This is a genomic window from Pseudomonas fluorescens, from assembly GCF_902497895.1.
Taxonomy (GTDB): Bacteria; Pseudomonadota; Gammaproteobacteria; order Pseudomonadales; family Pseudomonadaceae; genus Aquipseudomonas; species Aquipseudomonas fluorescens_BP.
Genome location: NZ_CABVHQ010000047.1, coordinates 1 through 48,421 on the forward strand (window position 1 = coordinate 1; position 48,421 = coordinate 48,421).

General features: G+C 60.5%; 44 protein-coding genes and 1 pseudogene. 17 read left to right on the top strand and 28 right to left on the bottom strand.

What is annotated here, in order from left to right:
* Positions 1-57: 57 nt before the first annotated feature.
* From F8N21_RS21150 to F8N21_RS31040, 3 genes and pseudogenes are all read right to left on the bottom strand, one after another.
* A complete protein-coding gene (locus tag F8N21_RS21150) occupies positions 58-474 on the bottom strand; it encodes a pilin (protein ID WP_150644000.1) in 417 nt (138 codons plus the stop codon).
* Positions 475-740: 266 nt separating this feature from the next.
* Entirely contained in the window at positions 741-1,139 is a 399-nt protein-coding gene (locus F8N21_RS21155; RefSeq protein ID WP_150644001.1) for a pilin, read from the bottom strand.
* Positions 1,140-1,534: 395 nt separating this feature from the next.
* Positions 1,535-1,735 (bottom strand): annotated as a pseudogene (locus tag F8N21_RS31040) (hypothetical protein); the annotation flags it as partial.
* Positions 1,736-1,836: 101 nt separating this feature from the next.
* Here F8N21_RS31040 and F8N21_RS21160 point away from each other — a divergent pair.
* From F8N21_RS21160 to F8N21_RS21180, 5 genes are all read left to right on the top strand, one after another.
* Positions 1,837-2,985: a Fic family protein gene (locus tag F8N21_RS21160; protein ID WP_150643959.1), complete on the top strand. Its 1,149-nt coding sequence runs from the start codon at positions 1,837-1,839 to the stop codon at positions 2,983-2,985.
* A gap of 113 nt (positions 2,986-3,098) precedes the next feature.
* A complete protein-coding gene (locus tag F8N21_RS21165) occupies positions 3,099-3,341 on the top strand; it encodes an exodeoxyribonuclease VII small subunit (protein ID WP_150643960.1) in 243 nt (80 codons plus the stop codon).
* On the top strand, positions 3,338-4,225 hold the full coding sequence (gene ispA / locus F8N21_RS21170) for a (2E,6E)-farnesyl diphosphate synthase (protein WP_150643961.1): 888 nt from the start codon (positions 3,338-3,340) through the stop codon (positions 4,223-4,225). Before F8N21_RS21165 ends, ispA begins: the two co-directional genes overlap by 4 nt.
* Before the next feature lie 113 nt (positions 4,226-4,338).
* The gene (dxs, locus tag F8N21_RS21175) at positions 4,339-6,237 is read left to right on the top strand and encodes a 1-deoxy-D-xylulose-5-phosphate synthase (RefSeq protein WP_150643962.1); all 1,899 of its coding nucleotides are present in this window, start codon (positions 4,339-4,341) and stop codon (positions 6,235-6,237) included.
* Positions 6,238-6,377: 140 nt separating this feature from the next.
* On the top strand, positions 6,378-8,267 hold the full coding sequence (locus tag F8N21_RS21180; protein ID WP_150643963.1) for a TonB-dependent receptor domain-containing protein: 1,890 nt from the start codon (positions 6,378-6,380) through the stop codon (positions 8,265-8,267).
* Between the two features lie 129 nt (positions 8,268-8,396).
* Here the strand turns inward: F8N21_RS21180 and F8N21_RS21185 are convergent, their stop codons facing one another.
* The 12 genes from F8N21_RS21185 to nrdR all read right to left on the bottom strand — a co-directional run bounded on the left by F8N21_RS21185 (position 8,397) and on the right by nrdR (position 17,212).
* Positions 8,397-9,194: a cobalamin-binding protein gene (locus tag F8N21_RS21185; RefSeq protein ID WP_150643964.1), complete on the bottom strand. Its 798-nt coding sequence runs from the start codon at positions 9,192-9,194 to the stop codon at positions 8,397-8,399.
* Positions 9,194-9,613, bottom strand: a complete 420-nt coding sequence (locus tag F8N21_RS21190; RefSeq protein ID WP_150643965.1) for an MFS transporter — start codon at positions 9,611-9,613, stop codon at positions 9,194-9,196. The genes F8N21_RS21185 and F8N21_RS21190 overlap by 1 nt, the downstream gene beginning before the upstream one ends.
* Positions 9,610-10,227 carry a GTP cyclohydrolase II gene (ribA, locus tag F8N21_RS21195; protein ID WP_191624369.1) on the bottom strand — a complete coding sequence of 206 codons (618 nt, stop codon included), beginning with the start codon at positions 10,225-10,227 and terminating at the stop codon, positions 9,610-9,612. The genes F8N21_RS21190 and ribA overlap by 4 nt, the downstream gene beginning before the upstream one ends.
* Positions 10,228-10,499: 272 nt before the next feature.
* Positions 10,500-11,237: a substrate-binding periplasmic protein gene (locus F8N21_RS21200; protein WP_150643967.1), complete on the bottom strand. Its 738-nt coding sequence runs from the start codon at positions 11,235-11,237 to the stop codon at positions 10,500-10,502.
* A 10-nt stretch (positions 11,238-11,247) separates the two neighbouring features.
* Positions 11,248-11,751, bottom strand: a complete 504-nt coding sequence (locus F8N21_RS21205; protein WP_150643968.1) for a phosphatidylglycerophosphatase A — start codon at positions 11,749-11,751, stop codon at positions 11,248-11,250.
* Positions 11,748-12,713 carry a thiamine-phosphate kinase gene (gene thiL / locus F8N21_RS21210; protein ID WP_150643969.1) on the bottom strand — a complete coding sequence of 322 codons (966 nt, stop codon included), beginning with the start codon at positions 12,711-12,713 and terminating at the stop codon, positions 11,748-11,750. The genes F8N21_RS21205 and thiL overlap by 4 nt, the downstream gene beginning before the upstream one ends.
* Positions 12,714-12,735: 22 nt before the next feature.
* Positions 12,736-13,236, bottom strand: a complete 501-nt coding sequence (nusB, locus tag F8N21_RS21215; RefSeq protein WP_150643970.1) for a transcription antitermination factor NusB — start codon at positions 13,234-13,236, stop codon at positions 12,736-12,738.
* A complete protein-coding gene (gene ribE / locus F8N21_RS21220; RefSeq protein WP_074871273.1) occupies positions 13,233-13,709 on the bottom strand; it encodes a 6,7-dimethyl-8-ribityllumazine synthase in 477 nt (158 codons plus the stop codon). The genes nusB and ribE overlap by 4 nt, the downstream gene beginning before the upstream one ends.
* 92 nt (positions 13,710-13,801) lie before the next feature.
* Positions 13,802-14,893, bottom strand: a complete 1,092-nt coding sequence (ribBA, locus tag F8N21_RS21225; protein WP_150643971.1) for a bifunctional 3,4-dihydroxy-2-butanone-4-phosphate synthase/GTP cyclohydrolase II — start codon at positions 14,891-14,893, stop codon at positions 13,802-13,804.
* A gap of 16 nt (positions 14,894-14,909) precedes the next feature.
* Entirely contained in the window at positions 14,910-15,572 is a 663-nt protein-coding gene (locus F8N21_RS21230) for a riboflavin synthase (protein WP_150643972.1), read from the bottom strand.
* A 45-nt stretch (positions 15,573-15,617) separates the two neighbouring features.
* Positions 15,618-16,751: a bifunctional diaminohydroxyphosphoribosylaminopyrimidine deaminase/5-amino-6-(5-phosphoribosylamino)uracil reductase RibD gene (gene ribD / locus F8N21_RS21235; RefSeq protein WP_150643973.1), complete on the bottom strand. Its 1,134-nt coding sequence runs from the start codon at positions 16,749-16,751 to the stop codon at positions 15,618-15,620.
* A complete protein-coding gene (nrdR, locus tag F8N21_RS21240) occupies positions 16,748-17,212 on the bottom strand; it encodes a transcriptional regulator NrdR (protein ID WP_191624370.1) in 465 nt (154 codons plus the stop codon). Before nrdR ends, ribD begins: the two co-directional genes overlap by 4 nt.
* 128 nt (positions 17,213-17,340) lie before the next feature.
* Between nrdR and F8N21_RS21245 the strand changes: the two genes are divergently transcribed.
* The 3 genes from F8N21_RS21245 to trxA all read left to right on the top strand — a co-directional run bounded on the left by F8N21_RS21245 (position 17,341) and on the right by trxA (position 19,553).
* The gene (locus F8N21_RS21245; protein WP_150643974.1) at positions 17,341-17,802 is read left to right on the top strand and encodes a hypothetical protein; all 462 of its coding nucleotides are present in this window, start codon (positions 17,341-17,343) and stop codon (positions 17,800-17,802) included.
* Positions 17,799-18,455 (top strand): class I SAM-dependent methyltransferase, encoded by a 657-nt coding sequence (locus F8N21_RS21250; protein ID WP_150643975.1) that lies wholly within the window; start codon positions 17,799-17,801, stop codon positions 18,453-18,455. The genes F8N21_RS21245 and F8N21_RS21250 overlap by 4 nt, the downstream gene beginning before the upstream one ends.
* Before the next feature lie 225 nt (positions 18,456-18,680).
* Positions 18,681-19,553, top strand: coding sequence for a thioredoxin (gene trxA / locus F8N21_RS21255; RefSeq protein WP_150643976.1), 873 nt, complete (start codon positions 18,681-18,683; stop codon positions 19,551-19,553).
* Positions 19,554-19,721: 168 nt separating this feature from the next.
* Here the strand turns inward: trxA and F8N21_RS21260 are convergent, their stop codons facing one another.
* Positions 19,722-20,069: a hypothetical protein gene (locus F8N21_RS21260; RefSeq protein WP_150643977.1), complete on the bottom strand. Its 348-nt coding sequence runs from the start codon at positions 20,067-20,069 to the stop codon at positions 19,722-19,724.
* Between the two features lie 133 nt (positions 20,070-20,202).
* Between F8N21_RS21260 and F8N21_RS21265 the strand changes: the two genes are divergently transcribed.
* From F8N21_RS21265 to F8N21_RS21285, 5 genes are all read left to right on the top strand, one after another.
* Complete coding sequence (locus tag F8N21_RS21265; protein ID WP_150643978.1) at positions 20,203-20,805, top strand: DUF2796 domain-containing protein; 603 nt, start codon at positions 20,203-20,205, stop codon at positions 20,803-20,805.
* 149 nt (positions 20,806-20,954) lie between these two features.
* Entirely contained in the window at positions 20,955-21,665 is a 711-nt protein-coding gene (locus F8N21_RS21270; RefSeq protein ID WP_150643979.1) for an ABC transporter ATP-binding protein, read from the top strand.
* A gap of 1 nt (position 21,666) precedes the next feature.
* Entirely contained in the window at positions 21,667-22,932 is a 1,266-nt protein-coding gene (locus F8N21_RS21275; protein ID WP_150643980.1) for an ABC transporter permease, read from the top strand.
* A gap of 25 nt (positions 22,933-22,957) precedes the next feature.
* The gene (locus F8N21_RS21280) at positions 22,958-23,473 is read left to right on the top strand and encodes a DUF3299 domain-containing protein (RefSeq protein ID WP_150643981.1); all 516 of its coding nucleotides are present in this window, start codon (positions 22,958-22,960) and stop codon (positions 23,471-23,473) included.
* Between the two features lie 229 nt (positions 23,474-23,702).
* Entirely contained in the window at positions 23,703-24,386 is a 684-nt protein-coding gene (locus tag F8N21_RS21285) for an OmpW/AlkL family protein (protein WP_150643982.1), read from the top strand.
* A gap of 204 nt (positions 24,387-24,590) precedes the next feature.
* On the opposite strand, the gene F8N21_RS21290 is transcribed toward F8N21_RS21285, so the two are convergent.
* Both F8N21_RS21290 and F8N21_RS21295 read right to left on the bottom strand, forming a co-directional pair.
* On the bottom strand, positions 24,591-25,520 hold the full coding sequence (locus F8N21_RS21290) for an NAD-dependent epimerase/dehydratase family protein (protein WP_150643983.1): 930 nt from the start codon (positions 25,518-25,520) through the stop codon (positions 24,591-24,593).
* Entirely contained in the window at positions 25,513-26,397 is an 885-nt protein-coding gene (locus F8N21_RS21295; protein WP_150643984.1) for a sugar nucleotide-binding protein, read from the bottom strand. Before F8N21_RS21295 ends, F8N21_RS21290 begins: the two co-directional genes overlap by 8 nt.
* Positions 26,398-26,723: 326 nt before the next feature.
* Between F8N21_RS21295 and F8N21_RS21300 the strand changes: the two genes are divergently transcribed.
* Complete coding sequence (locus F8N21_RS21300; RefSeq protein WP_150643985.1) at positions 26,724-31,046, top strand: DEAD/DEAH box helicase; 4,323 nt, start codon at positions 26,724-26,726, stop codon at positions 31,044-31,046.
* Between the two features lie 150 nt (positions 31,047-31,196).
* Here F8N21_RS21300 and F8N21_RS21305 read toward each other — a convergent pair whose 3' ends face one another.
* Positions 31,197-33,254 carry a mechanosensitive ion channel family protein gene (locus F8N21_RS21305; protein ID WP_412071659.1) on the bottom strand — a complete coding sequence of 686 codons (2,058 nt, stop codon included), beginning with the start codon at positions 33,252-33,254 and terminating at the stop codon, positions 31,197-31,199.
* Between the two features lie 202 nt (positions 33,255-33,456).
* Positions 33,457-34,557: a glycine-betaine demethylase subunit GbcB gene (gene gbcB / locus F8N21_RS21310; RefSeq protein ID WP_150643987.1), complete on the bottom strand. Its 1,101-nt coding sequence runs from the start codon at positions 34,555-34,557 to the stop codon at positions 33,457-33,459.
* A gap of 441 nt (positions 34,558-34,998) precedes the next feature.
* Between gbcB and gbcA the strand changes: the two genes are divergently transcribed.
* Complete coding sequence (gene gbcA / locus F8N21_RS21320) at positions 34,999-36,291, top strand: glycine-betaine demethylase subunit GbcA (RefSeq protein WP_150643988.1); 1,293 nt, start codon at positions 34,999-35,001, stop codon at positions 36,289-36,291.
* Between the two features lie 884 nt (positions 36,292-37,175).
* Here the strand turns inward: gbcA and F8N21_RS21325 are convergent.
* The 8 genes from F8N21_RS21325 to F8N21_RS21365 all read right to left on the bottom strand — a co-directional run bounded on the left by F8N21_RS21325 (position 37,176) and on the right by F8N21_RS21365 (position 46,828).
* Positions 37,176-38,033 carry an RHS repeat-associated core domain-containing protein gene (locus F8N21_RS21325; protein ID WP_150643989.1) on the bottom strand — a complete coding sequence of 286 codons (858 nt, stop codon included), beginning with the start codon at positions 38,031-38,033 and terminating at the stop codon, positions 37,176-37,178.
* 184 nt (positions 38,034-38,217) lie between these two features.
* Positions 38,218-38,784 (bottom strand): GNAT family N-acetyltransferase, encoded by a 567-nt coding sequence (locus F8N21_RS21330; RefSeq protein ID WP_150643990.1) that lies wholly within the window; start codon positions 38,782-38,784, stop codon positions 38,218-38,220.
* A 111-nt stretch (positions 38,785-38,895) separates the two neighbouring features.
* A complete protein-coding gene (locus tag F8N21_RS21335; protein WP_150643991.1) occupies positions 38,896-39,666 on the bottom strand; it encodes an electron transfer flavoprotein subunit beta in 771 nt (256 codons plus the stop codon).
* Positions 39,667-39,682: 16 nt separating this feature from the next.
* Positions 39,683-40,903 carry an electron transfer flavoprotein subunit alpha/FixB family protein gene (locus tag F8N21_RS21340; protein WP_150643992.1) on the bottom strand — a complete coding sequence of 407 codons (1,221 nt, stop codon included), beginning with the start codon at positions 40,901-40,903 and terminating at the stop codon, positions 39,683-39,685.
* On the bottom strand, positions 40,903-42,852 hold the full coding sequence (gene dgcB, locus F8N21_RS21345; RefSeq protein WP_150643993.1) for a dimethylglycine demethylation protein DgcB: 1,950 nt from the start codon (positions 42,850-42,852) through the stop codon (positions 40,903-40,905). Before dgcB ends, F8N21_RS21340 begins: the two co-directional genes overlap by 1 nt.
* A 221-nt stretch (positions 42,853-43,073) precedes the next feature.
* Entirely contained in the window at positions 43,074-45,134 is a 2,061-nt protein-coding gene (gene dgcA / locus F8N21_RS21355; RefSeq protein WP_150643994.1) for a dimethylglycine demethylation protein DgcA, read from the bottom strand.
* Positions 45,135-45,149: 15 nt separating this feature from the next.
* Positions 45,150-45,680 carry a 4-vinyl reductase gene (locus tag F8N21_RS21360; RefSeq protein WP_150643995.1) on the bottom strand — a complete coding sequence of 177 codons (531 nt, stop codon included), beginning with the start codon at positions 45,678-45,680 and terminating at the stop codon, positions 45,150-45,152.
* Positions 45,681-45,850: 170 nt separating this feature from the next.
* The gene (locus tag F8N21_RS21365; RefSeq protein WP_150643996.1) at positions 45,851-46,828 is read right to left on the bottom strand and encodes a dipeptidase; all 978 of its coding nucleotides are present in this window, start codon (positions 46,826-46,828) and stop codon (positions 45,851-45,853) included.
* 221 nt (positions 46,829-47,049) lie between these two features.
* On the opposite strand from F8N21_RS21365, the gene F8N21_RS21375 reads away from it, so the two are divergent.
* Positions 47,050-47,451, top strand: coding sequence for a lysozyme inhibitor LprI family protein (locus tag F8N21_RS21375; RefSeq protein WP_150643998.1), 402 nt, complete (start codon positions 47,050-47,052; stop codon positions 47,449-47,451).
* 116 nt (positions 47,452-47,567) lie between these two features.
* Positions 47,568-47,984: a DUF3010 family protein gene (locus F8N21_RS21380; protein WP_150643999.1), complete on the top strand. Its 417-nt coding sequence runs from the start codon at positions 47,568-47,570 to the stop codon at positions 47,982-47,984.
* Positions 47,985-48,421 lie beyond the last annotated feature (437 nt).

The window sequence follows — 48,421 nt, forward strand, 5'->3', positions numbered from 1 at the left end:
GTGAAATTCACTGATGGTCTTTGGCGATTCAAAGCTTTGCCTATGAAAGGCTATTTGTTACTCAGCAGGAGGTGCAGCAGGTCCTGGGCAGCCTTTACTCGCATACTTCGCATCGCCACTGTACGCGCAAGTCCACGCACCGGCGGCGTCTCGCGACCAGGTAATGTTACCTTTCGCGGCTATATTGTTTAAAACGACACATTTGATTGTTCCGTCACCAGTAGCTGCTTGAGTAGTTGTAATGGTGCAGTTGGTACTATCTTTCAATCCAATCCCGGCGACGGTGATAGCAGCCGCATTCCCTTCATTGACCATGGTTTCATACATGGTTTTGCCAGGAGTAACCTCCGCAAGCGCAGCTGTGACTTTGGATTTGGCCACGTAATCTGAATAAGCCGGTATAGCAAAGGTAGCCAAAATGCCGATGATCGCAACAACGATCATGAGCTCGATGAGCGTAAAACCTTTCTGCATGGATTTCAAAGGGACTTCCTTTTAGGCGACATTTATTTTCGGAGCAAGCGTCATGCCGGCTTCGGCGATCTAGCGGGATGAAACCATCTGATCGGCAATGGCACTGACGTTACGCAATCCTGCCGGCAATCATAGTCCGAAAATGGAAGGTGTAAAACCAGCGCTGCCGGTCATAAGTATTCATGACGACTTGAAAAAAAAGACCATCAGTGAAATTCACTGATGGTCTTTGGCGATTCGAAGCTCTGCCTATGAAAGGCTTTTTGTTAAACTCCAGGGCAGCCTTTAGCCCCGTACTTCGCTTTGCCACTGTACGCGCAAAGCCACGCACCGGCGGCATCTCGCGACCAGGTAATGTCACCTTTCGCTGCTATGTTATTTAAAACGGCACATTTGATTGTGCCGACACCCGTATCTGCCTGGGTAGTTGTGATGGTGCAGTTGGTACTATCTTTCAATCCAATCAACGCCGGGGTGATAGCAGTCGCATTCCCTTCATTGACCATCACTTCATACGAGGTTTTGCCAGTAGAAACCTCCGCAAGCGCAGCTACGACTTTGGATTTGGCCACGTAATCCGAATAAGCCGGGATAGCAAAGGTAGCCAAAATGCCGATGATCGCAACAACGATCATGAGCTCGATGAGCGTAAAACCTTTCTGCATAGATTTCAAAGGGACTTCCTTCTAGGCGACGATTTAATGGCGTTGAGGATTATATTTATTTCCGAAGCAAGCGTCATGCCACCCTCGGCTGAGCTGAGGGATTTCGCGGGATGACACATTCTGATCGGCAATGGCCATCCTGACATGCGTCAGATCGTGCCTGGCCACGAATTGGCACAGCCTGGCCCATGCCAACCCATGCCAGATCGTCAGCGCGCATTTGCGTTGGGGAAGGCCGAAGAGAGTTCATTTGCGTTCCTGCTATAACATGCCCAACCGACGGCTTTGGCGATCCACATGATTCCGATGTTCTCATCTTTGGGAACGCCTTACCCGGTATGAAGCAACTCCCCAGATGATGCATCGCATCAGGGTGCCCTTGATCTCGGCGTTTTTCAAGGTAGTTGTCGCGTCAACCGTCTCGCTATGCGACTTTTTATGTCGACCGTCAGCTCTCTTTCCGGATTGAGATAAACCGTACCGATCGGTTCCCAGTTGCGCGTCGTACCTGACCAGCGCTCAGGCTTTCGCTGCTTGGCAAGCCCATAAACATCGTCGCGCCGTGCAAGGATCTTTTTATCCTCTCCCTCGTGTCGCCTATGAATCACTAGACGATGAGCCAAATACCCCACACAATCGGCTCACGAAATGAGCCGAATAAACCCCTTATTCGGCTCATCGTTCAGAGTACGAGCCCATGAAACACCCACGCTGGATCTGGCAACAACCTGACTGGCCGCATTTCCACTCGCAAGCCGAGCGCCTGGCGCCCTTGTTGCGCGAGTGCGGGCAGGCGCAAGGACGGTTGTTGGGCATGTCCGGTTCAGCAGGTGGAGACTTCAGCGCGCAAAGCGAGCTGGATGCGCTGTTGCAGAACATCGTGACCTCATCCGCCATTGAAGGCGAGCAGTTGAACGTCGGCTCGGTGCGCTCCTCTCTGGCCCGTCGCTTGGGCATGGAGCAGATCGACGGCAACCACGTGAGCAAGCGTAGTGAGGGACTGGCGGAGTTGATGCTGGACGCGACCCAGCATTTCGACCAGCCACTGACTCTCGCGCGCTTGTTGCATTGGCATGAATGGCTGTTTCCCGCTGAAGACAACCGAATCATTGCTCGAAACATTCGAGTTGGCGCGCTGCGTGGCGATGAACCGATGCAGGTGGTATCAGGTCGCCTGGACAGGCCCACCGTGCATTTCGAAGCACCTGCGCGCCAAGGCCTGGAACAGCAGCTCGACGTCTTCCTCGACTGGTTCGAAACCAGCCGTGGCCAACCCCAACTCGATCCCCTGTTGCGCGCGGGCATCGCTCACTTCTGGTTCGTCACGCTCCATCCCTTTGACGACGGCAACGGCCGCCTGACTCGGGCCATCACCGACCTGGCCCTCGCCCAGGCCGAGGATCAGGCCATCCGCTTTTACGCCATGTCGGCGAGCATTCTCGACGATCGTTCCGGCTACTACCGTGCATTGGAAACCAGCCAGAAAGCCACCCTGGATATCACTGACTGGCTCGAATGGTTCCTGCAGACGTTATTGCGCAGCCTGCAACAAGCCATGGCCCCTATCGAGTTGGTACTCGGCAAGGCCCGCTTCTGGCAGAACCACCGGGGTCAGGCTTTATCCTCGGAACAGGCCAAGGTGCTCAACGGCCTGCTGGATGGTGGCGAGAAAGTATTTGAAGAGGGAATCAGCGCCGCCCAGTACCAGGCCGTGGCAAAAGTCTCCAAGGCCACTGCAACTCGCCACTTGGCCGACCTGCTGGACAAGGGCTGCCTGGTCCGCCTGCCCGGCGGCGGTCGTAGTACCCGCTACCAGATCAACTATCCGGGCGCTGGAAAGCGCTGAACCGGTGAGCCGCGCGCAAGGCACTCCAGGTCCATCTATACGTCCACTCATTTGCCCAAAAAGCCTCTCTCTGCTAGTGTCGCGCCGGTTTACCGTCAACCGGAATTGCCGCCATGGCCCGCAAAAAAGCTGCACTGGATTTCGAACAATCCCTCGCTGACCTGCAAACGCTGGTCGAGCGTCTGGAGAACGGCGAGCTGTCGCTGGAAGACTCGTTGACGGCCTTTGAGCAAGGCATCGGTCTGACCCGCGATTGCCAGGCGGCGCTGGCCCAGGCCGAGCAGAAGGTGCAGATTCTGCTGGAACGCGATGGCGAGTTGGCCGAGGAACCCTTCGATCCGGAACAGCCGGAATGATTGCCGCCTATCAGGCCAGCAGTCAGGCCCGGGTCAATGCTGCACTGGAAACCCTGTTCCGCGCGCCAGGCCCTGAGCTGGCACGCCTCTATGAAGCCATGCGCTACAGCGTGATGAATGGCGGCAAGCGCGTGCGGCCACTGCTGGCTTACGCGGCCTGCGAAGCCCTCGGTGGCGCCGCGGAACACGCCAACGGCGCGGCCTGTGCGGTGGAATTGATTCACGCTTATTCGCTGGTGCATGACGATTTGCCGGCAATGGACGACGACGATCTGCGTCGTGGCCAGCCGACTACTCATAAGGCTTTCGACGAAGCCTGTGCGATTCTCGCCGGTGACGGCCTGCAAAGCCTGGCGTTCAGTGCCTTGCTCGATCCGCAGTTGAGCGTCGTGGATAGCGAAACCCGTTTGCGCATGGTCACTGCCCTGGCATTGGCGGCGGGCCCGGCGGGCATGGTTGGCGGCCAGGCTATCGATCTCGGCTCGGTCGGTCTCAAACTGGATCAGCAAGCACTCGAATACATGCATCGGCACAAGACCGGCGCGCTGATCGAAGCCAGCGTCAAGCTAGGCGCCCTGGCCAGTGGCCGTGCGCAACCCGACGAACTGAAGTCCTTGCAGACCTATGCCCAAGCCATTGGCCTGGCGTTTCAGGTGCAGGACGACATTCTCGATGTCGAAAGCGATACCGCGACACTTGGCAAACGCCAGGGCGCCGATATCGCCCGGGATAAACCGACCTACCCGGCCTTGCTCGGCCTGGACGCGGCTAAAGCCTATGCCCTGGAGCTGCGCGACCAGGCCTTGCACGCCCTGCGACCGTTCGACGCGGCGGCCGAGCCATTGCGGGACCTGGCGCGCTATATCGTTGACCGTCGCAGCTAAAACCGTGGCTACGCCCGAAGGCATATAGTTGGCCAACTTCCGAGCTCTGCGTGGGCAGCTTGCGATCCATAAGGTAAACTGCCGCCTCTTCTATACCTATAACGATTCGCCTGATGCCCACGACGTTTCATGAGATTCCACGCAAACGCCCGACCACGCCCCTGCTCGACCGTGCCGACACGCCGGCCGGACTGCGCCGGTTAGGCGAAGCCGAGCTCGAAACCCTGGCTGATGAGTTGCGCCAGGAGCTGCTCTATACGGTCGGCCAGACGGGCGGGCATTTCGGTGCCGGCCTTGGCGTCATCGAGCTGACCGTTGCGCTGCATTACGTCTTCGACACCCCGGACGACCGGCTGGTGTGGGACGTCGGCCATCAGGCTTATCCGCACAAGATCCTCACCGGTCGTCGCGAGCGCATGGGCACCCTGCGCCAGAAGGACGGCATAGCGGCCTTCCCGCGGCGTTCCGAGAGCGAGTACGACACCTTTGGTGTCGGCCACTCCAGCACCTCGATCAGTGCAGCGCTGGGCATGGCGATTGCCGCCCGCCTGCAAAACAGCGAGCGCAAAGCCATCGCGGTGATCGGCGACGGCGCTTTGACCGCGGGCATGGCCTTCGAAGCGTTGAATCACGCGCCGGAAGTCAACGCCAATATGCTGGTGATCCTCAACGACAACGACATGTCGATCTCGCGCAATGTCGGCGGCCTGTCCAACTATCTGGCGAAAATCCTTTCCAGCCGTACCTACGCGAGCATGCGCGAAGGCAGCAAGAAAGTGCTGTCGCGCCTGCCCGGCGCCTGGGAAATTGCCCGGCGTACCGAAGAATATGCCAAGGGCATGCTGGTCCCGGGCACGCTGTTCGAAGAGCTGGGCTGGAACTACATCGGTCCGATCGACGGCCACGACCTGCCGACGCTGATCGCCACCCTGCGCAACATGCGTGACCTCAAGGGCCCGCAGTTCCTGCACGTGGTCACCAAGAAAGGCAAAGGCTTCGCTCCGGCGGAAGTCGACCCGATCGGCTATCACGCGATCACCAAGCTCGAACCCCTGGATGCTCCAGCGGCTGCGCCGAAAAAAGCCGGCGGACCGAAATACTCCAGCGTGTTCGGCGAGTGGCTGTGCGACATGGCCAGTGCCGATCCGCGACTGGTCGGGATCACCCCGGCGATGAAGGAAGGCTCCGACCTGGTGGCCTTCAGCGAACGTTTCCCGCAGCGTTATTTCGACGTGGCGATTGCCGAGCAGCATGCCGTGACCCTCGCCGCTGGCATGGCCTGTGAAGGCGTAAAACCGGTAGTGGCGATCTATTCGACCTTCCTGCAACGCGGTTACGACCAGCTTGTGCATGATGTTGCAGTGCAGAACCTCGACGTGTTGTTCGCCATCGACCGCGCCGGTTTGGTGGGCGAAGACGGTCCGACCCACGCCGGCAGTTTCGACCTGTCGTTCCTGCGCTGCATCCCCGGCATGCTGGTGATGACCCCGAGCGACGAAAACGAACTGCGCAAAATGCTCAGCACCGGCCACCTCTACAACGGCCCGGCCGCAGTGCGTTACCCGCGTGGCACCGGCCCGAATGCACCGATCGAGAAAAACCTCGAACCGATCGAGATCGGCAAGGGCGTGATTCGCCGTCAGGGCAGCCACGTCGCTCTGCTGGTGTTCGGTGTGCAACTGGCCGAAGCGCTGAAAGTCGCCGAGAAACTCGACGCGACAGTGGTCGATATGCGCTTCGTCAAACCATTGGACGAAGCCCTGGTTCGTGAAATCGCCAACAGTCATGAGCTGCTGGTGACCATCGAAGAAAACGCAATCATGGGCGGCGCCGGTGGCGCGGTGAGCGAATTCCTTGCCCGGGAAAACATCCTCAAGTCGATGCTGCACCTGGGCTTGCCGGACGCCTACGTCGAACATGCCAAGCCGGCGCAGATGCTGGCCGAATGCGGGCTGGACGAAGCGGGTATCGAAGCTTCGGTTCGCGAGCGCCTGAAACTTCTAGGGTTATAAACCCGCCCCCCCGTAGGAGCTGCCGCAGGCTGCGATCTTTTGATCTTGACCTTCGACAGCTCCGAAATCGCCAAAAGATCGCAGCCTGCGGCAGCTCCTACAAGGGGGCTGCGTCGTATCTGAATTGACTCGGATTACCGATGAAACTCTCTTCCCTTGCCTTGTCTCTGGTCTTTTTACCTGCCGGCCAACTCCTCGCCGACACCTTCGAACGCGAACAAGCCCTGAAACTGCCCGACGTGCTGATCAGCGCTAATCGCCAGGTCGAAGCCCGCAACGACAGCAGCGCCGCCAACACAGTGTTCACCCGCGAAGATATCGACCGCCTGCAACCGAGCAGCGTGACTGAGTTGCTGAGTCGGGTACCCGGTGTACAGGTCGCGCAAGCGGGCGGGCGTGGCAGCCTGCCGGGAATTTTCATCCGCGGAACCAAATCGGCACAGAGCCTGGTGCTGGTGGACGGCCAGCGCATCGGCAATTCGACTTCCGGCGACAGCAACCTGCAACACCTGAACATCGATCAGATCGAACGCGTGGAAGTACTGCGCGGCTCGCGCTCGGTGATCTACGGCAGCGACGCGATTGGCGGAGTGATTCAGATCTTCACCCGCCGTGGCGCCGAACAAGGGCTGCAACCGCGGATGCATGTGGGCTTTGGCAGCAATCAGACCTGGGAACGCAGCCTGGGGCTGTCCGGCGGCGATGAAAAAACCCGCTTCAATCTCGGCGCCAGCCTGGATGAGACCGCCGGGATCAATCGCACTCATGAGTCCTTCCCCAGCGACGGCGACCACGACGCTTACCGCAACAAGTCCCTGAGCCTGAGCCTTAGTCACGCCTTCAACGATGACCTCGAAGCAGGCCTGAATCTGCTGGATAACCGTGGCAAGAGCGAGTTCGACAGCCCGTTCGGGCGCTTCGACATGAACACCTTCGAGTCAGTCCAGCAGCAGCTCTACAGCGATTTCACCGTGAGCAGCGTCAGCACCTATGTCGACGCGCGCCTCAATGACCGGTGGAAGTCACGCCTGGAGCTGGGCCACAGCGAAAACCGCGAGAAAACCATCGACACGCTCAGCGACGAGCGCAGCGTATTCAACACCTATCGCGACTCGCTCAACTGGCAGAACGACCTGACACTCGATGACCGCAACAGCCTGATCCTTGGCGCTGACTGGTATGAAGACTGGATCAACAGCAGCACCCACTTCGACGAAGACAGCCGCTGGAACCGCGCCGCGTTCATCCAGCATCGCTTCCAGGCAGAAAGCTTCTCCACCGAAGTGGGCCTGCGCCGCGATCAGAATCAGCAATTTGGCAGCCAGAACAGCTGGAGCGGCACCTTCACCCTGCCGTTGAACCCGGACAACGATGTGCTGCTGACCTACAGCGAAGGCTTCCGCGCCCCGACTTTCAATGACCTGTACTACCCCGATTTCAGCAACCCGGACCTCAAGCCCGAGACCTCGAAAAGCTATGAGCTGCAATGGCGCAGCCAGTTGAGCGATACCAGCCGCCTGGAAGCTTCGCTGTACCGCACTGATCTTGAAGACGCGATTATCTTCGGCCAGAACTCTCGCCCGGAAAACGTCGCGTCGGCGCGGATCAATGGCTTCGAAGCCGCGCTCAAACAAGAGTTGTTCGGCTGGCAGAGCAACCTCGGCCTGGCGATCATCGACCCGCGCGACCGCGATACCGGCCATACCCTGAGCCGCCGCGCCCGACGCACGTTGAGCCTGGACCTGGATCGGCAATTCGATCGGCTCGGCGTCGGCGCCAGCTGGCAAGCGGTGAGCAGCAGCTACGACGACGAAGACAACCAGGAGCCGCTGGGCGGTTATGCCTTGTTCGGCTTGCGCAGCAGTTGGGCGGTGAATCGCGAGATCCGCCTGGAGCTGAAAGTCGACAACCTGCTGGACAAGGCTTACAGCCGGGCGCTCTACAGCTTTGGCGGGAATAACCATGGTTATCGCGAAGAAGGCCGGGCGTGGATGTTTGGGGTGACCTGGACGCCGCAGATCCAGCCATAGATTGTGGGTGATTGTGCTGGCCTCATCGCGAGCAAGCTCGCTCCCACAGGGTATGAGCTTGACATCAATTCTGTGAGCGCCTGAAAAACTTGTGGGAGCGAGCTTGCTCGCGATGAATACACCTCGGTCTCACTGATCGGGCGCGATCAACTCACACAGCTTGGCGGTGGCATCGATCATCTGCCCACTCGGCCGCTCCAGTCCCTTGTCCGCCACCAACAGCAATCGCCCCTGCGCCACCGCCCTCACTTGCGGCCAGGCTTTCCAGGCATCAAGTTGCGCCTGATCACCGGCCAGGATCACCTCGGGATTACGCTGCAGCACCGACTCCAGGTTGACCTGCGGTGCCGGCAGTTGCAGCTCGGCAAACACATTGCGGGCGCCGCAGACTTGCAGCGCATCGCTGATAATCTGCCCGCCGCCGACGGTGTACAGCGGTTGATCCCAGACCTGGTAGAACACCTGCAACGGCTCGTCCCGCTGATAACGCTGGCGCAGGTCTGCCAACTGCTTGCGCAAGTCCCCAGCGAGCTTCTGACCACGCTGCGGCCGCCCGAGTTGTTCGGCAATCGCTTCGATCTGGGTGGCGAGTTGTTCGAGGCTGTGGGGTTCGGCGACGTAGGTGGGAATATTCAACCGCTTGAGTTGCTCGCGCTGCGCCGGACCGACGCTGCCGGGCCAGAGCAACAGCAAATCAGGCTTGAGGCTGAGCAGGCGCTCCATGTCCAGCTGACCGTAGCGCCCGACCGAGGGGATGCTTTTCAACTCAGGAGGTCGTTCGCCGGCATCGAGCACGCCGACCAGCAGATCGGCAGAACCCAATTCAACGACGATTTCAGACAACGATGGCGCGAGGCTGACCACCCGCTGCCCCGCCAGCGCCGAACCACTGACTGCCAGCAGCAGGAGCACCAGCCAAACGCGCATCAACCGAGCTGACGCGGGATACGGTAGAGGTAGAACAGCACCGTTGTCGACAGCGCCAGCAGAATCAGCGGCAGCGCTTCCAGACCGACGAACACGGCCACTGCGGCGATCCAGGCCGGTAGCCCGGCAGCCAGGAATGCCGTGCGGCGCTTGGCCGCCAAATTCACCCAGGCGCCTGGTTCTTCAGGGGTGTCGAGGGCTTTCTGGGTAGCGATCAAGCCGTGCTTGTAGCCACCAAAGAAACGCAGGCTGACAAACATCGACGCCAGGCCGGCGATAAAGAATGGCATGGCCAGCACCGGCAATACGGGCTCGGTCTGGCCGAACAGCGCATTGATCACGAACAGCGGCAGCAACGCCAGCGCCAGATACTGCCACCAGTTGACGGACAGGCGCCGCTTTACTTGACCGCGGGTCACGCCCGATCAGCCTCGCCCTGGTGTTCGTTGCCCATCATGTGATCGAGCTTGCTGGCCTTGGTCGCCAGGTAGAGTTTGTTGTGCGGGTTGTGGCCGGTGTGCAGCGGGACGCGCTCGGCGACCACGATGCCCATGTCGGTCATGGCCTTGACCTTGCGCGGGTTGTTGGTCATCAGCCGCAGGGATTTCACCCCCAGGTGCTCGAGCATCGGCAGGCAGATGGCGTAGTCACGCTGGTCGGCGGCAAAGCCCAGGCGTTCATTGGCCTCGACCGTGTCGGCGCCGCCATCCTGCAACTCATAGGCGCGGATCTTGTTCAGCAAGCCAATGCCACGGCCTTCCTGACGCAGATACAACAACACACCACGACCTTCGCGGGCAATGGCCTGCAAGGCCGCCTCGAGTTGCGAACCGCAGTCGCAGCGCTGGCTGAACAACGCATCGCCGGTCAGGCATTCGGAGTGCAACCGGCCGAGCACCGGTGCACCATCAGCGAACTCACCCAGGCTGAGTACAACGTGCTCGCGGCCAGTGGCTTCATCGAGGAAGCCATGCATGGTGAATTGCGCAAAAGGGGTTGGCAGTTTGGAAGCAGCGACGAAAACGACGGGCACCGTGTGCTCCTGATCTGTAAGAGGACTGGAGATTCGCAGAGGCGGCATTGTAACAGCAGGTTCCAGCAGACGCTTAGGCTGAATTATCGGCCATAAAGATCAAGATGTTCGATCACTGCCCCGCAAAATCGGCTGAACACATCCCCGTAGCAGCTGGCGAAGCCTGCGTTCGAGCGCGCAGCGGTCGCAAAATGTTCGACCGAGCTTACCCTGAAGGAACCCGGATACCGGAATACGACTGCTTCGCAGCCGAACGCAGGCTGCGCCAGCTGCTACATTTCGTCGAATGGGTAAGGCTGTTTCCAGTGCTCGAAGATCGGTCGCAACTCGCCGTTTTCCACCAGCAACTCCATGCGCCGATCGAACAGCGCCAAGAGTGCCCGCCCCCCAGGAGTGTCGGAAAACCCCAGAAACAGTGGCAATTGAGCCAGATAGGTGCGTTTGTATCGCGAAGGATCCGGCGCGTCACTCAGCACGTAATCGATCTCGCTCCGGGCGTCGATGTAGTAGTCGGCATGACCCTGTTTGAGCATCGGCAAAATGCCGTTGCGACGCTCGATTTGATTGAAAGCATGGATATTCGGCAAGTATTTCTCGTATTTGTAGCCGCGCACCCAGGCCAATCGGTATTTGCCCAGAGTGGCCACCGTCGGTGCCGGATTACTGGCCAGACCTAGCGCGTAGATGGGGTCGGCGTCGTAATGCCAGTGGGGATACAGCACATCGCCGACCTCATCGCGGTAGGATCCGACCACGGCATCCACCTCACGACGCTGCACCAGCCCGATCGAGCGAGTGTAAGGCACCGTGCGAATCTGCAGCCTGACCCCGGCCGGCTCGAAGACTGCGCGCAACACATCCCAGGCCAGACCACGGCCATCGGCGCCGGTGTAGTCGATCCACTCCTCACTGGCCAGGCGGATCTGGGTGGGCATCGTCGGCGATTCATTCGCCCGTGCCGCAGTGCATGACAATACGCAAAACAGTATCAACAGCCAGCGGCCACTCATCCTTGATCCCTCAGGCGAAAAACCACACCAACCCTTGCATTGCCAGCCAGGCAAATACCCCCGCCAAAACATCGTCGAGCATAATCCCGACGCCACCGTGTACATGCCGATCGATCCAGTGAATCGGCCAGGGTTTCAGAATGTCGAAGAAGCGGAACATCAGAAACCCCGCCAGTAACCAGTACCAACCTTGCGGCACTAGCCACAGGGTAATCCACATCCCGACCATTTCGTCCCAGACGATGCCTTCGTGGTCATGTACCCGCAAGTCGTCCGCCACCTTGCCGCACAACCAGAAGCCGAACAGCATGGTGATGCCGAGCATCAGCCAGTAACCCCAGTCCGGCAACATTTGCCACAACGGGATAAAGGGTAGCGCAACCAGCGAACCCCAGGTGCCCGGCGCTTTGGGCAGAGTGCCGGACCCGAAGCCGAACGCCAGAAAATGCCACGGATTACGCCAGACCGAAGGCGGCACGAACTCTGCCGGGACCTGTTTGGGGTGATCTGTCACGGTGTCTCCCGAAAATGTTGATAACCCCGGTTTACCGGGGTGATATCTCGCCCATCGGCGTCCAAAAGCGTTACGCCCTGCCCGCACACGACCCGTCCGAGTACATGCACCGGCCAGCCATCGGCCAGTAAGTGTGGCAGCTCGAGGGGAGGTAAGGTAAAGGCCAGCACATAATCGTCACCACCGCTCAAGGCTGCCTCTTCGGCGGCTTGCTGGCCGAGAAACGCTACCAAGGCCCTGGACAGCGGCAGCTTGTCCCGCTCGACCTGCAAACCGACGCCGGAGGCGAGCGCGATGTGCCCACAGTCCGCCAGCAACCCGTCCGAGATATCCAGTGCCGAGGTCGCTTTGCCACGCAGTGCCAGGCCCAACGCCAGCTGTGGCTGCGGCGACCAATAGTGCGCCAGCAACGGCTCGGCGATAGCAGGTTCGGCTGTACGCTGCCCCAACACCAGCGGCAAGGCACCCGCCCCGTTACCCAGCTCGCCACCGACGCACAACAGATCCCCCGGCTGCGCGCCGCTGCGGGTCAGGGCCAAACCGGCGGGCACGCGGCCGAACACGGTCATGGTCAGGCTCAACGGGCCACGGGTGGTATCGCCGCCCACCAGACGCACACCGCAGTTTTGCGCCATGGTGTTCAAACCGCTGGCAAAGGCGTGCAGCCAATCGGCAGCAACCGTCGGCAAGGTCAGGGCAAGGGTAAACGCGAGAGGTGTTGCACCCATGGCTGCCAGATCACTGACCGCTACCGCCAGCGAACGCTGGCCGAGCAGAAAAGGCTCGCAGGGGTCTGCGAAATGTACACCGGCCACCAGGGTGTCGGTGGAGACAGCCAGCTGTTCCCCCGGGGAAACAGCCAGCAGGGCGCAGTCATCACCGATCCCCAGTGCCACGCCAGCGCCGACCAGCGCACAAGGCGCGGTGGCGAAGTAGTTACGGATCAGCTCAAACTCGCCCATGACGGTGTCCTGCAAGCGCGAATCAGCGCTTGAACGCCTTCACTTCAGCTTCACGCAGACGTGGGGCCAGTTTGTCGAGCACACCGTTGACGAACTTGTGGCCATCGGTGGAACCGTAGACCTTGGCCAGTTCGATCCCTTCGTTGATCACCACGCGGTATGGAACGTCGACGCGCTTGAGCAGCTCCCAGGTGGACAGGCGCAGAACCGCCAGTTCAACCGGATCGAGCTCGTCGATGGTGATGTCCAGGCACGGAGCGAGGGCAGAATCGATCTCGGTCTTGTGTGCCGGCACGCCGTGCAGGATTTCGTGGAAGTAGGCGGCATCGACATCGCTGAAATCGTTATCGACCCGGAACTGCGCTTCGATTTCGTTCAGCGAAGTTTTGGCCATGTGCCATTGGTACAGCGCCTGAGTCGCGAGCTGACGGGCTTCGCGACGCTTGACGCTCTTGGATGGCTTGCCAGCGTCCGCAGGTTTCGGATCGCGCGGGTTGAAACGATCGCTTTCGTCGCTAATCACTTGGCCTCCAACTGCGCCAGCAGGCTGACCATTTCCAGGGCGGACAACGCCGCTTCGGCACCCTTGTTGCCGGCCTTGGTGCCGGAACGTTCGATGGCTTGCTCGATCGAGTCGACCGTCAGCACGCCAAAGGCAACCGGTACGCCGAACTCCATGGACACCTGGGACAGGCCCTTGGTGCACTCGCCCGCCACGTATTCGAAGTGCGGAGTGCCGCCACGAATGACCGCGCCCAGGGCGATGATTGCCGCGTATTCGCCCTTCTGAGCGACTTTTTGCGCAACCAGCGGAATTTCGAAGGCGCCAGGCGCACGGATGATGGTGATGTCGCTTTCGCTCACGCCATGGCGAACCAGGGCATCAACGGCACCGCTCACCAGGCTTTCGACGACGAAGCTGTTGAAGCGGCCGACCACCAGGGCATAGCGGCCTTTGGGGGCGATGAAGGTACCTTCGATGGTCTTCAGGGTCATTCGATAAATCTCTTAAAGAGCCAGAGCGCATTCAGTACGCGCTCTATTAATGATGTTTGAACCGCGAATCAAAGCCCGCGAACTGCCGGTCTTTATTCGGAGGGCACGTATTCTACAACTTCCAGATCGAAACCGGATATCGCATTAAATTTCATCGGCGCGCTCATCAGGCGCATTTTGCGCACTCCGAGGTCACGCAGGATCTGCGAACCGGCACCGACGATGCTGTAGGTGGTCGGTTTTTTTGCCGGAATGTGCTCCGCGGTTTCACGGATATGCGCCAGTACCACGTCACCATCGAGTGGGTGGCCGAGCAACAGCACCACACCGCTACCGGCTTCGGCCACGGCGCTCATGGCCGCGCGCAGGCTCCAGCGCCCGGGCTGCTTGACCATCAGCAGGTCACGCAGCGGGTCCATGTTGTGTACGCGAACCAGGGTCGGTTCATCGGCGCAGATGGTGCCCAGGGTCAGCGCCATGTGCACGTCGCCTTCCACTGAATCGCGATAGGTCACCAGGTTGAACTGGCCCAGTTCGCTGTCCAATGGCTGCTCGGCAATCCGCTGAACGGTACGTTCGTGGATCATCCGGTAATGAATCAGGTCGGCGATGGTGCCGATCTTGATGTTGTGTTCGGCGGCAAAGGCTTCCAGCTCGGTGCGACGGGACATGGTGCCGTCGTCGTTCATCACTTCGCAAATCACCCCGCTCGGCTCGAAACCGGCCATCCGCGCCAGATCGCAGGCAGCTTCGGTGTGACCGGCACGGGCCAGGGTGCCGCCGGCCTGGGCCATCAGCGGGAAGATGTGGCCGGGGCTGACGATATCTTCGGCCTTGGCGTCTTTGGCGGCGGCAGCCTGCACGGTGCGCGCACGGTCGGCTGCGGAGATGCCGGTGGTCACGCCTTCAGCGGCTTCAATAGAGACGGTGAACTTGGTGCCGAAGCCGGAACCATTGCGCGGCGCCATCAATGGCAGCTTGAGCAGTTCGCAGCGCTCGCGGCTCATCGGCATGCAGATCAGGCCGCGGGCGTGCTTGGCCATGAAGTTGATGTGCTCCGGCAGGCAGCACTCGGCGGCCATGATCAGGTCGCCTTCGTTCTCGCGGTCTTCGTCATCCATGAGGATGACCATCTTGCCTTGGCGGATGTCTTCGACCAGTTCTTCGATGCTATTGAGCGCCACGCGGCACCCCCTTGGGTCAGGATTTGAGGTAGCCGTTGGCGGCCAGAAAGCTTTCGGTGATGTTGCCAGAGCTGGGCTCTGCGGCCTTGTCGCCGAGTAGCAGACGTTCCAGATAACGTGCAAGCAAGTCGACTTCGAGGTTGACCTGCCGCCCCGGTCGGTAGTCGGCCATGATGGTTTCGGCCAGCGTGTGCGGGACGATGGTCAGTTCGAATTCGGCGCCATTGACCGCGTTGACCGTCAGGCTGGTGCCGTCGACAGTGATCGAGCCTTTGTGGGCGATGTACTTGGCCAGGTCTTTGGGTGCACGGATGCGGAACTGGATGGCCCGGGCATTTTCTTCCCGGGCAACCACTTCACCGACTCCGTCGACGTGACCGCTGACCAGATGCCCGCCCAAACGTGTGGTCGGGGTCAGGGCTTTTTCCAGGTTGACCCGGCTGCCGCTTTTCAGCTGGTTGAAGGCTGTGCAGTCCAGGGTTTCACGGCTGACGTCAGCCCAGAAACCATCGCCCGGCAGCTCGACCGCAGTCAGGCAGACGCCGTTCACCGCAATGCTGTCGCCCAGTTTGACGTCGCCCAGATCGAGCTTGCCGGTTTCTACGTATACCCGCACATCCCCGCCTTTTGGGGTCAATGCACGGATACTGCCGATGGATTCAATAATGCCGGTAAACATGGAGTCCTCCTCGAGAACAGACCGTCGCTTAGCGAAAGCCGGGAATTATACGCCGGCTGATGGCACAGGAATCGCAGTGACTCGCCAATCTTCGCCAACCGCGCGGATTTCAATGATTTTCAACTGTGGCGCCGCGCTCATCAACTCCAGCGGCCAATCCAGCAATGGACGTGCCGATGAACCGAGAAACTTGCCGGCGATGAAGATTTGATATTCGTCCACCAGACCCTGCTGAGCGAAAGCCCCCGCCAGACGCGGGCCGGCTTCCACCAACACGTCGTTGACGCCACGGGCCGCCAGTGCGATCAGCAGCTTGCGCAGATCAACCTGGCCATCTTCACCGGGCACGATCAGGCATTCCGGGCCGTTGGCGTACTGCTCTTCCACGGCTACGCAGGTCGCGACCAGCGCCGGCCCGGCCTTGAAGAACGGCGCATCGAGAGGCACCCGCAGGCGGCCGTCGATCAATACCCGCAAGGGTGGCCGGCTCAGTGCCAACGCGGTTTGCTCGGCATCCAGCCCCAGCTCATCAGCACGTACCGTCAACCGGGCGCCATCGGCCAACACCGTGTCGGCGCCGGTCAGGACTACGCTGGCCCGGGCTCGCAGGCGCTGCACCGCAGAACGCGCGGCCGGGCCGGTGATCCACTGGCTTTCACCGCTGGCCATGGCCGTGCGACCGTCCAGGCTCATGGCCAGCTTGACCCGCACAAAGGGCAGGCCGTGTTCCATGCGCTTGAGGAAACCTTGATTGATCGCCCGCGCTTCGCCTTCGAGTACGCCGCTGTGGATCTCGATACCGGCCCGGGCCAGACGCTGCATGCCACGGCCGGCAACCTGTGGATTGGGGTCCTGCATGGCCGCGACGACCCGCGCCACGCCGGCATTCACCAGCGCATCGGAACACGGCGGCGTACGGCCGTGATGGCTGCAAGGCTCAAGCGTCACATAGGCGGTAGCGCCCCGGGCGTTTACCCCGGCAGCGCGCAAGGCATGAACTTCGGCATGGGGCTCGCCGGTGCGCACATGCCAACCTTCGCCGACAATCTGCCCGTCACGTACGATCACGCAACCGACCCGTGGATTCGGGTGGGTGGTGTAAAGGCCTTTACGCGCCAGCTCCAGGGCTCGCGCCATGTAGTGGGCGTCGAGAACGGCCTGTTCTGAGGAAATAGTCATTCTTTGGCGGGCTCACGGGCGAGGCGATCGATCTCTTCGCGGAACTCATTGAGGTCCTGGAAGCGTCGATACACCGAAGCGAAGCGAATATAGGCGACTTCATCGAGCTTCTGCAGCTCGGCCATCACCAGTTCACCGACAACCAGGGATTTGACCTCGCGCTCGCCCGTGGCTCGCAGTTTGTGTTTGATATGCACCAGCGACGATTCCAGGCGCTCGACGCTCACCGGACGTTTTTCCAGGGCGCGCTGCATACCGGCACGCAATTTTTCTTCGTCGAACGGCTGCCGGCTGCCGTCGGTCTTGATCAGGCGCGGCAACACCAGCTCGGCGGTTTCGAAGGTGGTGAAACGCTCACCGCAGGCCAAGCATTCACGCCGGCGGCGCACCTGTTCGCCCTCGGCGACCAGACGCGAGTCGATGACCTTGGTGTCGTTGGCACCGCAGAAGGGACAGTGCATGGTGGCAGGCAACAAAAAAAGGGAGGGCCATGGTAGCGCATCCCACTGGCAAGACAAGCCATAGGCTTTACGGTATATAGACTGGCTACTATGTATGCACACGGAACTTAGCCTTGCTGGAGCTACACATGCCGTTACGACCGCTCGTTTTGCTCAGCCTTTTCAGCCTGCTGGTCGCGTGCAGCAGCGCACCCAAGCCTGCGCCACCGGTACCGGGGCCCGCGCCGGAGCAGGCGCAGAAGAAAGCCCGGGCGTCGGCCGATCTCGGCCCGCTGCCGGCCTATCAACGGGAGTTGAGCGGCAGCCTGCAAGGGGTGCCGGCCGACGCTGAGGTTGAACTCGCGCTGCTGGTGATCGACGAGCGCGGCCGGCCACAACAATTGCTCGCCAGCTCCAGCCTGATCGGCAACAACCAGGTGCTGGCGTTCCGCCTGCGTTTCAATCCGGAATCCTTTCCGGTCGGGGCTCGCGTCGAATTGCGTGGCCGCGCCAGCCAGTCCGGGCAGCTGATTCTGCACTTGCCGACGCAACGTATCAGCCAACCGACCACCCAGGCCCTGGGCCAGCTGCAATTTGTCAAAGCCCCATGAATGCACCGCTCGACCTGCAACAGGCGCTGGGCGAACTGCTCGGTGACGCGAAACTTGTTTCCTGTCCGTTGCCCGAAACCGAGCTTCGGCTCTGGCTAATCGATGCCGAAAACATGGATCGCGCCTTCACCCCGGATGAAACCCGGCGAATCCTGCATGAACCGCCTTACTGGGGTTTCTGCTGGGCCAGCGGCCTGGCCTTGGCCCGTTATCTGGCCGAACGCCCGCAGTGGGTCGAAGGTAAACGGGTGCTGGATTTCGGTGCCGGCTCGGGCGTTGCCGGCATTGCCGCGGCCAAGGCCGGGGCGCTGGAGGTGGTGGCCTGTGATCTCGACCCACTGGCCATTGCCGCCTGTCGGGCGAATGCTGAGCTCAACGATGTACAACTGAGCTACTCGACAGATTTTTTCGCCGAGGCGGATCGTTTTGATCTGATCCTGGTAGCTGACGTGCTCTACGACCGCGCCAACCTGCCATTACTCGATGAGTTCTTGAGTCGTGGACGGGAGGCATTGGTGGCGGATTCGCGGGTGCGGGATTTCCGGCATCCGCTGTATCAGCGACTGGAAATGCTCGAAGCCTTGACCTTGCCGGATCTGGCCGAGCCGCAAGAGTTTCGGCATGTGAGCCTGTACCACGCGCGGCGTGGCTGAAACAGCCAAAAGATCGCAGCCTGCGGCAGCTCCTACGCCGACCGCGATCTTTTTCGGTATCCGCGTGTAAACCCGATCCGCAAGCTGCGATCTTTTGCGCCAGCCCTTGTAGGAGCTGCCGAAGGCTGCGATCTTTTGCGTTAGCCCCTGTAGGAGCTGCCGCAGGCTGCGATCTTTTGCGCCAGCCCTTATAGTGACTGAATTCACGCTCCCAAGAGATCCCCCATGAGTCAGGACACGCCGTATATCTTCGACGCCAACACTGCCGATTTCGATCAGTCGGTGATCGAGAACTCTTTCCACAAACCGGTGCTGGTGGACTTCTGGGCCGAATGGTGTGCGCCGTGCAAGGCGCTGATGCCGATGCTGCAGCAGATTGCCGAGAGCTATCAGGGCGAGTTGCTGCTGGCCAAGGTCAATTGCGACGCCGAGCCGGACATCGTTACCCGCTTCGGCATTCGCAGCCTGCCGACCGTGGTGCTGTTCAAGGACGGCCAACCGGTCGACGGCTTTGCCGGTGCGCAACCGGAGTCCGCGGTCCGGGCACTGCTCGAGCCCCATGTACAGATGCCGCCGCCAGTAGCTGCCGATCCCTTCGAGCAGGCACAGGCACTGTTCAGCGAAGGTCGTTTCGCTGACGCCGAAGCGGCGCTCAAAGCCCTGTTGAGCGAAGACAACAGCAACGCCAAGGCGCTGATTCTCTACGCCCGCTGCCTGGCCGAACGGGGCGAGCTGAGCGAAGCCCAGACCGTGCTCGACTCAGTCCAGGGCGACGAACACAAAGCCGCTTTGGCCGGGGCCAAGGCACAGCTGAAATTTCTCGGTCAAGCCGCTGACTTGCCGGATGTCGCCGATCTGAAAACCCGCCTGGGACAAAACCCGCTGGACGATGAAGCGGTCTACCAACTGGCCGTCCAGCAACTGGCTCGCCAGCAATACGACGCGGCACTGGACGGGCTGCTCAAGCTGTTCATCCGCAATCGAAGCTACAGCGAAGGCCTGCCGCACAAGACCTTGCTGCAAGTGTTCGACCTGCTGGGCAACGATCATCCACTGGTGACCACGTACCGCCGCAAGCTGTTCGCTGCCTTGTATTGAGTGCAGCCGAAAAGATCGTCCGAACGCGGCCCGAACCTTCGGCAGCTCCTACTCCGTCCGCGTGTAAACCGGATCCTGTAGGAGCTGCCGCAGGCTGCGATCTTTTGATTTCCAGGCAATTCAACCGCCGCAAAAACAAGATCAAAAGATCGCAGGCTGCGCCAGCTCCTACGCTGGTTCGTGCCAGCTGTAAATCGGCGTATCCCCGCCGCTCACCACCTTGACCTCGGCACAATGGCGCAAACGCACCAGCAAGCGTTTGCCGGCCGCGGCGCTGCCGGTCAGAGCCTCCATCTGCTCAAGCAGGTCCGGCCCACTCATTTGCCCGGCCTTGCGCAGCAGGTTCTTGGCGGTCTGCCACAGTGCTTCGTCCTGATTCGCCGGTCTGGCCGCAGGCGGAGCACCCTCAGGCTTGGCTGCCTGCAACTGCGCGCCCAGCTGCGCCCAATCACCTTCATCGAGCTCCAGGGTCAAGTCCACCGGCCATTCGCCGATATTTCCACGAATCCGCAACATAGGTTTTCCCTCAAGTATCTGATGAGCATGCTCCCACGCGACTTGCATAACGCCAAGCAGGCGGTCAAACTCTTGCCGATATTGTTATAAGATCACATAACAAAATCTTCATCTTCTGTCCCGGAGACCTGCCATGCGCCGTCTGCTACTCGCCTTGCCGTTTGCCCTGTTGCCGCTGGCTGTCGCCCATGGCGCCGAGGTCCATGAGCATGAACATGAACATGAACATGGCAGCCTCGGCGCCCACGAACATGGCGTCGGCCGATTGAATGCAGCGCTGGACGGTCAGACCCTGGAACTGCAACTGGAAAGCCCGGCGATGAACCTGGTGGGCTTCGAACATGTGGCCACTTCGGATGCCGACAAGGCCAAAGTCGCCGCCACCCGTGCGCAACTGGAAAAACCCCTGACGCTGTTCAACCTGCCGAAGGCCGCCGGGTGCGTGGTAGCCAGTCAGGAACTGCAAAGCCCGTTGTTCGGCGACAAGCCGGATGCCGATGACGACCACAACGAAGATGCCAAGGACTCCGACGGCCATAAGCAGCACCATGACCACAGCGAAATCCACGCCCATTACCAATTCACCTGCGCCACACCTGATGCGCTGAAGAATCTGGATCTGGCGAACATCTTCAACACCTTCCCGGCGACCCAGGAAATTCAGGTACAACTGATCAGCCCCAGTGGGCAGCAAGGGGTTGAAGTGACAGCCAAGGCTGCGGCACTGAAATTCTGATTCCACCCCAATCCCAATGTGGGAGCGGGCTTGCTCCGGGCGGCGATCCGACGATAGCGATCCAACAGTCGACATCTAAGTTGAATGTGATGGCCTCTTCGCGAGCAAGCCCCCTCCCACAGGTACTAAACATCCATGAAATCGGCTCAATGACCCAAGCACTTATCGAACTGTCCGACCTGGGCTTCAGTTGGCCAGGACACCCGCAGTTGCTGGACATCCCGACGTTTCGCCTGGAACCCGGTGAAACGCTGTTCCTCAAAGGTCCCAGCGGCAGCGGCAAGACCACCCTGCTCGGCCTGCTCGGCGGGGTGCAAAAGCCCGATCGCGGCAGCATTCGCCTGCTTGGCCAGGAGTTGACTGAACTCTCGGCCGGTGCCCGCGACCACTTTCGGGTCGATCACACCGGTTATATTTTCCAGCAGTTCAACCTGCTGCCGTTTCTCTCGGTGCGCGAGAACGTCGAGTTGCCCTGCCACTTCTCGAAACTGCGCACCAGCCGAGCGATCCAGCGCCACGGCAGTGTCGATCAGGCCGCCGCCACGCTGCTCGCCCACCTGGGTCTGAAAGATCCGGCACTGCTCGGCCGACGTGCGGATTCGTTGTCCATCGGCCAGCAACAACGGGTTGCCGCGGCCCGGGCGTTGATCGGCCAGCCGGAACTGGTGATCGCCGACGAGCCGACTTCAGCCCTGGACTACGACGCCCGCGAGGCGTTTATCCGGTTGTTGTTCGCCGAATGCCGCGAGGCCGGGGCTAGCCTGCTGTTTGTCAGCCACGATCAAAGCCTGGCGCCGTTGTTCGATCGCAATCTGTCGCTGGCCGAACTCAATCGCGCCGCCACGCCGTTCGAGGTTTGAAATGTATTTGTTTCGTCTAGCCATGGCCAGCCTGGCTAATCGCCGCTTCACCGCGATCCTCACTGCGTTCGCCATCGCCTTGTCAGTGTGCCTGTTGCTGGCGGTCGAACGCGTGCGCAGCGAAGCCCGCGCCAGTTTTGCCAGCACTATCAGCGGCACTGACCTGATCGTCGGTGCCCGTTCCGGCTCGGTCAACCTGCTGCTGTACTCGGTGTTCCGTATCGGCAACGCCACCAACAATATCCGTTGGGACAGCTTCGAACATTTTGCCAACAACCCAAAGGTGAAGTGGGCGATCCCGATGTCCCTCGGCGACTCCCATCGTGGTTACCGGGTGATGGGCACCACCGACGCCTACTTCCAGCACTACCAATACGGTCGTCAACAAAGCCTGCAACTGGCCAGCGGCCGCGCCTTCGCCAGCGACCCCTTCGAAGTGGTACTCGGTGCCGAGGTGGCTGATGCGTTGCATTACAAACTCGGCGACAAACTGGTGCTGGCTCACGGTGTGGCGGTGATCAGCCTGGTCAAGCATGACGACAAACCGTTCACCGTGGTCGGCATTCTCAAGCGCACCGGCACCCCGGTGGACCGCACGTTGCACATCAGCCTCGGCGGCATGGAAGCCATCCACATCGACTGGCAGAACGGTGCGCCGGCCCGGGGCAATGGTCGCATCAGCGCCGATCAGGCACGCAACATGGACCTGACGCCGCAAGCCATCACTGCGTTCATGCTCGGCCTCAACAACAAGATTTCGACCTTTGCCGTGCAGCGTGAGATCAATGAGTTCCGTGGCGAGCCGCTGCTGGCGATCCTCCCGGGCGTGGCCCTGCAGGAGCTCTGGAGCCTGATGGGCACAGCTGAAAAAGCCCTGTTTGTGATTTCCTTGTTCGTGGTGCTGACCGGATTGATCGGCATGCTCACGGCGATTCTCACCAGCCTTAACGAGCGCCGCCGAGAAATGGCGATCCTGCGTTCGGTCGGCGCCCGGCCGTGGCACATCGCAACCTTGCTGGTGCTGGAGGCCTTTGCCCTGGCGCTGTCCGGCGTGATTGCCGGGCTCGGCCTGTTGTACCTGAGCATTGCCGTGGCGCAAGGTTATGTGCAGTCGACTTACGGTTTGTACCTGCCCCTGGCCTGGCCGAGCGAATATGAGTGGACGCTGCTTGGCGGTATCCTGCTCGCCGCGTTGCTGATGGGCAGCGTGCCGGCCTGGCGCGCTTATCGGCAATCGTTGGCCGATGGCCTGTCCATTCGTCTATGAGCATCTGTTTATGAGGAACGCTGACATGCCCCGCGCCCTGCTTGCGCTGTTATTGCTGGTCGCCATGCCGTCATGGGCCGAACCGATCGACCTGACCTGGTTGGAAATGATCCCGCCGGATGCCACACCGGAAGTCCCGAACATGACGCCGCTGCACGACCTGTCAAAGCTCGGCGACGCCCTGGCCGCCGAGGCTGCACCGGCGGCCAAACAGGACATGCCCAACGCACCGGTGGTGAAAAGCCTCGATGGCAAGGAAATCAGACTGCCCGGCTATATCGTGCCCCTGGAAGTCAGCGAAGAAGGCCGCACCACGGAGTTTCTGCTGGTTCCGTATTTCGGCGCCTGCATTCATGTGCCGCCACCGCCGTCGAACCAGATCGTCCACGTCAAAAGCGATGTCGGGGTGAAACTCGACGAGCTGTATCAGCCGTACTGGATCGAAGGAGCACTGCAGGTCAAGGCCTCTACCAGCGAACTGGCGGATGCGGGGTATCAGATGGATGCCGAGAAGATTTACGTGTACGAATTGCCGGAGTAAGACCGACCGTTATGCGTCGCCCGCGGTCACGCCAAGATCGCAGCCTGCGGCAGCTCCTACAGGGCGCGCGTACACCCATGAGTCGGCGGTTGTACTCAATCGGCGTAGGAGCTGGCGCAGGCTGCGATCTTTTTTGGCCATCACCGTTTCATTGAGCTGAGTCAAAGCCCCGTTCTTGATGCTCTCTACCATTGGACGCAGATAACTTGAATCGTCCTTCGGAGCCTCCATGCACAAGTCTTTGCTTAGCGCTTCCCTGTTTGCCCTCGCGCTCGCAGCCCCGCTCGCTCACGCTTACCAGTCCGGTGACTTCATCGCCCGTGCCGGTGCCATTACCACCGCGCCTAACGAAGACAGTGGTGAACTGAAGCTCGACGGTGCAAAAATTTCAGGTACCAAAGCGACCCTGACCAGCGATACCCAGTTGGGTCTGACATTCGCCTACATGATCACCGACCACGTCGGCCTCGAACTGCTGGCGGCCACACCCTTTGAGCACGAAGTCGGCGTCAAAGGCCTTGGCCCGGCGCTGGACGGCAAGCTTGCCGACGTCAAGCAACTACCCCCGACCTTGTCGTTGCAGTACTACCCGCTGGACGCTTCGTCCAAGTTCCAGCCCTATGTCGGCGTCGGTGTCAACTACACCCTGTTCTTCGATGAAGAACTGACCAGCCAGCGTAAAAACGAAGGTTTCAGCAACCTGAAACTGAAGGATTCGGTGGGGATCTCCGGACAATTGGGCTTCGACTACCTGCTCACCGAGCACGTGCTGGTCAATGCTTCGGTCTGGTACGTCGATATCGACACCGAAGCCAGCGTTGACGGCCCGACTGCCCTGGGTGTCGGCCGCACCAAGGTCGACGTTGATGTCGATCCATGGGTCTACATGGTAGGTATCGGTTACAAGTTCTGATTCAACTTCACCACAAAAGCTGCACAATTCCTGTGGGAGCGAGCTTGCTCCGGGCGGCGATCCGACGATAGCGGCCTGACAGTCACATCAATGTTGAATGTAATGCCCTCATCGCGAGCAAGCTCGCTCCCACACTGAATCTAATTCAGACCAGATAAAAAAGGCGCCTCAACCGGGCGCCTTTTTCATGTTTTCAATAAAGCTTCAACGCCCCAGCAACCGCGCCAGCCCGACACTCATCGGGGTCTGCTGCGGAAATATGAAACGTTGCAGCAGCCGTTGATTGTTCGCCCGCGAGTGACGGATATCACCGGAACGCGCCGGACCATAGGTCACCGGCGGCAACTCCCCCACCACTTCGGCCAGAGCTGCGAGCAGTTGCTTGAGCGTGGTCGCCTGGTTCAACCCGACATTGATCGCGCCCGCTTCCACCTGCGGCGCTTCAATGGCTTGCACCAGTACGTCCACCAGGTCTTCGACATACACGAAATCGCGAGTCTGCTCACCGTCACCGAACACCGTGATCGGCAGTCCTTTTTGCGCCCGCTCGCTGAAAATGCTGATCACCCCGGAATAGGGTGATGATGGATCCTGACGCGGACCGAAGATGTTGAAGAAACGGAACACCACCGGCTCCAGCCCGTGCTGACGGCGGTAGAAGTCGAGGTAGTATTCACTCGCCAGTTTGTCCGAGGCGTAAGGTGTCAACGGTGCCTTGGGCGTGTCTTCGTCGATCGACGCACCCTCGCCATTGTTGCCATAGACCGCCGCACTCGAGGCGAACAGCACGCGTTTGACCCCGGCCTGACGCATCGCTTCGCAGACATTCAGGGTGCCAATGAAGTTGCTCTGATGAGTGCGCACCGGGTCATCCACCGAGGCCTGCACCGAAGCCACGGCCGCGAGATGTGCGACCGCCTGGCAACCGAGCATGGCCCGCGCCACCAGAGCGGCATCGGCGACATCGCCTTCAATGAGTTCGACCCGAGGGTTGTCCAGCGCCAGGTTGCTGCGTTTGCCGGTGGATAAATCATCGAGGATCCGCACCGAATACCCCTTGGCGAGCAAGGCGTCGACCAGGTGCGAACCAATAAATCCGGCACCGCCGGTGATCAAAACAGGACCGTCAGCCATGGCGATAAAACCTATCCAGTAAGCCCGGGAGTGCCGCACGCCAGGCGCGGGGCTTGATCCCGAAAGTGTGGAGAATCTTCTTGCAAGCCAACACCGCGTGCTGTGGCTCTTCGCCAGCATCCGGGCGCGCGGCATGGGCTTGTGCAGTCGGCGATTCAATCGCTAGCGAGTGTAGCTGACGCGCCTCGGTCAGGATCGCCTGACCCAATGCCAGCGGCGTGGTCGCCTCCTGCCCGGCATAGTGGTAGGTGCCCCACAGCGGTGCCGAGCAATCCAGTTGCTTGAGCACCGAGATAATCACTCGCGCCGCATCATCCACCGGCGTCGGGTTGCCCCGCCGGTCATCGGCCATCAGTAATTCTTCAGGCTGTTCAGCACGCGCGAGGAAACGCCCGAGGGTTCCGTCGGCGCTGTCATCGAGCAGCCAGCCAAATCGCAACAAGACATGTTGTGGACAGGTCGCACGGACACTCTGCTCCATCCGCCATAAGGCCTGGCCACGCGATCCCAGGGGTACCGGTTCGTCTTTTTCGCTATAGGCCGTGGCTCGCGAACCATCGAACACCCGGTAGCTGGAAGGCTGCATCAGGACAATGTTGTGATGCTTGCACAGTTCGGCAAGGCGCTCGATCGCCCGTTCCTGGCCGGCCAGACGCGCCTCGGGGACCGACTCCGCCTGAAACCAGTCGAAGTAGTACGCAAGGTTGATCAAGGCATCCGGCCGGGTGTCGTCGAGCAGTTGCGTCAGGCTCGCGGCATCCCAGCCGGCTTCTGGCGGACGGGGGGCGAGGAAACCGATATCTTCCTCCGCACCGAGGCGAATCAGCGCCTGCCCAAGGGCATTTCCGCCGCCCAGTAACATAAGGCGCATTCGCATAAAGTCAGCAGGCCCAGTCTGTGTAGAACGATGGTTTTTATCACAAAGCCTTGGGGCCTTGCCGTTGATAACTACCTGAATCGTTGCATTTTGCGGGTTTCCAGCGCAACCGTCACTTATAAAGTGCTGCAGAGTACCCAGGCGTAGCAGCTGCCGAAGGCTGGGTTCGGCCGCGAAGCGGTCGTAGAACATGCCATTGTGATCTGTCAGGTTGAACGAGTTAGTCCAATTACGACTGCTGCGCAGCCGAACGCAGCCTTCGGCAGCTGCTACGGGACTCTAGCCATGGGTTGCAAGTTCTGCCCATCGGCCGCATAAATCTCTGCATGAATCTTCCCGAATCAGCGGACAACGCCCTGACGGGCTTTCACCCCGCCGTCAGCGCCTGGTTCAACGCGACTTTCCCATCGGTCACCGCCGCCCAGGCCCGGGCGTGGCCGTTGATCCGCCAGCGCCGCTCAACCCTGGTCGCCGCGCCCACCGGCTCGGGGAAGACCCTGACCGCGTTTCTCGCGGTGCTGGATGAGCTGGTCCATCGCGGGCTGGAGCACGGCGGCCAACTGCCGGACGAGACCCTGGTGGTCTACGTCTCGCCGCTCAAGGCGCTGTCCAACGACATTCAGATCAACCTGCAGAACCCGCTGGCGGGGATTACCGAGCAATTGCGGCGCATGGGTTTGCCTCAATTGCAGATCAACACCGCAGTGCGTACCGGCGACACCCCGCAAAAAGACCGCACGGCAATGCGCAAAAGTGCGCCGCATATTCTGGTGACAACCCCTGAATCACTCTACGTATTACTCGGATCGGACTCCGGCCGACGCATGCTCGGCAGCGTGCGAACACTAATCGTCGACGAAATTCACGCTATCGCTGGCAGCAAGCGCGGCAGTCATCTGGCGTTGAGCCTGGAGCGTTTGCAGGCGCTGTGTGGCGAACCCTTGATGCGGATCGGCCTGTCGGCCACGCAAAAACCCCTCGAAGCGGTGTCGCGCTTTCTGGTGGGACGCGAGCGTCCTTGCGAGATTGTCGACATCGGCCACGCCCGCCCACGGGATCTGGCCATTGAGGTGCCGCCGGTGCCGTTGTCGGCGGTGATGGCCAATGACGTCTGGGAATTGGTGTATGACCGCCTCGCCGCCCTCGCCCGCGAACACCGGACTACGCTGGTTTTCGTCAACACCCGGCGTCTGGCCGAACGCCTGAGCCGGCATTTGAGCGAGCGTCTCGGCCAACAGGCGGTGGCCGCCCACCATGGCAGCCTGGCCAAGGAATTGCGCCTGGACGCCGAACAACGGCTCAAGCGCGGCGACTTGCAAGTGCTGATCGCCACCGCGTCGCTGGAACTGGGCATCGATATCGGCGATGTCGACCTGGTCTGTCAGATCGGTTCGCCGCGTTCGATCGCCGCTTTCCTGCAGCGGGTCGGCCGCTCCGGGCACCAGGTCGGCGGCACCCCCAAGGGACGTTTGTTCGCCACCACCCGCGATGACCTGATCGAATGCGCAGCCCTGCTCGACTGCGTGCGTCGCGGCGAACTCGACACTCTATTGATTCCCACTGCACCACTGGATGTTCTGGCTCAGCAAATCGTCGCCGAGGTCAGCTGCCAGGAATGGCAGGAGCAGCCGTTGTTGGAGCTGATCCGCCGCGCCTGGCCCTATGTCGATCTTGATGAAGAGCATTACCAGGCCATCTTGCGGATGCTCGCCGAGGGCTACAACGGTCGGCAGGGTGTCCGCAGCGCCTACCTGCATCGCGACGCGCTGACCCGCACCCTGCGTGGCCGACGAGGCAGCAAGCTGACCGCCGTAACCAGCGGCGGAACTATCCCGGACAACGCTGACTACAGCGTCCTGCTGGAGCCCCAGAGCCTGAATATCGGCAGCGTCAATGAGGACTTCGCCGTTGAAAGCATCGCCGGCGATATTTTCCAGCTGGGCAATACCTCGTACCGGATCCTGCGGGTCGAACCCGGCAAGGTTCGGGTCGAAGACGCTCAGGGACAACCGCCGACCATCCCCTTCTGGCTCGGCGAAGCGCCGGGACGCAGTGCGGAGCTGTCGTTCGCCGTAGCGCGCTTGCACGCGGGCCTCGATGAATTGCTCAGCGCCACGCCCGGCGAGCTGCAGACCAGCCTCGACTGGTTGACCGACAGCCTCGGCCTGGATGTCGCCAGCGCCGAGCAGCTGGTGGAATACCTCGCGCGTGCACGTACGACCCTGGGTGCCTTGCCGTCCCGGGACACGCTGATCATGGAGCGGTTTTTCGATGAGTCCGGCGGCACTCAGCTGATCATCCACAGCCCGTTCGGCAGCCGGATCAATCGCGCCTGGGGCCTGGCGCTGCGCAAGCGTTTTTGCCGCACCTTCAATTTCGAGTTGCAGGCCGCCGCCAGCGAGGACGCTATCGTGTTGTCGCTGTCGACCAGCCACAGCTTTGAGCTGGAGGAGGTCTGGCGCTACCTCAACAGCAACAGCGCCGAGCACATCCTGACTCAAGCCGTGCTCGAGGCGCCGCTGTTCGGCGTGCGCTGGCGCTGGAATGCCGGCGTCGCGCTAGCCCTGCCCCGCTACAGCGGCGGACGCAAAGTCCCGCCGCAGGTCCAGCGGATGAAAAGCGAAGACCTGATCGCCAGCGTGTTTCCCGATCAGATCGCCTGCCTGGAAAATCTCGCAGGGGAACGGGAAATTCCCGAGCATCCGCTGGTGGAACAAACTCTCGACGATTGCTTGCACGAGGCGATGGACAGCGAAGGCTGGCTCACCTTGCTGCGACGGATCGAGAACGACGAAGTCCGGCTGATCAGCCGCGACCTGCCGGCCCCCTCACCCCTGGCCGCGGAGATTTTGAGCGCGCGGCCCTACACCTTTCTCGATGACGCACCGCTGGAGGAACGGCGCACCCAAGCCGTGCTCAACCGGCGCTGGAGTGACCCGCAATCGACCGATGATCTGGGCGCGCTGGATACCGAGGCGATTCAAGCGGTGCGCGACGAAGCCTGGCCGGCGCCCACGGGTGTCGATGAAATGCACGAAGCGCTGATGAGCCTGGCGTGCATGACTGATGCCGAGGCGCAAGCCAATGAGCAGTGGCTGACCTGGCTGCAGGCCTTGGCCGACACTGGCCGCGCCAGTCGTTTGCAGATCAATCCCGGGCAGTGGTTATGGCTGGCGCTGGAGCGCCTGACACTGCTGCAGGCACTTTACTCCGAGGCCACGTTGCTCCCCGAGTTACAGGCCTTGCCCGGCTTCGATGAAACCTGGGATGTCGATGAAGCACTGGTGGAAGTGCTCCGCGCCCGTCTCAGCGCTTTCGGGCCGTTGCCGTTAAGCGAGATCGCCGAACCACTGGCGCTGCCGCCGGCCCGCATCACTCAGGCCCTGGCGCAACTGGAAGCTGAAGGCTACGTGCTGCGCGGACACTTCAGCCCCGGCGTCACCCTGGGACAATGGTGCGAGCGACATTTGCTCGCGCGCATTCATCGCTACACCGTCAGACGCCTGCGCCGGGAGATCGAGCCGGTGGCGCTGCAGGATTTCATGCGCTTTCTGTTCGATTGGCAGCATGTTTCGAGTGCGACACAAGGCCAGGGCAGCGCCTTTTTGCCAGAAATCGTCAGCCAGTTCGAAGGCTATCCGGCGGCGGCCGCGGCCTGGGACAGCGATATTCTGCCGGTGCGCCTCAAAGGCTATAGCGCCAGTTGGCTGGATGACCTGTGCCGCAGCGGCAAACTGGTCTGGAGCCGTTTGACCGCGCACAACAAACCGGCGAGTGCGGCGTTGCGCAGTACCCCTATCGTGTTGCTGCCGCGTAGCCAGGTGGCGCTCTGGAGCAGTTTGACCGAGCAGACCGACAGCAGCGAGTTGTCGCCAAAAACCCAAAAAGTCCACCAGGCCCTGAGCCAACATGGCGCGTTGTTTTTCGACGAACTGCTGCACGAAGCCCATCTGCTGCGCAGCGAACTGGAAAGCGCATTGCAGGAACTGGTGGGCGCCGGGCTGGTGAATGCCGACAGCTTCGCCGGGCTGCGCGCCCTGATTACCCCAGCGAGCAAACGTCAGGCCCACAGCGGTAGGCGTGGACGCGGGGCGTTTATCGGCGGCATGGACGATGCCGGGCGCTGGGCCCTGTTGCGCCGCCTGACGCCCCCTAAGGTGAGCGAAGTCACTCGTCCTGGACAAACGCCGGCGGCAACCCTGGAGCATGTCGCAATGACCTTGCTGCGGCGTTATGGCGTGGTGTTCTGGCGTCTGCTGGAGCGCGAGGCAGACTGGCTGCCCAGTTGGCGCGAACTGCTGCGCACCTTCCATCGACTGGAGGCCAGAGGCGAGATTCGCGGTGGACGTTTCGTCAGTGGCCTGGCGGGCGAACAGTTCGCGTTGCCAGAGGCGATTCCTCTATTGCGTGAAGTGCGTCGGCGGCCCCATGACGGCAGCCTGATCGGAGTCTGCGGTGTCGATCCATTGAACCTCGCGGGCACACTGCTGCCGGGCAACAAGGTTCCGGCGCTGGCCAGCAATCGACTGGTATACCGCGACGGCTTGCCTGCCGCCGCCGAAATCGCCGGCAAGCAGCATTACTGGCTGGAACTGGATCAGCAGGCCAGTGCCGAATTGCGCAACAAACTGATCCAGCATCGCACCTGAAAACAACATCAACCCTTGTGGGCTTGCGCTACGGACTGAAAACAACATCAAACCTTGTGGGAGCGAGCTTGCTCGCGATGGACGTTAACGATAACGCGTGTTGCCTGAATAAACGCGCCGCCCTTGAGCCCATCGCGAGCAAGCTCGCTCCTACTGCGTACTCGGCCGATCCGGCAACAACAGCAAATGACTGTCCGCCGGCGGCCCCTCATCCTCAGGCTCATCCACCTGGCCACCGCGAACAGGCAGCAAAACCTGCTGTGGATAAGTTTGCGCGAAATGCACCCAAGGGCTGTTATCCACAAGCTTTTTCAGGCGCTGGTTGAATGCCCGGTTCACCACATATTGCCCACCCGACACCGTGCGGAACTGTGCGGTCAGCACCACCCCGTTGAGGTCCATCTTGTCCACGCCGAACACTTCCAGCGGACCTTGCAGGTTGTATTTGAGGAATGGATCTTCACTGATTGAACGCCCGGCCTCGTGGATCAGTTCAATGGCCTTGTCGACATCGGTATCGTAGTTGAACTGCACCGAGAAGAACGCATAGGCGAATTGCCGCGACTGATTGGTGACCGCCTTGATCTGGCCAAACGGCACCGAATGCACGAAGCCCTTGCCATCACGCAGACGCAGGGTGCGAATGGTCAGGCCCTCGACCGTGCCGGCGTGGCCGGAATCGAGCACCACCCAATCGCCAATCGACAGCGTGTCTTCGATGATGATGAACAGCCCGGTGATCACGTCCTGGACCAATTGCTGCGAACCGAAACCGATCGCCAGCCCGACCACCCCGGCACCGGCCAGCAGTGGCGCAACGTTTATCCCCAGGTTGGCCATGGTGGTGATCGCACAGATCACCACCAGAATGATTTTGATCGCGTTGCGCAGCAGCGGCAGGATGGTTTTCACCCGAGTACTGGGCTGGCGCGCCGAGCGCTTGCTGACCGGTGGCTTCAAGGCCTCCTGAATCGCCGTATCGAGTACCACCCACAACAGCCAGGTCACCAGCAAAATCAGCCCGATACTGCTCAACGAGTCACTGATGGCCCGGCCCATCGAATTGCGCTCAGCGAACTCGAACAATGACACACCCCAGATCCGCCCCAGCACTTCGATGAATGCGACGGCCAGAACAATCCTCAGCAGCGCATGCAACAGGCTGAGGAATCGTTCCCTGTACGCGCTGATTCGCTGAACAGTCAAGGCACTGCGAGGCTTGAACAGATGCTGGAGCAAGGTGCTCAAGAACACCATGGCGATCAGCAGCACGGTGGTCATCAACGCACAGCGCAGCGCCTTCTGGCTGTCTTCACCGGCGCCGATCACGTTGATTGCCGAGACCAGCACCATCAGCAGGATCGGCCAGTACCAGAGCCCGGAAAAAATCCGTAGTGACTCCTGCAACGCTGGCTGCTTCACGCGTTGGGACAGCGATCGATTGCGAATCAGATGGGCGACCGGGCGGCGCAGACGGATCACCAGCAAACCGAAGATTATCGACGCGAAAAAACCGGTGAACACCGCGACGCTGCTGGTGATATTGCCGCCCACCTGGCGGGCGATCTGCGGGCTGGTCAGGGCATCGCTCAGCGCGGCGAAAAAGCCTATCAGGAACAGCGGCAGCGCCGAATAGCCACGGATAATACGCACGGCCGGGCGCTTGTGTCCGACGTTGAACATCACGATCAGACACAGCAACGCCGAGGTCGAGAAAATACCGCTGCTGGTGGCGTAGGCAAAACACAACGCCAGCGCCTTGCCGATCGAGGCTTGCAGAAAGTGGCTGACGAACAGCGTCAGAGGCACGCAGATGACGGCCGGCAAGGTGTACGGCAGCAGATAGCGGAGCAGCGCCCGACTGCGCGCGCGGGTATTGAGCCATCGATGCTGGTTGAGGCGCTTGGCGAGCACGCCGCCGAGCAGGCTGAGAAGCGCAAAAGCGCCGCCCCACACACTGGACAACAGCAGGAAATCACCGATCAGGCTCCAGGTCGAACGCGACGAGGGCTGGTTGACCAGCCGATCCACCTCACTCACGGCGCGATCGGCGCGCAGACGCCAGGCGTCCACCAGGTCTTCATTGAGGTCGAGTTGGTCCTGGACTTCATCAATGCTTGAACTGATTGCCCCGAGCAACCCGCCCTCGACCAGCAGTTCCGGTTTTTCCGGTGGTGGGGCAACGGTCGAGGTCGTTGCCGCCGTCATTTCGCCACTGCCGAAGATCAGCAGCGTTCCAAGCAGTAACGCGGTCCTGAGTTTGAACAAAATGCAGGGCTCCTTCAGCAGAATGGGTAAAGAACTGATCGGGAAAAGCCCGACAAGTTCGCCTTCGCGATGCCCATGCCCGAAAAATCCCGACCATCTTGACCCTTTAACTGCCTGTCAACCCAGCTTTTATGCCCTCACATCAGAATTCGATCCGTACATCACCCTTCGGCACGCTGCAGCACGAGAGAATAAAACCTTCGGCCTCGTCTTCTTCGGTAATCCCGCCGTTGTGCTCCATCTCGACTTCCCCGCCGAGTTTCATCACCTTACAGGTGCCGCAGATGCCCATGCCGCAGGCTTTGGGAATCAACAGGCCAAGCTTGGCGGCGGCGGCATGCACGGTTTCGCCCGGTGCGACGCGAATGCTTTTGCCGGAGGCGGTGAATTCCACCTGATGCAGGTCGGCCACATCGATTTCCGGAGCGTCGGCTGCCTGTTCGGCTTGTTCCACCGCATCGGCCCGCGCTTCCGGCGGAGTCGCGCCGAAGGATTCTTCGTGATAACGCGACATGTCGAAGCCGTTGGCTTCGAGCATGCGTTTGACCGCGTTCATGTACGGCGTCGGGCCACAGCAGAACACTTCGCGTTCAAGGAAGTCCGGCGCCATCAATTCGAGCATCTTCAGATTCAGGTAACCGCGATAACCGGCCCAGGGTTCGCCCAGACCATGTTTCTCACAGATCAGGTGCAGGCTGAAGTTGTCGATCCGCGACGCCATGTGTTCCAGCTCGCGGTGATAAATGATGTCTTTAGGCGAGCGGGCGCTGTGGATAAACACCATATCGACATTGCCATTGGTGTCATAGAACCAGCGGGCCATGGACATCACCGGGGTGATACCGACGCCACCGCTGAGGTAGAGCACTTTCGGCGCGGTGAAGTCCATTGCATTGAACAACCCGACCGGGCCGTGCACCGCCAGTTCCTGACCTTCATGCAAGGTGTCGTGCAACCAGTTCGAGACCTTGCCGCCGGGCACCCGCTTGATGGTTACCGAAAAGCTGTACGGCACCGAAGGCGAGCTGGAAATGGTATAGGAGCGCATGACCGGCACTCCGTCGATTTCCAGCTCCAGGGTGACGAACTGCCCGGGCTTGAAGAAAAACAGAATGGGCTGATCAGCCATGAAACAAAAGGTGCGCACGTCCCAGGTTTCCTGGATGACTTTGACGCAACGGACGATGTGCCGACCATTGGCCCAGGTCTGGGTTGTTACCGGGTTCAGGAAGCTGTTGGACATGCGGGTCTCCACGGCCGACTGTCGGCCTCATGTTGGCGATTCTGCTCAAGGTGCGAACCGACCACTTACCTATCTGCGACATTCACATACTTATCGCGACCAGCCCCCAACCACCGGGGGTTGCGCGTCGGGAACAGATTGGGCCATGTCGCCCATGGATAAGATTCCCGAGGCGCGCGACCGCACACTCGCTTCAACAGATAACAGCTGATTTATTAGCCTTGCGTAGCACCATGGCCTGTGTGGCGGGTTTGGCTGGATCAAGTTCGGATGCATGGAGTTCTGAGCCAAGGCGGCGCGACGAGTCATAGCCCGCTATGGCGAGGAGCGCCAACGCAGGATCAGGACTTCAGGCGCCGAACTTGACCAGCCAAACCCGCCACACAGGCCACCAGTAGCCACTTTCGCCGGCCACACAGAATGGCCATGAGGACTTAAACGATGGACGTCACCGCAACCCTGAGCTTGGGCGATCCGCTGGAACCCGCACGCAAGGCCACCGCAGAGATGCTGCAAAGCCGCGAGCGGACTTTCTCTCTGCCGCAGCCGTTTTACTCTGATGAGCGGCTGTTCGATATCGACATGCAGGAAATCTTCCAGAAAGAGTGGTTGATCGCCGGCATGACCTGCGAAATCCCGACCAAGGGCAACTTCCTGACCCTGCAGATCGGCAAGAACCCGATCATCGTCATTCGTGGCGCCGAAGGTCAGGTGCATGCGTTCCACAACGTCTGCCGCCACCGCGGTTCACGGCTGTGCACCAGCGAAAAAGGCAAGGTCGCCAAGCTGGTTTGCCATTACCACCAGTGGACCTACGAGCTGGACGGGCGCCTGCTGTTCGCCGGCACCGAGATGGGCGCCGACTTCGACATGAAGCAGTACGGCCTCAAGCCGGTGAATGTGAAGACCGCCGGTGGCTACATCTTTATCAGCCTGGCGCAGAACCCACCGGCCATTGATGACTTCCTGTCGACGCTGAACCATTACATGGAACCGTACGACATGGAGAACACCAAGGTGGCGATTCAGACCACCTTGTTCGAAAAAGCCAACTGGAAGCTGGTGCTGGAAAACAACCGCGAGTGCTACCACTGCAACGCCTCGCACCCGGAACTGCTGAAAACCCTGCTGGAATGGGACGACGTCACCGACCCGCGCGCCGACCAGGCGTTCAAGGACCACGTGGCCGCCTCCGCTTCTGCCTGGGAAGCCGAGAAGATCCCTTACGCACACGCCAGCTTCGGCCTGCGTAACCGCATCGTGCGCATGCCGCTGCTCAAGGGCGCCGTATCGATGACCATCGATGGCAAGCAAGGCTGCAAAAAACTCATGGGGCGGATCCAGAACCCGGACCTGGGCTCGATGCGTATCCTGCACCTGCCCCATTCCTGGAACCACTGCATGGGCGATCACATCATCGTCTTCACGGTGTGGCCGATCAGCGCCCAGGAAACCATGGTCACCACCAAGTGGATCGTGCACAAGGACGCGGTCGAAGGAGTGGATTACGACGTCGAGCGCATGCGCCAGGTCTGGGATGCGACCAACGACCAGGACCGTCGTCTGGCCGAAGAAAACCAGCGCGGCATCAACTCCACCGCCTATCAGCCTGGTCCGTACTCCAAGACCTATGAGTTCGGTGTGGTGAACTTTGTGGACTGGTACAGCGAGCGTCTGCTGAACAACCTCGGGGCCGAAGCCCCGGCTTACCTCAAGGGCGTCGCAGCACAGTAAAGGAAAAGAGGTCCCTGTTGTAGGAGCGAGCTTGCTCGCGATGGACGTTAACGATAACGCGTGTTTTCTGAATAACGCGCCGTCTTTGAGTCCATCGCGAGCAAGCTCGCTCCTACAGGGGGCAGCGTTCGCTTAAAGCGTTCTGACAATCAACTCCAGTCCATCGCCGCAAACCCATCTCCCACCTCGCGGCCCCCCGCCCCAATTCGTGATCCCCCATCAGCTCTTATAACTGTACGAAATATGAACTATCGCTGCCGGACCTATACGCACCAAGGGTCCTGACACTTCACCAACAAGTTATCCACATAGCCACCCACAGTTAATGTGGGCAAGTCGAGATTCGCCCTCAACTTTATTCACACAAACCCAAGAAAATCCGTGACTTATCCAGAAGCAGGGTTTTTACCAGGAACTGGCTGTTTTTTGATCACATCGCGCAAAGCCAAGCAGAGCGCGGCCTGCAGCGGAAGGCAAACACCTTATCCACAGAAGCGCCAACAGACTTTGGGGGCAACTTTGGATAATTCGCTCTTCCTTGTGGAAAACCGCTCCGCGCCCCGAAATATCTGGGTTTGGACGGTGTTCTAGAGGTCAAAAGGCTTGATTGGTCGATTTTCAATCAAATCTCTGAAAGCAACGTTTTACGTGGGCTACAGAGGATAGCGAACATCTTATCCACAGAACCGCCAACAGACTTTGGGGGCAAGTATTCACCGGGAGGGAGACTGGGGATTTCCTTATCCACAGAAAAAAGCTCGGAAAAACGGTGAGTTACGCTGGTCGATTTTCGTACAAGCGGCTGTAAGCGTTGATTTGTATAGCGTACAGCGAGGCGCGAACATCTTATCCACAGAACCGCTAACAGGGATTGTGGGTAAAAATCACCTGCTGTTCCTTCTGATTTGTGTTGAAGCAGTTAAGCCCTCTCCAGTTACCGAAGAGCGTCTACTTTGGACTGTATTCATCGGAATGTTGACCTGAGGGGGATTCGGAATAGCGGCCGCGGGTACTTGAGGAGGACTATTTCCATTCCATATATGCCTGACACCATTTCGAAAGTATTGCCAGGGTTTAGCCTGTCTCAAGATATCTTGGGCACCAATAAAGGTTCTTGTTGCGACACCTGCAACCGAAAGGGCAGTCCCTACGTTTGACACAATCGCGCCCACTGGGTATCCCGCCAGTTGCATGCCTGCTCCGACAATAGAAATAGGAGACCCTACCAGGCTGATCCGGGCGGCGTTCAGCGCCAACCCCATCGGGCGCGTCTTAACCACGGTGGTAACGGTTGCAGTAATGATTCCAAGATGGAGTGCGATGGTTTCCAAACGTTGGATCAATAGAGAAATGATCGCAAACTGTCCTGACGGATCTTCAAAGTTAATGGGATCCCCACCACAGTAAACATAAGCATTCACCCCACCCTTTCCAAACGGGCTCAACCGATCCGCGCAGTGAAAACGCATCAATACCGGGTTGTACACGCGATGACCATTTCCCAAGTGATACCAACCAGTGGGACGCTCTCGACGTTGTCCGTTGAAGCCTAGGTGGGTGCCCGCTGTACCCTGGCCGCTCTGCGAGCCATAGGCGGTATAAGCAAGGCGGTTCGGGCCACTGCGGTCCAGTTCGGCGAGGATGCTTTGCTGCAGGTCGGTAGCCAGCAACAAGGTTCGCGAGAACGCGATGTGCGTCGCTGGAGAGCGGGTGGAACCTTGAGGTTGGCGGGGAGCGGGCATCAACGGCGTCCTTACACAGAGCTGATTGACCCGCAGCGTTATGCGTTTTTCGCGGGCTGAACCTGTGGTCAACCCCGCTCATGACAAGCGGGATCACCTGTTCGGTACCCTATCAAACAGCCGGAAAAACCAACACTAGCAGTTCTGCTAGGGTCGCCTCAGGCAAAAACCGTAGGCATCACGCCTATGGCCGATACATCAGATAGGCTTCACCCGTAACCCGAATCATCGGATGGGGCGTGATCTGGCAGGTATCGACGATACGGAAGCCGTAGCGCTCGTAAAACCGACGGGCGCCGGTGTTCACGGCGTAGTCGATCAGGCTCAAGCCATTGAGCCCAAGCAGGTTGGCACGATCGTAAGCGTAGGCAAGGAATTGCTTGCCCAGGCCCTGATTCCGCCAGCCCTCATGAAGCGCCAGGCTGGAAATATAGAGGGTGTCGGGAATTTCCATCCTGGCATACGGCGCCAGGACCGGATCGGTCACGGGAGCCGCCAGTGGATCGTGACGCATCACGTAGCTGTGCATCATGCCAATGACGTTTCCCCCTGCCTCGGCGATGAGGCAGTTCTGCCATGAGAAATCCACATCGTCACGGGCGTACCGACTGGCGCCCACCTCCAGCAGATCCTGCCCTGGCTGCGCCAGCTGGCTCCAGATGTAGTCCGAAGCGCCCTCTGATGAAATCTGAAATAAACGAGCAATCTCCCGCGCATCCGCGCGCACGGCCGAACGAAACTCAACTGCCATTTACCTGACTCCACAGGACATTAAGCGTCCGTTTTTACACGGACGCTTTAGACGCGACAACGCGCCGGAGGGACGGTTATATATCCGGTTGTTGCAACTTGAAGCTCGACGCTAGCGAACCACGCCTTCTTCAATCAGCAGCTTGAGAATCGCCTCAGCCCCTGCCTCAGGACTCAACCCTTTAAGCACCTGCCCGCCCCCGCCACTGGCCTTGGCCGTCGCGGCTTTCATGCGATCGGCGCCGCTCTTGGCCTTGATCACTTTCAAGCGTTTTGGCCGCGGCTTGGCCGGTTGCAGGATTGCGACTGCGAGCAGTTCATCGTCGACGACTTCAACGTCATCGGCCTGCAACACCCCGCGTCGCGCCGGGCCATAGGCACTCTGCCGAGGCTTGGGCGCAGCGTTATCCACAGTCGCAAGAAACGGCAGACGGACTTTCAGGCGTCGACGCTGGCCCCGTGGCAAGGCTTGCAGTACCAGCGCTACGCCGCCGTCGATGGACTCGACCTGGGCCAGGCCCACCACCAACGGCCAGCCCAGGTTCTCGGCCAGCAGGAACGGCAGCATGCCCGAACCTTCACCGGTTTCTGCCTGGCTTCCGGTCAGTACCACTTGAACTCCGGCGCCACGCAGATACTCGGTCAATGCCGGCAGCGCATCGGCGCCTTGTGGTTGTTCCAGCACGTGCAGCTGCGCCAGGCCCATGCCCAGATAGGCCCGCAGCGCCGGTTCGGCGATATCGCCGGCGTGCAGCACTTGCAGCTTGTCTCCCGCCAGTTGCAAGCCCAGCTCAACCGCCCGGGCATCCTGTTCGGCACGCCGCGGGCGGCCGGAGGTCGGGTGGGCGCCGATGGACACCAGACTGATCACATTGGTACTCATACGCTAAGTCCTTCCCTTAAGCCGCATCGCGCTTGGCTTCGTTGCGGTAAGCCTCTACCGCCGCGATCAAGGCTTGAAGAATCTCTGCACTCTCGCCGATCACCGATAGGTCGGCGCGCTTGATCATGTCGCAGCCCGGATCGAGGTTGATCGCCACCACCTTGTCGCAGGCACCGATGCCTTGCAGGTGCTGGATCGCCCCGGAGATACCCACGGCGACATACACCCGTGCCGTGACCCAGGTGCCGCTGGCCCCGACCTGACGGTCACGAGCCATGAAGCCATCGTCCACCGCCACCCGCGAAGCACCTTCGGTCGCGCCGAGGGCCGCTGCGGTCTTGTGGAACAGCGGCCAGTCCCTGACCCCGTTGCCGCCGGAGAAAATGAATTCGGCTTCGGCCATGGGGATCGCGGCCGGATCGACCGCCACCGCTCCGAGGTCTTCGATACGCGACAAACTGCGCGCAGCGGCTGTGGATAACTCCACCGGCAAGGCCTCGTGACGGGTTTCGCTGACCGGTTCGGCGCACTCGGCAGCTGCCAGAATCAAGCGTGCGACTGGCCGTGCCAGATCCTGCAGGCCGGCACCGGCGCGGCCGATACATTCATCACCCTTGACCTGCCAGACCCGCGTCGCCGGGCGCTCGCCCAAGGCAGCAGCAAAGCGTCGGCCCAGTTCGCCGCCACCGCTGCGGCTGTCCGGCAGCAGCCAGTGCCGCGGATTGAACTGGTTATCCACAGACCGCAGGCCCTGGACCCGCTGTTCCGGTGCATAACCGCTGAACTCATCGCCTTCGAGCACCAGCAAGCGGTCAACGCCCGCCGTGGCGAAAGCGTTTTCCTTGTGCTCGCCAAAGACCACGGCCAGCACCGCACCGTCGTTGCCGGCCAATTGATGGGCCAGGCCCAGCAGGTCGCGGTCATGGCTGCTCAAGCGGCCACCGACCATGTCCGGAACGACGCTGATGTAGAACGCCGGTTGCGCCACTTGATGCAGCGGCAATTGCACTTCGACGGTGGCCGAACGCTTGGCCGCGCCGCCTTGCTGAGCGCCGCTGCGGTCAATGCGCTTGATGCCGTTGGGGCCGATAAAACCGATGCCGTGGGGATTCTTGCGAATGATGCCGTTAGGCCCCATCCAGCTGTGTTGCACCGGCTGCATGGCGGCATGCAGCGGGTGCAGACGATTGCGGGCGATCCATTCAGCGCGAGGATCGCGGCGGATAATGTCGCTCATCAATGCACCTCCGCAGGTTCACGTTTGGCCGGTGCCGAGGGCTTTCCCGGCGTTGCGTCTTCGAGCAACGCATCGGCCACCAGTTCGGCAATATCCTTGATCAGTGGCCGTGGTTCGACCACGCCTTCCAGCATCGCGGTGCACTGTGGACAACCCACGGCCACCAGCTCGGCGCCGGTTTCGCGAATGTCTTCCATGCGCATGTCGGGGATCCGCTGCTTGCCGGGAATGTCAGTGATCGGCGCACCGCCACCGCCGCCGCAGCAGCGCGAGCGGAAACCGGAGCGTTGCATTTCCTTGATCTCGATCCCCAGCGCCCGCAGCACTTCACGGGGTGCCTCGTATTCGCCGTTGTAGCGGCCGAGGTAGCAAGGATCGTGATAGGTCACGCTGCTGCCTTTGTGCTGGCCGAGGTTGAGCGCGCCGGCACCGATGATTTCCGCCATGTAGGTGCTGTGGTGCTGCACCACATAGTTGCCGTCGAAGGCGCCGTATTCGTTTTTCAGCACATGGAAACTGTGGGGATCGCAGGTGACGATGCGCTTGAAGCTGTACTTGGCCAGGGTCTGGATATTGCGTCTGGCCAAGGTCTGGAAGGTCGCTTCATCACCCAGGCGCCGGGCCACGTCGCCGCTGTCGCGCTCTTCGAGACCCAGCACGGCGAAGTCGACCTTGGCCGCTTTCAGTACTTTGACAAAGGCGCGCAGGGTGCGCTGGTTGCGCATGTCGAATGCCCCGTCGCCGACCCAGAACAGCACGTCGGTGGTTTTCTTCTCGCTGAGCAGGCTCAGGTTCAAGTCCGCCGCCCAGTTCATCCGCCCGCCCGGGGCGAAACCGCCAGGGTTGTCGGTGGCAATCAGGTTTTCCAGGACTTCGGCGCCCTTGTTCGGGGTCGCGCCTTTTTCCAGGGTCAGGTGACGACGCATGTCGACGATGGCATCGACGTGCTCGATCATCATCGGACATTCCTCGACGCAGGCGCGGCAAGTGGTGCAGGACCATAGGGTTTCAGCATCCACCAGACCGTTGACGATCGGTTGATGCGGGTTGCCGCCGTGTTCACCAATCGGCTTGCCGGGATACGGGCTGCCCGCAAACTTGGCGTCGGTACCGCCAGCCAGGCCGACAACCATGTCCTGAATCAGCTTTTTCGGGTTCAGCGGCTGGCCTGCCGCGAAGGCCGGGCACGCCGCTTCGCATTTACCGCACTGCACGCAGGCGTCGAAGCCGAGCAACTGGTTCCAGGTGAAATCCTTGGGTTTCTCTACGCCCAGCGGTGCTTTTGGATCATTCAGGTCCAGCGGCTTCAAACCGGTGGAACGACCACCACCAAAGCGCTCGGCGCGGCGGTGCCAGGCCAGGTGCAAGGCACCGGCAAAGGCGTGCTTCATCGGCCCGCCCCAGGTCATGCCGAAAAACATTTCCGACACGCCCCACAGCACACCCAGACCCAACACGGCGGCCAGCAGCCAACCACCGAAGTCGGCAGGGAGAATCCCGGCCACCGGCAAGGTCACCAGGAAGAAACTGACGGAAAACGCCATCAGGCTTTTCGGCAGACGCATCCACGGGCCTTTCGACAACCGCGCCGGTGGATTGCGCCGACGCAGGGCAACAAAGACCGCGCCGACAAACATCAGCACCGAGGCGAACAGCAAGGCGTAACCGAGGATGCGGTTCTGCAGGCCGAAGCCGTGCACCAGAATCGCCAGCACCGCAGCCAGCACAAAGCCGCCAGCGGTGGCGACGTGGGTGTTGGCGATGTATTTGTCCCGGGCCACGACATGGTGCAAATCGACCATGTAGCGCTTGGGCATGGCGAACAGGCCGCCGATCAGGTCGACCTTGGAGGCCCGGCCCCGGCGCCACATAGCCACCCGCCGCAACGCGCCGAGGACAGCCAGGCCCAGGGCAGCGAACAGCAGGATTGGAAGAAGGGTGTTTAACATGTGGAGCTCCCAAAGACCTCGGGGTCTTGCACGGGTTCATGTGCGTGCCGATGAAGGCCATGCACCTACTTGTGGCGAGGGGGCTTGCCCCCGTTGGGCTGCGAAGCGGCCCCAAATCAACCAATGCGGTCTGTCAGAAAAAATGCATTGGCCGGTTTTACGACTGCTTCGCAGCCGAACGGGGGCAAGCCCCCTCGCCACAGGTGAGGGTGGTGATACCGTTAGAAATCCTTGCACAACCGCAGCGCGTCGTAGATCGCCGCGTGGGTGTTGCGCTGGGCCACGCAGTCGCCGATGCGGAACAGCAGGTAGCCGTCACCCGCCTGGCTCAGCGAAGGCTGCGGCTTGATTGCGAACAAGGCTTCGATGTCCATCTGGCCCTTGTTGCGCGAACCTTCCTTCAGTGCGTAGTAGATTTCTTCGTCAGGACGCACGCCGTTTTCCACCACCACCTGGTCAACCACCCGCTCCTCTTTGGCGCCGGTGTATTCGTTTTCCAGCACGGCAATCAACTTGTCGCCTTCGCGGTAGACCTTTTCCAGCATCATGTCGCCGGTCATGATCACTTCTTTGGGGTACATGCTGCGGTAGTAAGTCGGGAACGACGTACCGCCAATGGCCACGCCCGGCTTGATGTCATCGGTGACTATTTCGACCTGACTGCCTTTGTCGGCCAGGAAGTCGGCGACCGACATCCCGGTGAATTCACAAATGGTGTCGTAGACCAACACGTTCTTGCCCGGCGCGACTTTGCCGTCGAGCACGTCCCAACTGCTGACCACCAGACCTTCAGCGGCGCCCCAATGTTCGTTCTGCTCGAGGAATGGATGACCGCCATTGGCGAGCACCACCACATCCGGACGCAGGTCGAGAATGGTCGCGGCATCGGCCGCGGTGCCTAGGCGCACATCCACTTTCAATCGCGCCAGTTCCAGCTGGAACCAGCGGGTAATACCGGCGATCTGGTCCCGTTGCGGGGCTTTCGACGCGGTGGTGATTTGCCCGCCCAGGGTGTCTTTCTTCTCGAACAGGGTCACGTCGTGGCCACGCTCGGCAGATACCCGTGCGGCTTCCAGACCGGCAGGACCGGCACCGACCACCACCACCTTGCGTTTCACACCGGTGGATTTCTCGATGATGTGCGGCACGCCCATGTACTCACGGGAGGTCGCGGCGTTCTGGATGCACAGCACATCCAGGCCCTGGTACTGACGGTCAATGCAGTAGTTGGCGCCGACGCATTGTTTGATCTGGTCGACCTGGCCCATCTTGATCTTGGCGATCAAGTGCGGGTCGGCGATATGGGCGCGAGTCATGCCGACCATGTCGACGTAGCCGCCTTCCAGAATCCGCGTGGCCTGGTTCGGGTCCTTGATGTTCTGCGCGTGCAGCACCGGGGCCTTGACCACTTCCTTGATACCGGCGGCCAGATGCAGGAACGGCTCCGGTGGATAACTCATGTTCGGGATAACGTTAGCCAGGGTGTTGTGGGTGTCACAACCCGAACCGACCACACCGATGAAGTCGAGCATACCGGTGTCGTCGTAGTACTTGGCGATCTGCTTCATGTCCTCATGGCTCAGGCCATCGGGATGGAACTCGTCGCCGCACAGACGGATACCGACGCAGAAGTCCGGACCGACTTCCTTGCGCACCGCCTTGAGCACTTCCAGGCCGAAACGCATGCGGTTCTCGAAGCTGCCGCCCCATTCGTCGGTGCGTTTGTTGACGCGCGGGCTCCAGAACTGGTCGATCATGTGCTGGTGCACCGCCGACAATTCAACGCCATCCAGGCCCCCGGCCTTGGCCCGCCCGGCAGCGGTGGCATAGTTGCCGATCACCCGCCAGATTTCTTCCGGCTCGATGGTTTTGCAGGTCGCACGGTGCACCGGCTCACGGATGCCCGACGGCGACAGCAGGGTTGGCCAATGCTCGCCATCCCAGCGCGAACGACGGCCCATGTGGGTAATCTGAATCATGATCTTGGCGCCATGCTTGTGCATGGCGTCGGCCAGATTCTGGAAATGCGGAATGATCCGGTCGTCGGCCAGGTTGACCGATTTCCACCAGCCTTGCGGGCTGTCGATGGCCACGCTGGAAGAACCGCCGCAAATCGCCAGGCCGATCCCGCCCTTGGCTTTCTCTTCGTAGTACTTCACGTACCGATCGGTGGTCATCCCGCCGTCGGTCGCATAGACCTCGGCGTGCGCGGTGCTGAGCACGCGGTTGCGGATGGTCAGTTTGCCGATCTGGATCGGCTGGAACATTGCTTCGAAAGCCATGGCGGGGTCCTCGACTTACAACGGCTTGACGATGAACAGGCCGTCGTCGTGGCCTTCTTCGGAGCCACCGTAGACTTGTTCGGCGACGGTGCGGATCTTGCTGCCGCGGGCTTGCAGAATCTGGTCCATGGCACCGGCAAACCAGCCGGTGAACATGTAGTCGACCTTGCGCCCGACCTTGCCATACACGTAGACGAACGCGGAGTGTTCGAGCTTGACGCTGGCGGTGCCTTTATCGAGGTCGATGTCCTGGATCTTGAACAGCCCCCAGCCACGTTGCGACAGGCGTTTCATGTAGTGCTCGAATACCGCGACACCTTCCAGGCCGTGGCACTCAGCTTCTTTTTCGCACCAGTGCCAGGCGGACTTGTAGCCGGCCTTGTAGAGGATTTCGGCGTAAGCGTCGGCGCCCAGTACTTCTTCGATACCCATGTGGTTGTTGACGAAGAAATGACGTGGCACATACAGCATCGGCAGGGCGTCAGAGGTCCAGACACCGGTCTCACTGTCGACTTCGATAGGCAATTGCGGGGCGATCTTGGCCATGCGTAAAAACTCCAGAATTCGATGTATTAAGGCGATAAGTGGCCGTAGCAGCTGCCGAGCCTGCGAGGCTGCGTTGGGCTGCGAAGCGGCCCCCGAGGGCGGTCCTGCGGACCGCAACGCAGCCTCGCAGGCTCGGCAGCTGCTACAGGAATCGTTGTTTGAAAGTGGTGTTATTCGCCCCAGACGTCCTTGAGGACGTTCACCCAGTTTTCGCCCATGATCTTGCGCACCACGCGCTCAGGGTGACCGCGCTTGAGCAGGGTCTCGGTGAGATTCGGGAACTCGCCGACGGTGCGGATGCCCAGCGGGTTGATGATCTTGCCGAAACTGGTCAGACGGCGGGCGTAGCCCTTGTCGTGGGTCAGGTATTCGAAGAAGTCCTGGCCATGGCCCTGGGTGAAGTCGGTACCGATACCGATCGCGTCTTCGCCGACGATGTTCATGGTGTATTCGATGGCTTCGGCGTAGTCGTCGATGGTCGAATCGATACCCTTGGCCAGGAACGGCGCAAACATGGTCACACCGACGAAACCACCGTGGTCGGCGATAAACTTGAGTTCTGCGTCAGACTTGTTGCGCGGGTGCTCTTTAAGGCCCGACGGCAGGCAGTGGGAGTAGCAGACCCGCTTCTTGGACTCGAGAATGACTTCTTCGGAGGTCTTGGAGCCGACGTGGGACAGGTCGCACATGACCCCGACGCGGTTCATTTCGGCAACGATCTCGCGACCGAAACCCGACAGGCCGCCATCACGCTCGTAGCAACCGGTGCCCACCAGATTCTGGGTGTTGTAGCACATCTGCACGATACCGACGCCCAGCTGCTTGAAGATCTCGACATAGCCGATCTGGTCTTCGAAGGCGTGGGCATTCTGGAAACCGAAGAGGATGCCGGTCTTGCCCTGTTCCTTGGCCTTGCGGATATCGGCAGTGGTGCGCACCGGGATCACCAGGTCGCTGTTCTCGCGGATCAATTTCTGACTGGCGGCGATGTTGTTGACGGTGGCCTGGAAGCCCTCCCACACCGATACGGTGCAGTTGGCCGCGGTCAGACCGCCCTTGCGCATGTCTTCAAACAGCTCACGGTTCCACTTGGCAATGATCAGCCCGTCGATAACGATGCTGTCGGCGTGCAATTCGGCTGGGCTCATCAGGCTGTCCCCTTATTCGCGATTCATGCGCCGAATCGTCTGCCGGCGCTTTGGGGTCAGCATATGCCTGAGGGCTGGGGCAGCCGGGTGCAAAAACGACAAGGGAATTGCCGAAAGCGTCAATCCGCGACAAAGGGTCTCAAGACACGACCAAAGCTCATCTGTTCTTTGCCTTGCGCTTGGGCGAGAATTCGCCGCATCAACGGATTTGGGGCGACGCAATGAAATCGATCTTCCTGGTTTTGGCACTGATAGCGACCGGCGTACAGGCGGCTGAAGAAGCCGACATCACGCCGTGCGATGACGTGGAACATGACCAACAGACTCTGGAATGCGCGACTTTCAACAAAACTACCGCCGAACAATTGCTCAGCGACAACGTCCAGGCCCTGTTCGAGCGGCTGGGTACCCTGTACGGCAACGACAAGACCCAGCTCAACGACATCACCGGCAAGATCAAAACCGCCCAGCAACTGTGGCAAAAACAACGCGATGCCGACTGTGCCGTGGAGTCCTTCCCTGCCAAACCCGGCAGCAAGGCCTACACCATTGCGCAAAATGATTGTGTGGCGCGGATGAGTGACGAACGGTCGGAGTTTCTGGAGTCGATCGCGCAGGAATAGTTTGCGCATTACTCGCGCAAGCGGACTTGTGTGGGAGCGGCGGTGCGGCGATCCGACTTGCCCGCGAAAACGATAGAGCGAACAACGCTCCATCCAACGAAATCCAAAGGATTCACATGAAAATCTGCGGCATCGAGATCAAAGGCAGCGAGGCAATCATCGCGGTCGCCTCCATCGACAATCAGGTCCTCACCCACGTCGCTCTTGCCACCAGGAAAATCGCCCTCGACGATGATGACGAAGCCGCCAACGTCAAAATCTTTGCCGCTCAGGTAGGGTCTTTTGTTCGCGAGAACACCATCGACCGGATCGTCATCAAGAAACGCAGCAAAAAAGGCGAATTCGCCGGTGGGCCGACCACGTTCAAGATCGAGGGGATTTTCCAGTTACTGGAAAACTGCGAGGTCACCCTGCTCTCCCCGCAGACCATCAACGCACAGTACAAGAAATTCGACTTCGAACTGCCAGCGACGCTGCACAAGTATCAGCATGAGGCGTTTAAATCGGCGTGTTCGGCACTGATGAAAAAGTAGGCCACACGCCCAATGCCAGTCAGTTAAGCGGCATTTTTGCGAGGAGCACTTCAGATTGTTCGCCAGGCTCAAAAAACACCCCTCACCCTAACCCTCTCCCCAAAGGGGCGAGGGGACTGACCTAAGTGTCTGTCGGTGTGCTGCGACCTGAAACACCGTGTCGATTATGGATTCAAAGCAGATTGTTCAGGTCGCATTAGACCTTGTACATCCCCCGATCAGTCCCCTCGCCCCCCTGGGCATAGGTATCTACACAACTTTGAAATACGGCGTAGGGCTGAATCCGTAGCAGCTGCCGAGCCTGCGAGGCTGCGTTCGAGGACGCAGTCGTCGCAAATCCTATGCCCGCGGTTTACCTGAAAAAGCGTGTTGCCTGATTTTACGACCGCTTCGCGGCCGAACGCAGCCTCGCAGGCTCGGCAGCTGCTACGGGCGTA

Coding starts and splice junctions, on each gene's coding strand:
- F8N21_RS21150 (WP_150644000.1), bottom strand. CDS start 474: ATGCAGAAAGGTTTTACGCTCATCGAGCTCATGATCGTTGTTGCGATC.
- F8N21_RS21155 (WP_150644001.1), bottom strand. CDS start 1,139: ATGCAGAAAGGTTTTACGCTCATCGAGCTCATGATCGTTGTTGCGATC.
- F8N21_RS21160 (WP_150643959.1), top strand. CDS start 1,837: ATGAAACACCCACGCTGGATCTGGCAACAACCTGACTGGCCGCATTTC.
- F8N21_RS21165 (WP_150643960.1), top strand. CDS start 3,099: ATGGCCCGCAAAAAAGCTGCACTGGATTTCGAACAATCCCTCGCTGAC.
- ispA (WP_150643961.1), top strand. CDS start 3,338: ATGATTGCCGCCTATCAGGCCAGCAGTCAGGCCCGGGTCAATGCTGCA.
- dxs (WP_150643962.1), top strand. CDS start 4,339: ATGCCCACGACGTTTCATGAGATTCCACGCAAACGCCCGACCACGCCC.
- F8N21_RS21180 (WP_150643963.1), top strand. CDS start 6,378: ATGAAACTCTCTTCCCTTGCCTTGTCTCTGGTCTTTTTACCTGCCGGC.
- F8N21_RS21185 (WP_150643964.1), bottom strand. CDS start 9,194: ATGCGCGTTTGGCTGGTGCTCCTGCTGCTGGCAGTCAGTGGTTCGGCG.
- F8N21_RS21200 (WP_150643967.1), bottom strand. CDS start 11,237: ATGAGTGGCCGCTGGCTGTTGATACTGTTTTGCGTATTGTCATGCACT.
- thiL (WP_150643969.1), bottom strand. CDS start 12,713: ATGGGCGAGTTTGAGCTGATCCGTAACTACTTCGCCACCGCGCCTTGT.
- ribE (WP_074871273.1), bottom strand. CDS start 13,709: ATGACCCTGAAGACCATCGAAGGTACCTTCATCGCCCCCAAAGGCCGC.
- F8N21_RS21230 (WP_150643972.1), bottom strand. CDS start 15,572: ATGTTTACCGGCATTATTGAATCCATCGGCAGTATCCGTGCATTGACC.
- ribD (WP_150643973.1), bottom strand. CDS start 16,751: ATGACTATTTCCTCAGAACAGGCCGTTCTCGACGCCCACTACATGGCG.
- nrdR (WP_191624370.1), bottom strand. CDS start 17,212: ATGCACTGTCCCTTCTGCGGTGCCAACGACACCAAGGTCATCGACTCG.
- F8N21_RS21245 (WP_150643974.1), top strand. CDS start 17,341: ATGCCGTTACGACCGCTCGTTTTGCTCAGCCTTTTCAGCCTGCTGGTC.
- F8N21_RS21250 (WP_150643975.1), top strand. CDS start 17,799: ATGAATGCACCGCTCGACCTGCAACAGGCGCTGGGCGAACTGCTCGGT.
- trxA (WP_150643976.1), top strand. CDS start 18,681: ATGAGTCAGGACACGCCGTATATCTTCGACGCCAACACTGCCGATTTC.
- F8N21_RS21260 (WP_150643977.1), bottom strand. CDS start 20,069: ATGTTGCGGATTCGTGGAAATATCGGCGAATGGCCGGTGGACTTGACC.
- F8N21_RS21265 (WP_150643978.1), top strand. CDS start 20,203: ATGCGCCGTCTGCTACTCGCCTTGCCGTTTGCCCTGTTGCCGCTGGCT.
- F8N21_RS21270 (WP_150643979.1), top strand. CDS start 20,955: ATGACCCAAGCACTTATCGAACTGTCCGACCTGGGCTTCAGTTGGCCA.
- F8N21_RS21275 (WP_150643980.1), top strand. CDS start 21,667: ATGTATTTGTTTCGTCTAGCCATGGCCAGCCTGGCTAATCGCCGCTTC.
- F8N21_RS21280 (WP_150643981.1), top strand. CDS start 22,958: ATGCCCCGCGCCCTGCTTGCGCTGTTATTGCTGGTCGCCATGCCGTCA.
- F8N21_RS21285 (WP_150643982.1), top strand. CDS start 23,703: ATGCACAAGTCTTTGCTTAGCGCTTCCCTGTTTGCCCTCGCGCTCGCA.
- F8N21_RS21290 (WP_150643983.1), bottom strand. CDS start 25,520: ATGGCTGACGGTCCTGTTTTGATCACCGGCGGTGCCGGATTTATTGGT.
- F8N21_RS21295 (WP_150643984.1), bottom strand. CDS start 26,397: ATGCGAATGCGCCTTATGTTACTGGGCGGCGGAAATGCCCTTGGGCAG.
- F8N21_RS21300 (WP_150643985.1), top strand. CDS start 26,724: ATGAATCTTCCCGAATCAGCGGACAACGCCCTGACGGGCTTTCACCCC.
- F8N21_RS21305 (WP_412071659.1), bottom strand. CDS start 33,254: ATGACGGCGGCAACGACCTCGACCGTTGCCCCACCACCGGAAAAACCG.
- gbcB (WP_150643987.1), bottom strand. CDS start 34,557: ATGTCCAACAGCTTCCTGAACCCGGTAACAACCCAGACCTGGGCCAAT.
- gbcA (WP_150643988.1), top strand. CDS start 34,999: ATGGACGTCACCGCAACCCTGAGCTTGGGCGATCCGCTGGAACCCGCA.
- F8N21_RS21325 (WP_150643989.1), bottom strand. CDS start 38,033: ATGCCCGCTCCCCGCCAACCTCAAGGTTCCACCCGCTCTCCAGCGACG.
- F8N21_RS21330 (WP_150643990.1), bottom strand. CDS start 38,784: ATGGCAGTTGAGTTTCGTTCGGCCGTGCGCGCGGATGCGCGGGAGATT.
- F8N21_RS21335 (WP_150643991.1), bottom strand. CDS start 39,666: ATGAGTACCAATGTGATCAGTCTGGTGTCCATCGGCGCCCACCCGACC.
- F8N21_RS21340 (WP_150643992.1), bottom strand. CDS start 40,903: ATGAGCGACATTATCCGCCGCGATCCTCGCGCTGAATGGATCGCCCGC.
- dgcB (WP_150643993.1), bottom strand. CDS start 42,852: ATGTTAAACACCCTTCTTCCAATCCTGCTGTTCGCTGCCCTGGGCCTG.
- dgcA (WP_150643994.1), bottom strand. CDS start 45,134: ATGGCTTTCGAAGCAATGTTCCAGCCGATCCAGATCGGCAAACTGACC.
- F8N21_RS21360 (WP_150643995.1), bottom strand. CDS start 45,680: ATGGCCAAGATCGCCCCGCAATTGCCTATCGAAGTCGACAGTGAGACC.
- F8N21_RS21365 (WP_150643996.1), bottom strand. CDS start 46,828: ATGAGCCCAGCCGAATTGCACGCCGACAGCATCGTTATCGACGGGCTG.
- F8N21_RS21375 (WP_150643998.1), top strand. CDS start 47,050: ATGAAATCGATCTTCCTGGTTTTGGCACTGATAGCGACCGGCGTACAG.
- F8N21_RS21380 (WP_150643999.1), top strand. CDS start 47,568: ATGAAAATCTGCGGCATCGAGATCAAAGGCAGCGAGGCAATCATCGCG.